The 57,671-nt window shown below is 44.6% G+C and carries 53 protein-coding genes and 1 tRNA gene (1 of these 54 running past the window's edge); 44 read left to right on the forward strand and 10 right to left on the reverse strand.

From position 1 onward, the window contains the following. The first annotated feature begins 29 nt into the window (after positions 1 to 29). Together OCT63_RS01495 and mepA are read left to right on the forward strand one after the other, a co-directional pair. A tRNA-Trp gene (locus OCT63_RS01495) sits at positions 30 to 106 on the forward strand. Positions 107 to 549: 443 nt separating this feature from the next. Continuing rightward, a complete protein-coding gene (mepA, locus tag OCT63_RS01500) occupies positions 550 to 1,386 on the forward strand; it encodes a penicillin-insensitive murein endopeptidase (protein ID WP_269983158.1) in 837 nt (278 codons plus the stop codon). Between the two features lie 272 nt (positions 1,387 to 1,658). Here the strand turns inward: mepA and OCT63_RS01505 are convergent, their stop codons facing one another. The 3 genes from OCT63_RS01505 to rdgC form a co-directional block, all read right to left on the reverse strand. Further along, complete coding sequence (locus OCT63_RS01505; protein WP_017056160.1) at positions 1,659 to 1,913, reverse strand: YfhL family 4Fe-4S dicluster ferredoxin; 255 nt, start codon at positions 1,911 to 1,913, stop codon at positions 1,659 to 1,661. Between the two features lie 20 nt (positions 1,914 to 1,933). Next, positions 1,934 to 3,352, reverse strand: a complete 1,419-nt coding sequence (gene trhP / locus OCT63_RS01510) for a prephenate-dependent tRNA uridine(34) hydroxylase TrhP (RefSeq protein ID WP_269983064.1) — start codon at positions 3,350 to 3,352, stop codon at positions 1,934 to 1,936. A gap of 206 nt (positions 3,353 to 3,558) precedes the next feature. Beyond that, positions 3,559 to 4,473 (reverse strand): recombination-associated protein RdgC, encoded by a 915-nt coding sequence (rdgC, locus tag OCT63_RS01515; protein ID WP_161687153.1) that lies wholly within the window; start codon positions 4,471 to 4,473, stop codon positions 3,559 to 3,561. 194 nt (positions 4,474 to 4,667) lie between these two features. Between rdgC and phoB the strand changes: the two genes are divergently transcribed. Genes phoB through OCT63_RS01530 form a run of 3 tightly spaced genes read left to right on the forward strand, consistent with a single transcriptional unit; the run spans position 4,668 to position 7,661 of the window. Further along, on the forward strand, positions 4,668 to 5,357 hold the full coding sequence (phoB, locus tag OCT63_RS01520) for a phosphate regulon transcriptional regulator PhoB (RefSeq protein WP_004735064.1): 690 nt from the start codon (positions 4,668 to 4,670) through the stop codon (positions 5,355 to 5,357). 31 nt (positions 5,358 to 5,388) lie between these two features. Next, on the forward strand, positions 5,389 to 6,687 hold the full coding sequence (gene phoR / locus OCT63_RS01525; RefSeq protein WP_161687155.1) for a phosphate regulon sensor histidine kinase PhoR: 1,299 nt from the start codon (positions 5,389 to 5,391) through the stop codon (positions 6,685 to 6,687). Next, positions 6,684 to 7,661, forward strand: coding sequence for a PstS family phosphate ABC transporter substrate-binding protein (locus OCT63_RS01530; RefSeq protein WP_202603172.1), 978 nt, complete (start codon positions 6,684 to 6,686; stop codon positions 7,659 to 7,661). Before phoR ends, OCT63_RS01530 begins: the two co-directional genes overlap by 4 nt. A gap of 15 nt (positions 7,662 to 7,676) precedes the next feature. Here the strand turns inward: OCT63_RS01530 and ppx are convergent, their stop codons facing one another. Both ppx and ppk1 read right to left on the reverse strand, forming a co-directional pair. Continuing rightward, positions 7,677 to 9,134 carry an exopolyphosphatase gene (gene ppx / locus OCT63_RS01535; RefSeq protein WP_237668682.1) on the reverse strand — a complete coding sequence of 486 codons (1,458 nt, stop codon included), beginning with the start codon at positions 9,132 to 9,134 and terminating at the stop codon, positions 7,677 to 7,679. Positions 9,135 to 9,249: 115 nt separating this feature from the next. Continuing rightward, positions 9,250 to 11,349 (reverse strand): polyphosphate kinase 1, encoded by a 2,100-nt coding sequence (gene ppk1 / locus OCT63_RS01540; protein WP_060468430.1) that lies wholly within the window; start codon positions 11,347 to 11,349, stop codon positions 9,250 to 9,252. Between the two features lie 202 nt (positions 11,350 to 11,551). On the opposite strand from ppk1, the gene OCT63_RS01545 reads away from it, so the two are divergent. The 4 genes from OCT63_RS01545 (at position 11,552) to phoU (ending at position 17,116) form a co-directional block, all read left to right on the forward strand. Continuing rightward, on the forward strand, positions 11,552 to 13,783 hold the full coding sequence (locus tag OCT63_RS01545; RefSeq protein WP_060468429.1) for an ABC transporter permease subunit: 2,232 nt from the start codon (positions 11,552 to 11,554) through the stop codon (positions 13,781 to 13,783). A 44-nt stretch (positions 13,784 to 13,827) separates the two neighbouring features. After that, positions 13,828 to 15,522, forward strand: a complete 1,695-nt coding sequence (gene pstA, locus OCT63_RS01550; protein WP_060468428.1) for a phosphate ABC transporter permease PstA — start codon at positions 13,828 to 13,830, stop codon at positions 15,520 to 15,522. 1 nt (position 15,523) lies between these two features. Further along, on the forward strand, positions 15,524 to 16,342 hold the full coding sequence (gene pstB / locus OCT63_RS01555; protein ID WP_017056170.1) for a phosphate ABC transporter ATP-binding protein PstB: 819 nt from the start codon (positions 15,524 to 15,526) through the stop codon (positions 16,340 to 16,342). A 75-nt stretch (positions 16,343 to 16,417) separates the two neighbouring features. Then, positions 16,418 to 17,116, forward strand: a complete 699-nt coding sequence (gene phoU / locus OCT63_RS01560; RefSeq protein ID WP_060468427.1) for a phosphate signaling complex protein PhoU — start codon at positions 16,418 to 16,420, stop codon at positions 17,114 to 17,116. A gap of 130 nt (positions 17,117 to 17,246) precedes the next feature. Here phoU and OCT63_RS01565 read toward each other — a convergent pair whose 3' ends face one another. Then, positions 17,247 to 17,996 (reverse strand): copper homeostasis protein CutC, encoded by a 750-nt coding sequence (locus tag OCT63_RS01565; RefSeq protein WP_161687301.1) that lies wholly within the window; start codon positions 17,994 to 17,996, stop codon positions 17,247 to 17,249. 315 nt (positions 17,997 to 18,311) lie between these two features. Next, positions 18,312 to 18,920 carry a peroxiredoxin C gene (locus OCT63_RS01570; protein WP_004740353.1) on the reverse strand — a complete coding sequence of 203 codons (609 nt, stop codon included), beginning with the start codon at positions 18,918 to 18,920 and terminating at the stop codon, positions 18,312 to 18,314. Positions 18,921 to 19,128: 208 nt separating this feature from the next. Between OCT63_RS01570 and OCT63_RS01575 the strand changes: the two genes are divergently transcribed. Next, the gene (locus OCT63_RS01575) at positions 19,129 to 20,034 is read left to right on the forward strand and encodes a hydrogen peroxide-inducible genes activator (RefSeq protein WP_017056173.1); all 906 of its coding nucleotides are present in this window, start codon (positions 19,129 to 19,131) and stop codon (positions 20,032 to 20,034) included. Positions 20,035 to 20,136: 102 nt separating this feature from the next. On the opposite strand, the gene OCT63_RS01580 is transcribed toward OCT63_RS01575, so the two are convergent. Beyond that, positions 20,137 to 22,077: a HAMP domain-containing methyl-accepting chemotaxis protein gene (locus tag OCT63_RS01580; protein ID WP_161687157.1), complete on the reverse strand. Its 1,941-nt coding sequence runs from the start codon at positions 22,075 to 22,077 to the stop codon at positions 20,137 to 20,139. Between the two features lie 264 nt (positions 22,078 to 22,341). Continuing rightward, positions 22,342 to 22,785, reverse strand: a complete 444-nt coding sequence (locus OCT63_RS01585; protein WP_017056175.1) for a CBS domain-containing protein — start codon at positions 22,783 to 22,785, stop codon at positions 22,342 to 22,344. Between the two features lie 335 nt (positions 22,786 to 23,120). On the opposite strand from OCT63_RS01585, the gene queA reads away from it, so the two are divergent. The 5 genes from queA (at position 23,121) to secF (ending at position 28,779) form a co-directional block, all read left to right on the forward strand. Then, entirely contained in the window at positions 23,121 to 24,173 is a 1,053-nt protein-coding gene (gene queA / locus OCT63_RS01590) for a tRNA preQ1(34) S-adenosylmethionine ribosyltransferase-isomerase QueA (RefSeq protein ID WP_077680743.1), read from the forward strand. A gap of 190 nt (positions 24,174 to 24,363) precedes the next feature. Then, on the forward strand, positions 24,364 to 25,500 hold the full coding sequence (gene tgt, locus OCT63_RS01595) for a tRNA guanosine(34) transglycosylase Tgt (RefSeq protein WP_017056177.1): 1,137 nt from the start codon (positions 24,364 to 24,366) through the stop codon (positions 25,498 to 25,500). A gap of 110 nt (positions 25,501 to 25,610) precedes the next feature. Then, positions 25,611 to 25,940 (forward strand): preprotein translocase subunit YajC, encoded by a 330-nt coding sequence (yajC, locus tag OCT63_RS01600; RefSeq protein ID WP_010440492.1) that lies wholly within the window; start codon positions 25,611 to 25,613, stop codon positions 25,938 to 25,940. Between the two features lie 20 nt (positions 25,941 to 25,960). Next, the gene (gene secD / locus OCT63_RS01605) at positions 25,961 to 27,817 is read left to right on the forward strand and encodes a protein translocase subunit SecD (RefSeq protein WP_082710345.1); all 1,857 of its coding nucleotides are present in this window, start codon (positions 25,961 to 25,963) and stop codon (positions 27,815 to 27,817) included. A 14-nt stretch (positions 27,818 to 27,831) separates the two neighbouring features. Further along, the gene (secF, locus tag OCT63_RS01610; protein WP_017056180.1) at positions 27,832 to 28,779 is read left to right on the forward strand and encodes a protein translocase subunit SecF; all 948 of its coding nucleotides are present in this window, start codon (positions 27,832 to 27,834) and stop codon (positions 28,777 to 28,779) included. A 258-nt stretch (positions 28,780 to 29,037) separates the two neighbouring features. Here the strand turns inward: secF and suhB are convergent, their stop codons facing one another. Further along, complete coding sequence (gene suhB / locus OCT63_RS01615) at positions 29,038 to 29,841, reverse strand: inositol-1-monophosphatase (RefSeq protein ID WP_017056181.1); 804 nt, start codon at positions 29,839 to 29,841, stop codon at positions 29,038 to 29,040. Positions 29,842 to 30,022: 181 nt separating this feature from the next. On the opposite strand from suhB, the gene trmJ reads away from it, so the two are divergent. The 29 genes from trmJ to ureC all read left to right on the forward strand — a co-directional run. After that, complete coding sequence (trmJ, locus tag OCT63_RS01620; RefSeq protein WP_161687159.1) at positions 30,023 to 30,751, forward strand: tRNA (cytosine(32)/uridine(32)-2'-O)-methyltransferase TrmJ; 729 nt, start codon at positions 30,023 to 30,025, stop codon at positions 30,749 to 30,751. Between the two features lie 116 nt (positions 30,752 to 30,867). Beyond that, positions 30,868 to 31,389 carry a Fe-S cluster assembly transcriptional regulator IscR gene (gene iscR / locus OCT63_RS01625; protein ID WP_029626962.1) on the forward strand — a complete coding sequence of 174 codons (522 nt, stop codon included), beginning with the start codon at positions 30,868 to 30,870 and terminating at the stop codon, positions 31,387 to 31,389. Between the two features lie 27 nt (positions 31,390 to 31,416). Beyond that, positions 31,417 to 32,631 (forward strand): IscS subfamily cysteine desulfurase, encoded by a 1,215-nt coding sequence (locus tag OCT63_RS01630; RefSeq protein WP_017056184.1) that lies wholly within the window; start codon positions 31,417 to 31,419, stop codon positions 32,629 to 32,631. Positions 32,632 to 32,664: 33 nt separating this feature from the next. Beyond that, on the forward strand, positions 32,665 to 33,042 hold the full coding sequence (gene iscU / locus OCT63_RS01635; RefSeq protein WP_161673938.1) for a Fe-S cluster assembly scaffold IscU: 378 nt from the start codon (positions 32,665 to 32,667) through the stop codon (positions 33,040 to 33,042). Positions 33,043 to 33,139: 97 nt separating this feature from the next. After that, positions 33,140 to 33,463, forward strand: a complete 324-nt coding sequence (gene iscA, locus OCT63_RS01640) for an iron-sulfur cluster assembly protein IscA (RefSeq protein WP_010440519.1) — start codon at positions 33,140 to 33,142, stop codon at positions 33,461 to 33,463. 84 nt (positions 33,464 to 33,547) lie between these two features. After that, a complete protein-coding gene (hscB, locus tag OCT63_RS01645; protein ID WP_017056186.1) occupies positions 33,548 to 34,063 on the forward strand; it encodes a co-chaperone HscB in 516 nt (171 codons plus the stop codon). A gap of 22 nt (positions 34,064 to 34,085) precedes the next feature. Further along, the gene (hscA, locus tag OCT63_RS01650) at positions 34,086 to 35,936 is read left to right on the forward strand and encodes a Fe-S protein assembly chaperone HscA (RefSeq protein ID WP_060468416.1); all 1,851 of its coding nucleotides are present in this window, start codon (positions 34,086 to 34,088) and stop codon (positions 35,934 to 35,936) included. A gap of 20 nt (positions 35,937 to 35,956) precedes the next feature. Next, complete coding sequence (gene fdx / locus OCT63_RS01655) at positions 35,957 to 36,295, forward strand: ISC system 2Fe-2S type ferredoxin (RefSeq protein ID WP_060468415.1); 339 nt, start codon at positions 35,957 to 35,959, stop codon at positions 36,293 to 36,295. A gap of 117 nt (positions 36,296 to 36,412) precedes the next feature. Then, the gene (gene iscX, locus OCT63_RS01660) at positions 36,413 to 36,613 is read left to right on the forward strand and encodes a Fe-S cluster assembly protein IscX (RefSeq protein WP_004740335.1); all 201 of its coding nucleotides are present in this window, start codon (positions 36,413 to 36,415) and stop codon (positions 36,611 to 36,613) included. Between the two features lie 203 nt (positions 36,614 to 36,816). Then, positions 36,817 to 38,112 (forward strand): aminopeptidase PepB, encoded by a 1,296-nt coding sequence (gene pepB / locus OCT63_RS01665; RefSeq protein ID WP_060468414.1) that lies wholly within the window; start codon positions 36,817 to 36,819, stop codon positions 38,110 to 38,112. A 101-nt stretch (positions 38,113 to 38,213) separates the two neighbouring features. Next, positions 38,214 to 38,648 (forward strand): nucleoside-diphosphate kinase, encoded by a 435-nt coding sequence (gene ndk, locus OCT63_RS01670; RefSeq protein ID WP_060468413.1) that lies wholly within the window; start codon positions 38,214 to 38,216, stop codon positions 38,646 to 38,648. A 268-nt stretch (positions 38,649 to 38,916) separates the two neighbouring features. Further along, on the forward strand, positions 38,917 to 40,059 hold the full coding sequence (locus OCT63_RS01675; protein WP_017056191.1) for a bifunctional tRNA (adenosine(37)-C2)-methyltransferase TrmG/ribosomal RNA large subunit methyltransferase RlmN: 1,143 nt from the start codon (positions 38,917 to 38,919) through the stop codon (positions 40,057 to 40,059). A gap of 437 nt (positions 40,060 to 40,496) precedes the next feature. Continuing rightward, positions 40,497 to 41,387 carry a RodZ domain-containing protein gene (locus OCT63_RS01680; RefSeq protein WP_269983065.1) on the forward strand — a complete coding sequence of 297 codons (891 nt, stop codon included), beginning with the start codon at positions 40,497 to 40,499 and terminating at the stop codon, positions 41,385 to 41,387. 7 nt (positions 41,388 to 41,394) lie between these two features. Next, positions 41,395 to 42,516, forward strand: coding sequence for a flavodoxin-dependent (E)-4-hydroxy-3-methylbut-2-enyl-diphosphate synthase (ispG, locus tag OCT63_RS01685; protein WP_046223650.1), 1,122 nt, complete (start codon positions 41,395 to 41,397; stop codon positions 42,514 to 42,516). A 70-nt stretch (positions 42,517 to 42,586) separates the two neighbouring features. Beyond that, positions 42,587 to 43,855, forward strand: coding sequence for a histidine--tRNA ligase (gene hisS, locus OCT63_RS01690; protein ID WP_161673930.1), 1,269 nt, complete (start codon positions 42,587 to 42,589; stop codon positions 43,853 to 43,855). 76 nt (positions 43,856 to 43,931) lie between these two features. Further along, positions 43,932 to 44,546, forward strand: a complete 615-nt coding sequence (locus OCT63_RS01695; protein WP_161673928.1) for a YfgM family protein — start codon at positions 43,932 to 43,934, stop codon at positions 44,544 to 44,546. 10 nt (positions 44,547 to 44,556) lie between these two features. Beyond that, complete coding sequence (gene bamB, locus OCT63_RS01700; protein WP_269983066.1) at positions 44,557 to 45,717, forward strand: outer membrane protein assembly factor BamB; 1,161 nt, start codon at positions 44,557 to 44,559, stop codon at positions 45,715 to 45,717. Positions 45,718 to 45,875: 158 nt separating this feature from the next. Further along, positions 45,876 to 47,357, forward strand: coding sequence for a ribosome biogenesis GTPase Der (gene der / locus OCT63_RS01705; RefSeq protein WP_161673926.1), 1,482 nt, complete (start codon positions 45,876 to 45,878; stop codon positions 47,355 to 47,357). 294 nt (positions 47,358 to 47,651) lie between these two features. Further along, the gene (locus OCT63_RS01710; RefSeq protein ID WP_269983067.1) at positions 47,652 to 48,554 is read left to right on the forward strand and encodes an alanyl-tRNA editing protein; all 903 of its coding nucleotides are present in this window, start codon (positions 47,652 to 47,654) and stop codon (positions 48,552 to 48,554) included. Positions 48,555 to 48,956: 402 nt separating this feature from the next. Further along, positions 48,957 to 49,184 (forward strand): zinc ribbon domain-containing protein, encoded by a 228-nt coding sequence (locus OCT63_RS01715; protein ID WP_269983068.1) that lies wholly within the window; start codon positions 48,957 to 48,959, stop codon positions 49,182 to 49,184. A 296-nt stretch (positions 49,185 to 49,480) separates the two neighbouring features. Further along, positions 49,481 to 50,767 (forward strand): urea ABC transporter substrate-binding protein, encoded by a 1,287-nt coding sequence (gene urtA / locus OCT63_RS01720; RefSeq protein ID WP_060468404.1) that lies wholly within the window; start codon positions 49,481 to 49,483, stop codon positions 50,765 to 50,767. Between the two features lie 160 nt (positions 50,768 to 50,927). Next, positions 50,928 to 52,556: an urea ABC transporter permease subunit UrtB gene (gene urtB / locus OCT63_RS01725; RefSeq protein ID WP_269983069.1), complete on the forward strand. Its 1,629-nt coding sequence runs from the start codon at positions 50,928 to 50,930 to the stop codon at positions 52,554 to 52,556. A gap of 10 nt (positions 52,557 to 52,566) precedes the next feature. Next, on the forward strand, positions 52,567 to 53,739 hold the full coding sequence (gene urtC / locus OCT63_RS01730; RefSeq protein WP_269983070.1) for an urea ABC transporter permease subunit UrtC: 1,173 nt from the start codon (positions 52,567 to 52,569) through the stop codon (positions 53,737 to 53,739). After that, positions 53,736 to 54,578 carry an urea ABC transporter ATP-binding protein UrtD gene (gene urtD, locus OCT63_RS01735; RefSeq protein ID WP_269983071.1) on the forward strand — a complete coding sequence of 281 codons (843 nt, stop codon included), beginning with the start codon at positions 53,736 to 53,738 and terminating at the stop codon, positions 54,576 to 54,578. Before urtC ends, urtD begins: the two co-directional genes overlap by 4 nt. Position 54,579: 1 nt before the next feature. Continuing rightward, positions 54,580 to 55,275, forward strand: a complete 696-nt coding sequence (gene urtE, locus OCT63_RS01740) for an urea ABC transporter ATP-binding subunit UrtE (RefSeq protein ID WP_017629849.1) — start codon at positions 54,580 to 54,582, stop codon at positions 55,273 to 55,275. Continuing rightward, entirely contained in the window at positions 55,272 to 56,219 is a 948-nt protein-coding gene (locus tag OCT63_RS01745) for an urease accessory protein UreD (RefSeq protein ID WP_269983072.1), read from the forward strand. The genes urtE and OCT63_RS01745 overlap by 4 nt, the downstream gene beginning before the upstream one ends. 133 nt (positions 56,220 to 56,352) lie before the next feature. Beyond that, a complete protein-coding gene (gene ureA, locus OCT63_RS01750) occupies positions 56,353 to 56,655 on the forward strand; it encodes an urease subunit gamma (protein ID WP_004735119.1) in 303 nt (100 codons plus the stop codon). Between the two features lie 11 nt (positions 56,656 to 56,666). Continuing rightward, positions 56,667 to 57,002 (forward strand): urease subunit beta, encoded by a 336-nt coding sequence (locus tag OCT63_RS01755; RefSeq protein ID WP_269983073.1) that lies wholly within the window; start codon positions 56,667 to 56,669, stop codon positions 57,000 to 57,002. Between the two features lie 40 nt (positions 57,003 to 57,042). Then, positions 57,043 to 57,671 carry the 5' end (the start) of an urease subunit alpha gene (gene ureC, locus OCT63_RS01760; RefSeq protein WP_269983074.1) on the forward strand. The gene runs 1,075 nt beyond the window's last position, so 629 of the gene's 1,704 nt are visible here — the first part of the coding sequence; its start codon is at positions 57,043 to 57,045; the stop codon falls past the right edge of the window.

Raw genomic sequence — 57,671 nt, forward strand, 5'->3', positions numbered from 1 at the left:
CAGAGTTTCAGCTCTTTAAAACTGAAAATAGGGGTGTAGCTCCAATTGGCAGAGCAGCGGATTCCAAATCCGCGTGTTGGGAGTTCGAATCTCTCCACCCCTGCCATATTTAAGGCTCTAGTCGAAAGACTGGAGCCTTTTTACTTTTTGGTGCTGAAACATGTCATTAGTAGGGCAGCGGATTCCCCCGATTTACCAAAACAGCGCGTGTTGGGAGTTCGAATCTCTCCACCCCTGCCATATTTAAGGCTCTAGTCGAAAGACTGGAGCCTTTTTACTTTTTGGTGCTGAAACATGTCATTAGCAGAGCAGCGGATTCCCCGATTTACTAAAACAGCGCGTGTTGGGAGTTCGAATCTCTCCACCCCTGCCATATCTAAGGCTCTAGCAGAAATGCTGGAGCCTTTTTCTTTCCATCGTTTCAAAACTCGTTTCCTTCCATTTTCTCATTATAAAATGCCTCTTTTTCGCCAAAAATTACATTCAATACGTATATGTTTTCTGATGACGACTAGTATGAAAAGTAGAGTTCATTCATTTGGAATAGTTATGAGGTTACTTTATACATCGGCTCTTATTTTTTATTCGCTTGCCGTATCGGCAACTCCGTGGGAAAAAGAAAAAAGCCCGACAAGAAATTCAACCTCATCAATAGGAAGTTATGCCAATGGTTGCCTCGATGGCGCACAGGCCCTGCCGATTAACGGGGAGGGTTATCAAATTATTCGCCCTCAGCGAGAGCGCTACTATGGCCATACTGAAGCCATTAAGTTTATTGAAAGGCTAGGTATAATTACAAGCGAGCAACTCAACACCAACTTGTTAGTTGGCGATATTTCACTAACTCGAGGGGGCCGCTTCTCATCTGGTCATTCAAGTCACCAGACTGGGTTGGATATTGATATATGGTTGAGGTTAACCAGTAAGAGGCTTACTAAGAATGAACTTGCTGTCCCTAAGCCTGTGAGCGTTGTGGATCTTACTAACTACAAACTGCGTAAATCTAATTGGACCGATGATCACTTTCAAGTGATTCGCTATGCAGCGAAAGATGAAAAAGTGGTGCGTATTTTTGTTCACCCTGTCATTAAACAGGCCCTTTGTGATCAAGATAGCTCTGATGTTAATGATAGATCTTGGTTAGGTAAAATAAGACCTTGGTGGGGGCATCATTCTCACTTCCATGTTCGTTTAAAGTGCCCGGAAGGCAGTTCAAACTGTATAGCTCAAGCAAGGCCTCCTAAAGGTGATGGTTGTGGGTATGAATTAGCAAGCTGGGCTCCGAAAACTGTGCCAGATCCATCCCAAAAAGTAGCGAAAAAGAAGAAAAGAAAGAAAGTTAAAGTGATGCCTAGTCAGTGTTTGGCTTTAATATCAAATCAGTAATCTGAGTTTGGTCGATTATCTAAGCGTTAATGACGCACTCGTATTTTCGTCTAAGATGTAGGGGAAATGTCACTCGATTATTTGAGTTTATAAACACAGAATGGAATTTGTTACGGATATGAGTCGAGAGTATTTTATCTGATGTCTCTATCTCAGATGAAAATTGACGAGAATAGCTTGAGTATCAGTATGAGAAAGAGGGGGCAAAGTACCTCTGCAAAGTACTGGATAAAAAAGGTTCAACTCAATGATTCAGTTGAACCTTTTATCTGTCAGGTTAAGCCTTGAATGATGACAAACTTTTCAAGTAACTCGTCATCAGTTTCAATATGATTTGGGTCAGTGATAATGCATTTGGTAATGGGGCACACTGATTGACATGTTGGCTTTTCATAGTGACCTTTACACTCAGTACATAAATCTGGATCGATCTCAAAGATTCTGTCGCCCATAGTGATTGCACCATTTGGGCATTCTGGGTCACACATATCGCAGTTGATGCACTTGTCAGTTATTAGTAGAGCCATCTATCTTTCCAAAATAAACGTTATTTATCTGATGCGTTACGCGTATCTTGGCCTTTGTTCAAGTTGCGCATTAACAAACCGTACTGTAGGTCTAAATCTGTTGGTACAGGGATAAATACAAAGTGACCGTTGCCTTTCGCATCGTCTACAGCTTCAGATTTACGATTTTCCATGACTTCTAATTTGAAGACAACGTTACCTTTCGGTGTCATCATCTCTAAGCTATCGCCTAATAGGAATTTATTCTTCACTTCTACTTCCGCTAGGTCACCACGGCGCTTACCTGTGAACTCACCTACGAATTGTTGAGTATCAGAGATAGAGTAACCGTACTCGTAGTTCTGGTATGTGTCGTGTGTATGACGGCGTAGGAAGCCCTCAGTGTAGCCACGGTGAGCTAGGCTCTCTAGCGTGCCCATTAGGCTTTCATCAAATGGTTTGCCTGCTACAGCATCGTCGATAGCTTTACGGTAAACCTGTGCTGTACGTGCACAGTAGTAGAAAGACTTAGTACGGCCTTCGATTTTAAGCGAGTGAACACCCATCTTCGTTAGTCGCTCAACGTGTTGGATTGCACGAAGGTCTTTCGAGTTCATGATGTAAGTACCATGCTCATCTTCAAACGCGGCCATTTTTTCTTCTGGCTTGTGTGACTCAGAAAGTAACACAACTTCATCCGTTGGTTTACCAAGGCCTAGTGTGTTGTCTGGACGCTCATCTTGAACTTCAATGTCTTGCGTTTCTACTTCTTGAATAGCAACACCTGTAGGATTTACTTCAACGATCTGACCGTTTTCGTCTTCTTTCGCAGCTTCTGTCTTGTATTCCCAACGACAAGCGTTCGTGCAAGTACCTTGGTTTGGGTCGCGCTTGTTCATGTAACCAGAAAGCAGGCATCTACCAGAGTACGCCATGCAAAGTGCACCGTGTACAAAAATCTCCAACTCAGTTTCTGGGCAGTGTTCGCGAATCTCTTCGATCTCTTCAAGAGATAGCTCACGAGATAGGATCACACGCTCAACGCCTTGAGTTGACCAGAACTTAACGGTTGCCCAGTTTACTGCGTTTGCTTGAACAGAAAGGTGGATTGGCATCTCAGGGAATGCTTCACGAACCATCATGATAAGGCCAGGATCCGACATAATAAGCGCATCTGGGCCCATCTCAACAATTGGCTTAAGGTCGCGAATGAACGTTTTTAATTTAGAGTTGTGAGGCTGAATGTTACATACAACATATAACTTTTTGCCTTGAGCATGAGCTTCATCGATACCGATTTGTAGGTTTTCGTGATTGAACTCGTTGTTACGAACGCGAAGGCTGTAACGTGGCTGGCCTGCGTATACAGCATCAGCGCCGTAAGCGAATGCGTAACGCATGTTTTTGAGGCTTCCTGCCGGTGATAATAGTTCCGGTACAAATGGTTTTTGTGTCGTCATTGCTTCGTTCTCTAGTCTGATCTCAAGTCAGGTTGATACCACCAAGTGATATCAAAGGGGCGCAAATTTTACGCTAAAATGAGTTGGGTTGATAGCCCTAAAGATAACAATGGTATTAAGAAGAGAGCGGAGCTGGAGGAAATGCGGCAAGGTAGCTGTGAATTAAGCTCAGGTGCTGTTGACACCTGGGCTTCAAATTTCATGAATTAAGCGTTAGGTTGAGTTAACCCGCCGAGTGACTCGAATAGATTTGGAAGGAACACGCTGAACTCGCCACACAGTAGTGAGAAGTCTGCATCAAAGCGCGCTGCTTGATCTTCGCGAGGAATGTCGTCGTTCTCATCTTTTAGTTCGTCACTGAATTTCAGGCGCTTGATGCTGCCATCTTCAGCAAGAATGAACTCAATGCGATCTTGCCAGTTGATCAGAAGCTTAGTGACCACTTTGTTGGCTTCGATGTGGTTTTTAATCTCATCAGCTTCTAGTTCTTGTTTCTTAACACGAACGATACCGCCGTCTTCTTGGATTGATTTAAGCTCTGCTTCATCGAGCATAGTGATACCTTTAGGCGTATCACCAGATTTCACCCACTCTGTCAGAGTCGTTTCAATCGCTTGCTCTGGAATAGCAGGCACTACTGGCAAGCTACCCATAGTTTTACGTAGTAATGCTAGTACGTCTTCTGCTTTTTTGTAGCTGCTCGCATCAACGACAATGAAACCCTCTTTTGGCATGATCAGCGCGTAAGTGAAATTACTGCGGCTGAATGCACGAGGAAGCAGATCAATGATGATGTCTTCTTTTAGACTGTCTTTCTCTTTCTTTTTAAGAGGTGTTCCCGATTCTGCCTCAAGCGTTTCTACTTTTGCGTTCAGTGACTCTTTGATCACAGAAGCAGGTAGCATTTTCTCTTCTTTCTTTGCACAGATTAGAATGCGGTTTTCTGAGACGTGCGTCATCATATCGCCATGTTTGCCCATTGCGTGTACCCAACCAAATTTCTGTTTGTCTTGGCTACCACAAGGAGTAAAGCGGAATTCTTCAAGTTGTTTCTCTAGCTGATCTGCATTGAAATCAATATCACGGTTGAAGCGATAGACTAGGCAATTTTTAAACCACATAAATATTTCTCATACCTTTTTAGAAGTGCCTCATGATATGAGATCTAATTCGATTTGTCCTTAGCTCTGTATCAAAACTTACAAAGTGAAATGTTTGAGACAGTTATATGAAAATTTGTTTTCAAAGGTCACAAAAGTGTCATAATTAACTCAGATAATGCAATGCGTTGATTACTTATAAAGGCTATTCAATTATGTCGAGAAGGATTCTGGTCGTTGAAGATGAAGCACCAATTCGTGAGATGTTGTGTTTCGTGCTTGAACAAAAAGGCTACCAAGCAGTAGAGGCTGAAGATTACGATACAGCGGTAAACAAGCTATGTGAACCTTTCCCAGATCTAGTGTTACTAGATTGGATGCTACCTGGTGGTAGCGGGATAAACTTTATCAAGCATATGAAGCGTGAAGAGTTAACTCGCAACATCCCTGTGGTGATGCTGACAGCTCGTGGTGAAGAAGAAGATAAAGTTCGTGGCTTAGAAGTTGGCGCTGACGATTACATTACCAAACCATTTTCACCAAAAGAGTTAGTAGCTCGCCTGAAAGCGGTTATTCGCCGTGTAACACCAACCGCACTGGAAGATGTGATTGATGTACAAGGTCTTAAACTAGACCCAGTCTCGCATCGCGTTACAGCAAGCGAAGGTCCCGTTGATATGGGACCGACAGAATTTAAAATGTTGCACTTCTTTATGACGCACCAAGAGCGTGTATACAGCCGAGAGCAGCTACTTAACAACGTTTGGGGTACGAATGTTTACGTTGAAGACCGCACCGTTGATGTGCATATTCGACGCCTACGTAAAGCGCTTGAATCGGCAGGTCACGATAAGCTAATTCAAACGGTTCGCGGCGCGGGTTACCGTTTTTCTACAAAAGCTTAATGTGGCTTCGCTGCAGTCTACGGAGTCCTGAATGGTTGAAAAGTTAACCTGGAAAAAGCTGGTTTGGGAACTGGTTTTTTTTTACGCACCATGGTTTTTAGTCGGATGGGTATTCGGTTATTTACCTTGGTTACTGCTGGCTGCTACGGTATTGCAGCTCGGCTGGCATCTACACAATCAAATGCGTTTGTCCGCATGGTTGTGGGATGAGAAGCGTCTAACACCACCTTCAGGTTCAGGAAACTGGGAATCTCTGTTTAACGGTATTTACCGTATGCAACAGAGACAGCGTCGTAAAAGAAAAGAGCTGACCAACCTGATCCGCCGTTTTCGAAACGGTGCTGAATCTTTACCCGATGCCGTTGTGGTGTTTCGCGGTGAAGGGAATATTGTTTGGTGTAACAAGCTCGCTCAATATTTGTTGGGCTTTCGTTGGCCGGACGATTCTGGGCAACCGATCTCGAATCTGATTCGTACGCCAGACTTTATTAAATATCTGAACAAGCAAGATTTCTCTGAGCCATTAGAGATGCCTTCGCCTCTGAACGTGGAGCGTATGCTTGAGTTACGTATTGTGCCTTATACCGAGGGTGAACACCTGATGGTGGTGCGTGATGTGACTCAACTAAAACAGCTAGAAGGCATGCGTCGTAACTTCTTTGCTAACGTTTCTCACGAATTGCGCACTCCAATGACCGTACTTCAAGGTTATCTTGAAATGACGGAAGATCCAGACATGATCGTCGGCCCGATGTGGACCAAGGCGCATGGTGTGATGACAGAACAATTGAATCGCATGAACAGTTTGGTGAACCAACTACTGACTCTTTCAAAAATAGAAGCGGCGCCAATGCACGAGCTAGACGAAGTAGTCAATGTACCGGCGATGCTCGAAGTTCTTGAAAAAGAAGCGGCGAGCTTAAGTGGTGACTGTGGGCACAAACTTGAGTTTGATATCGATACGAGTTTACGAGTATTAGCCGATGAAGACCAGTTGAGAAGTGCGATATCGAATCTGGTTTATAACGCGGTGAAATACACACCACCGGGCGCTACGGTTAGGGTTCGTTGGTACCAGACCAGTCAAGGCGCGTGTTTGGATGTGTCAGACACTGGAGATGGTATTGAACCTCAACACTTACATAGACTGACAGAGCGCTTTTATCGGGTCGATAAGGCGCGTTCACGTGATACCGGCGGCAGTGGTTTAGGGCTCGCTATCGTTAAGCATGCGCTAAGTCATCATGATTCCCATTTAGAAATTCAAAGTGAAGTGGGTGTTGGTAGCCGTTTCCATTTCACGTTACCAAACCGACTAACTGTATCATGATTGCTTTAGTACGCAGGGTGCGTTTCTTAGCCAGTTCGTTGTTAGCATTTGCTTTGGTTCACACTGCTTATGCGGAACAGAGCGTCAAGCCTCTTCCCGATTATTCCAAGGTTCCAGGTATTTCGGGAAGTTTGTTGTCGGTAGGTTCAGATACCTTAGCGGGCATGACAACGTTGTGGGTTGAAGAGTTCAAATCTTACTATCCGAACGTGAATGCTCAGGTCCAAGCTTCTGGCTCGGCTACGGCCCCTCCAGCTTTAACAGAAGGTACAGCTCACCTTGGACCAATGAGTCGTCCGATGCGCTTACGAGAAATTGAAGCGTTCGAAAGAGAGCATGGCTATAAGCCTACCGCGCTCAGAGTCGCTATCGATGCGATTGGCGTGTTCGTACACAAAGATAACCCGATCAAAGGGCTCAACTTCCGTCAGGTAGATGGCATTTTCTCGGAGACTTTACGCTGCGGTGGTGTTAGGAATATCGAAAATTGGCGAGAGTTAGGTATTAAACAACCTTGGGCAAAGCATCGCTTCCAACTGTTTGGGCGAAACTCGGTGTCTGGTACTTATGGTTACTTTAAGCAGAATGCTTTGTGTGGCGGTGATTTCAAGAATCGAGTCAATGAGCAGCCGGGTTCAGCTTCTGTTGTTCAATCTGTTGCTTTGTCGATCAGCGGCATTGGATACACAGGCATTGGCTATCGTGTTGCGGGTGTGAGACAGGTGCCTGTGGTTAAGACGGGTGATCAATATGTACACGCAACAAGAGAAAACATCCTAAGTGGCGCTTATCCGCTTTCGCGTTTCTTGTATGTTTACGTGAACAAACATCCAAACAAGCCGCTTTCTCCAGTCGAGCAAGAGTTCTTAACCTTTATCTTTTCTAAACAGGGTCAAGAGTTGGTGGAAAAAGACGGCTATGTTTCAATCCCTCACGAGTACGCTCAACAAGAACTCGCAAAAGTAGGGCTTTGATCTCCCGATTGGCAATTACGCTTTTTGATTATCATCGAAGCTTAGTTGCCATTCAGCATTACTCCACAGTTCCTGTTCTGCGGCTAAGTCCGCCGCTAATAACTTATTCTCATCAAGCCAAGCATCGTCTGCACCACAAACCTTCCAATGATCTTTCTCGATGACCTCAATGCGTGTTTCTAGGCGTGGAGAGTCGTTGCGTTGACCATTGAGAATGATGGATAGACGTAATATGCGAATTAAGCTGATCAAGTGCTTACTCTTAAACAAATTCAGTTCAGGCATGTCTTGAAGCTTAAGGGCTTTGCGCTGGAAGCGAGCTAATATCGACATGACCATTTGTTGCTCGCTGTTAAAGCCTGGCATATTGGTATGCTCAAGAAGATACGCAGAGTGCTTATGGAAGCCTGAGAAGCTGATACTCAGTCCGACCTCGTGTAATAGAGCACTCCATTCGAGGAGTTCAAAAAGCTGACTTTTTTTCTTAATGCACAGTTCATCGCAGAGCTGATGTAAGAACTCGCTGGCTTGCTCTTTTACGCGAGTTGCGTGATCGAAGTCAACGGAGTGCTTGGCTGCTAGGTTTTCTGTAGTTCGCATGCGAATGTCCGAACGCTGAAAGCGATCTTCCATCTCATAGAGCAAGCCTTCACGAAGCGCACCGTCTGAAAAGTGCATCTCTTTGACTGAAAGAGCCATGAATATCGCAGTGAGAATAGCTACTCCGCCAGCAAAGACGGGTTGGCGCTCTTCAGCCAATCCTTTGAGTTTTATCTCTTCAATACTGTCGTTTTCACACAACACATCAATTAAATGGCCTAATCGTTTTTCAGTGATAATGGCATCTTCATAGCCCATTCCGACTAAGGCTTCTTTGATTGCTTTGATGGTTCCTGAAGAGCCAAGAGCGGCATCCCAGCCTTTCTTTTTATATTTAGCGGCAAGAGGTTCTAGGCGTTGTTGAGCCGCAATGATGGCCTTGGAGAAGTTCTTGCGGGAGAGTTTTCCATTCGAAAAGTATCGTTGAGTGAAGCTTACGCAGCCCATCTGTTTGCTGTTGACGAGCTTCGCTTCAAACCCTTGACCGATAATCAACTCAGTACTGCCGCCGCCAATATCAATGACTAACTTGGAGTCTGACTCTGGCTGTGTGTGAGCTACGCCTAAATAGATAAGTCGCGCTTCTTCTTCCCCGGGAATTACTTCGATAGGAAAAGGAAGCACCTCACGAGCACGCTGGATAAAAATATGAGCGTTGTTTGCTTGGCGGAGTGTGTGGGTGGCAGCAATACGAACGTTTTCGACTTCAAAGCCTTGTAAGCGCTCGGCAAACATAGCGAGACACTCTAAACCACGCTCGATGGCTGCATTGCTTAGGTTTGATTGGTCATCGAGGCCAGAGCCAAGTCTGACTCTTTGCTTATGTCGGCTGACAAGTTGCAATTCTTGCCCTATGACTTTAGCCACAACCATGTGAAAGCTATTAGAGCCTAAATCGATGGCTGCAACGTGTTTGATAGGTGGTGGGGATACCGCCTCAAGTGAGCCGGTATTACTGGATTCTTCTGGCGTATTGGCCTTGGTTTTTTTAGCTTGGCTCATCGTGAGATTGTTGTTCCCTAGCTTTTCGAGTCTGTTTCTCTACCTGCTTGAGGTAATCATAGATGGCGACTTGTGAGCGGCGTTTTTTACGGTTACCACGAGGGACGTAAGCGTTGCTCATCTCTTTGTCTATCCACCTTGCTTTAACTGTATCGGTAAAATGAATATTTACAATGTCGATGATGCGTTGTTTCAAACGTTCATCACGGATCGGCGCTGCGACTTCAATACGGTGGTCGATGTTTCGTGTCATCCAATCCGCCGATGAGATGAACACCTTAGGGTCGCCATCGTTATGTGTAATCAAAACGCGTGGGTGCTCTAGGAATCGGTCGATGATACTGATGATTTCAATGTTCTCGCTGATGCCTTCTACTCCCGGAACCAGTGAGCACATACCTCGTATGATCATACGAATTTTGACTCCAGCATTGCTTGCACCATAAAGTTTGTTGATCAGCCCTTTGTCGACTAAGTTGTTCACCTTCAATGTGATTTCTGCTTTCTTGCCGGACTTGGCATTGGCAGTTTCTGTATCGATAAGACGGTAAAGTTTTTTACGTGAATTACGTGGCGACACAATTAAGTGGTCAAACTTTACAGGGCGGTAAGGGTTCTCAATATACCCAAAGACATTACGCACCTCGTTAGTTAGCTCTTGATCGGCGGTGAGCAGTGAGAAGTCTGTGTAAATTCTTGCTGTCTTTTCATGGAAGTTACCCGTACCGATATGCGCGTAATAAGTGATTTCTTCACCTTCTCGGCGGCTGATAAGAAGTAACTTAGAGTGGATCTTCAAACCTGTAGCACCAAAGATTACGTGAACGCCAGCGTCAGTTAGAATTTTTGACCATTCGATATTGGCTTCCTCATCGAATCGAGCTTGAAGTTCAACCACCACAGTTACGTTTTTGCCATTGTGAACCGCATCAATCAACGAGTTCATTAACTGAGAGTTTTTTGCTACACGATAGATGTTGATCTTGATACCGATGACTTTTGGATCAAATGAAGCCTGACGAACCAACTCAGCTATGTGATCAAAGGTATGGTATGGATAGTTTAACAAGATGTCTTGATTCTTGATGGCATCAAAACTGTTATCAAACCCATCAAAGTCGGCGCATGACATAGGTGGTAACGGCTTGTTTTCTAAGTATTCACGACCAACATTCGGGAAACCAATGAAATCTTTAAAATTATGGTAACGACCACCAGGAATCAGGTTGTCGTAGTTAGAGATCCCTAATTTTCCACACAAGAAATCCAGCATATTTTTCGGCATTGTGTGTTCGTAAACAAAACGCACAGGCATTGCACTGAGCCTTTGAGCGACACCTTCCGACATTTGCTCTAGCAAACTATGTTCGACTTCATGACTAAGATCGTATTCGGCATCACGTGTCATTTTCATCGCGTGACAGTTGAGTTGATCGTATTCAAAAAAGCCTTTAAATAGGTCATCAATGCAGTATCGGATGATATTATCAAGTAAGATGATCGTCTTGCGGCGCTTTCCTTTCTGCTCTGGAACCATGACAAAGCGCGGAAGGTGATCGGTCGGTATCTCTATGACGGCGTATTTGGATTGCTGCTCTTTTTGAAGTTCGACGGTCAGGTAGGCATATTCATCTTTTAAGAATTGAAGCACATTAATCTCGTCGGTCATCAAAAGGGGAGTAATGTGTGGAAGTACTTCTTTCTTAAAGTATTTTCTTATCCATTTCTTTTGAGGGTCATTCAGTTGCGTCTCGTTGACCAAGAAAATTCGTCGCCTTGCCATCTCTAGAATAAGCTCATTGTAGAGTTCATCAAAACGCTGGTTTAGCTTAAACGCTTTGGTTTGCATCTTGGTAAGCAAATGCTTTGAGTTATCGTGGATCCCACGTTCTTGGTTGATCAAAATACGACGTTTAACGTCAGAGAATCGAACTTTGTAAAACTCGTCTAGGTTATTAGAAAAGATCCCAAGAAATCGCACTCTTTCGATAAGAGGCACCGTTTTGTCCGCTGATTCTTGTAAAACTCTCTCGTTAAAGGAGAGCCAACTGAGTTCTTTTTCTATATAGAGTTTTTCAGCGTTCATAATCCATCCTAGACATCTTAAAGAGTGTGAGATTACTCAAATTGTAAAAATGAGCAGAGTATGCTGTTTTTGTTACGGTATTATTTCACTCTACAGTTTCAACAAAACTTACTATTCTTTTCAGTTGTTTAATGTGAGTTGTAATATAATTGTCATGTAAACGAAATATTATGATATTAGCTCAAAAAAGGTAGATAGACAGATGACCGCAGCCGAAATTTCATTGAAAAAACGAGATAAAAAAAGATGGTTGAAAGACCGTCTTATGCGTTTTGCAGTGACGTTAGGTGGTGTTAGCGTATTGGCGGCACTGGTTCTTATCTTTATTTACCTAGCGATGGTTATTCTTCCTATCTTTGCTGACTCAAGTTTAGAGACAGATCAAAAAGTCCAACCTGTGATAGTGCAAGATCCAATTACAATGACGATCGATGAATATGGTCAACATGCTTTAGTGATCGATCGCGATGGTTCGGTAGATTATTGGACTCTTGATAATACTCAATCGACTCCATACTTCTCAGCGTCAATTATTGAAGACTCGGTTGCGTTTGCTCGAAGCGCGCCCTCAGACAATTGGTTCGCCTTTGCTAATCGCCAAGGCCAAGTGCAGTTGTTTCAGCCGAAGTTCTTAAAGCCTCTTGCCGTAAGAAAAGGTCAAGCTGATAGCCCTCGCATCAACTACCTTCAACTCAACGGTAAACCGTTTGAATTTTTAGATGACATCGCTTTGAGTAGTGGCTTGAGCGTTGAAAAGCTAACATTTGCGACCGACAATAGTCTTCTGACGCTGGTGGCTCAGCTGTCCAATAACCGCATTCTAATAAAATGGTACCAAGCGTCATTGACTGGTGAGTATTCAGAGGTCAACTCACAATGGTTATCTAAAGAGTTTGGACTGCAAGACCAGCTTTTAATGACGCCTAACGGGCACACTCTATACCTTCGAAACGCCTCTGATCTTACGATTTTAACCACGGGAGCGAACGAGTTCTCGGTTAGGGAAGTGATCGACTTAAGTTTAGGTGATGAGCTGCATTCCGTTAAGAGTATTGACTTGTTGTCCGGTGCTTATTCTCTGCTCGTGAGTCATTTTGATGGGCGAGTCTCTCAATGGTTTGATGTATTGAGCAATGAGCAGCGTAACTTGACTCACATTCGAGACTTTAAGCTGCCTTCAGAGGTTCAATTCTTACTGCCTGATACGTATCGCAAAGGCTTTTACAGTTTCTATCAGAATGGCACGATTCAAAGCCACTATACGACCAGTGAAAAGTTATCTCTGTTTGAGAAAGCTTATAAGAAGTCGCCACAACTCGCGGCCATGTCTGCGAATGAACTTCACCTCGCGACACTGAGTGATGGCGTTATTAGTCTTGCTTTAGTCGATAATCCATACCCAGAGATATCTTTTTCATCGTTATGGCAAAAGGTTTGGTACGAGAGCTACCCAGAGCCTCAATATGTGTGGCAGTCCACTTCGGCAAATGATGATTTTGAAGGGAAATTCAGCTTAGTTCCTCTGACTTTTGGCACACTTAAGGCCGCACTGTTTGCGATGATGTTCGCGGTGCCTATTGCGGTACTTGGCGCTATTTACACCGCTTACTTTATGACTCCAAAGATGCGTCGAGTGGTAAAACCTTCGATTGAATTAATGGAAGCATTGCCGACAGTTATCATCGGGTTTGTAGCGGGTTTGTGGTTTGCTCCTATCGTGGAAACGCATTTAACTGCTATTGTCTCACTGTTATTGGTGCTACCTCTTAGCACGTTGGTTGTTGGTTTAATTTGGTACTGCTTACCACACGATTGGGTGAGCCGTTTTCCTAATGGTTGGCATGCACTGATTCTGGTTCCTGTTTTGATTGTGACCACTGTGATCGTGCTTAACTTGGGTGGGAAAATTGAATCGTTGTTGTTTGCTGGTGATATCAAGCTCTTTTTAAACCACCATGGGATCGATTTTGACCAACGTAACGCTCTTGTGATTGGGTTCGCGATGGGCTTCGCTGTTATCCCAACCATTTTCACTATCGCAGAAGACGCTATTTTCTCGGTGCCTAAGCACTTGTCGGATGGTTCTTTGGCGCTAGGCGCCACACCTTGGCAAACCCTTATTTATGTTGTGCTGCTTACTGCAAGTCCCGGAATTTTCTCTGCAATCATGATGGGGTTGGGTAGAGCGGTTGGTGAGACCATGATCGTGCTGATGGCGACCGGTAATACGCCTATCATGGATTGGAATATTCTTGAGGGGATGCGAACGCTATCTGCGACGATTGCTGTTGAGCTTCCTGAATCAGAGGTTGGCAGCCCTCACTTTAGATTGTTGTTCCTAGCTGCGTTACTTCTATTCGTCTTTACCTTCGCCGTGAACTCGATTGCGGAATGGGTAAGACAAAGGCTGCGAGATAAATACCGTGCTTTATAATTTTTATCAGAATCGTCAATCGCAACCAGTAAGAGAGCTTCTTCATGTTTAAGTGGATTAAATCGGGATCTCCTTGGATATGGTTAACTGGTGGTGCCGTTAGTATTAGTATGCTGTCGGTACTTGGCCTGATCTTATTTATTGGCTGGAAAGGGTTAACCTATTTCTGGCCTGCGCCCCTGTACCAATGGCAAGTGAATGAAACAGAAAGTCTTGCAAATGTGCCATTTCAGCATCAAGAGATGGCAAAGAACCGTTTAATCGGTCAACTCTATGATCGTAAATACATTCCGGTTGAACAACTGTCGAATGTGCAAGATAAGAAGTTGCCGCAAGAGATTATTGATAAAGGGGCAGTTCGACGTCTTAGTATCAAAATTGCTAACCGCGAACTGTACCCTGCGGATTTCGTATCTATTCTTGAGGTGAACCTTAAAGAACCAACCACACCAGAAGAGTGGGCTGTGATCGAGCGTAGCCGCGGTGGGTACTTCTTCGGAAAGCCGGTTGGCTTTAGGAGTGCTGACGGTGTTCTAACCGATGATATCGAGAAAGAACTGGTTGAAGGCTTAACTCACGCCGACACGCTGCGTGATGAAATTAAAAAGATCGTTAACCAAACAGTCCGCACAACAAGTTGGGCGTTAGAGCAATTACGTTTAGAAAAGCGTAAAAAAGAGCTCAATGACAACCTGTCAGATACAGAGCGACAAGAGCTCGAGTCTAAACGTTTGGCTTTAAGAAGTGAACTCGCCTCGGGAGAATATCAACTCGATTCTTTAAGACAACAGCTCAACCTCGATACTCTGATGGTTGAAGATATGACGGGCAAAGTTGTTGAGATTCCGCTGAGTGAGATCTTAGACTTTTGGTTCCCAAATCAGATGACCTACCCAGAGAAAGTGCTGCATTGGTGTGAGCAGGTCTGGAAGTTCTTATCTGAAAAACCTAGGGAGTCCAATTCTGAAGGGGGGGTGTTCCCTGCGATTTTCGGTACGGTACTTTTAGTGCTGATCATGTCGATTGTCGTTATGCCACTTGGTGTCATTGCCGCGATTTATCTAAATGAATACGCAAAAAACAATGCGCTAACTCGCTTGATTCGCATTGCGGTTATTAACTTAGCGGGTGTGCCATCCATCGTTTATGGTGTATTTGGTTTAGGCTTTTTTGTTTACACCATTGGTGGTTCTATAGATTCGTTGTTCTACGCGGAGCGTTTACCAGCGCCGACATTTGGTACACCAGGCTTGTTGTGGTCAGCATTGACTCTGGCTGTGTTAACATTACCTGTAGTGATTGTGACCGCGGAGGAAGGGTTAACGCGAATCCCGAGTTCTGTGAGGCATGGTTCTCTCGCTTTGGGGGCAACCCCGTCTGAAACCTTGTGGCGTATCGTTTTACCGATGGCGAGCCCTGCGATTATTACCGGGCTTATTCTGGCTGTAGCACGTGCTGCGGGAGAAGTGGCGCCATTAATGCTAGTGGGTGTGGTGAAATTAGCGTCGAGCTTACCGGTCGATGCTCAGTTCCCATATGTGCATCTCGACAGAAAATTTATGCATTTGGGCTTTCACATTTATGATGTGGGTTTTCAAACCTCAAACATAGAAGCGGCAAGACCCCTAGTTTATGCGACATCATTTTTGTTGGTTACTGTGATTGTTGGGTTGAACCTGACCGCGATTAATATTCGAAATAACTTGCGTGAAAAGTACCGAACCTTAGGACAAGATTAAGATGTTCTCAATTAATGAAACCTTGGGTTATCAAGCACCTTTAGATGTGCACAACCTAACTGAAGAGCAAACAGCCATCTCGATTGAAGGGCTGAACCTATACTACAAAGAAGCGCAGGCACTTGATGATATCTCGATGACAATACCTAAAGGGCAGGTGACGGCTTTTATCGGTCCTTCGGGTTGTGGAAAGTCGACACTGCTTCGCTGTATTAACCGTATGAACGATCTTGTTGAAGGCTGCAAAGTCTCCGGCAAAGTGAAGTTGTACGGAAACAATGTTTATCATCCTAAGGTTGATGTAGCGACCTTAAGACGTCGTGTTGGTATGGTATTTCAACGCCCGAATCCTTTCCCTAAATCCATCTATGAGAATGTGGTTTATGGGTTGAGGCTGCAAGGTCTGAGTAATAGTCGTGATCTTGATGATGCGGTTGAGCGTTCATTACGCGCAGCGGCGTTATGGGATGAAGTAAAAGATCGTTTGCATGAGAATGCCTTTGGTTTATCTGGCGGCCAACAGCAACGATTAGTTATTGCTCGAGCGGTTGCGATTGAACCGGAAGTACTTTTGCTAGATGAGCCAACATCGGCCTTGGATCCAATTTCTACTTTGACTATTGAAGAGTTAATCAACGAGCTAAAAACACAATATACCGTGGTCATCGTGACTCATAACATGCAACAGGCTGCTCGTGTTAGTGACCATACTGCTTTCATTCATATGGGGAAATTGATCGAGTACTCAGATACGGACTCAATATTTACGTCGCCATTGAAAAATCAAACAGAAGACTACATTACAGGTAGGTACGGTTAACTTTTGAGTTGGTGCCACCTAGAGTTAAACCACTCTATATAAACGGTTTGATTTATTTCTTTGCAAGGAGCTGATATGCATTTCGGTCGCCACATTTCAGGGCAATTTAACGTCGAATTAGAGTCGATCCGTACTCACGTACTCACCATGGGTGGGCTCGTGGAACAGCAACTTTCATTTGCAATGCAAGCGCTTCACAGAGATGACGTTGAACTGGCTAAGAAAGTGATTCGTGACGATCATAAAGTGAATGCGATGGAAGTGTCTATCGATGAGGCATGCACCCGTATTATTGCTAAGCGTCAGCCCACCGCAAAAGACCTTCGTTTGATTATGGCGATCATCAAAACGATTACTGATTTGGAAAGAATTGGTGATGTCGCTTCTAAAATAGCGCAAGGCGCGATAGAGGCCCCCTCAGCCAAAGACCAGAAGTTTCATGTTTCTTTAGAGCCTCTTTGTCGTCAAGCGATAACTATGCTCCATCAGGTATTGGATGCATTTGCACGTATGGATGTTGATGCCGCGGCTGAAGTACATAAGCTTGATGATAAGCTAGACGCTGAATACGAAGCTGTAATTCGTCAGCTAATGACTTACATGATGGAAGAGCCGAAGAATATACCTATTATCTTACAGGTTATGTGGTCAGCTCGTGCTATTGAACGAGTGGGCGACCGTTGCCAAAATATTTGCGAATATATTATCTATTTTGTTAAGGGAAAAGATGTTCGACATCTAGGTGAACAAAGCCTAGATGACGCACTAAAATAGATTGAACTCGTCTCTTCGAAAAGTGCTTCCCATACGACTTAAACCGACAGTTGGCAGTGACCGTACTGAACTTAATATGGCATGAGTGAGATTCGGCAATTTGGTACTCTTCGACTTATGTTAGTGGTTATTACTCTTTAATCGTTAAAGCGACCCTCACATCAAATACCTTGTTGGCGTCAGTGACAGGAATCTGGTAATCATCAATATCATCACTCCCCATTTGAGCGGACGAGCCGTTTTCCATTCGGCTAGCTCTTGTGGATTTCCCTGAAAGGTGAAGTGCGGGTACTTGGGTGGTGCTTTGAATCACTTTAGCGTTAGTCGCGTTTACGCCAGCGCCTGCCATGATATCGATTCTACCATTCGCTTGTGTGACCATGTCTGCCAATACATTGACTCCCTGCTCGGCATTAACAGCAAGCCCGGATGTTAGGACTCTTTCACATCCAAGTGAAATAATTTGTTCTAACGCCGTTTGGTAATCAGAGCTATTATCAATGGCTCTGTGGAAAGTGATTCCTAGTTCTAAGGAGTGTGCTTTGTCTGCCAGTTGCTGCATTTTCGGCATATCAATACTTCCGTTAGGCATTAATACTCCTAGCACCACTCCATTCAATCCTGCTTTAGAGCTCGCTTCAATGTCTTCCAACATGCAGAGCATATCGTCGTCATCGAAAATGAAGTCGCCCTGTCGTGGGCGTATCATAGCGTATACCGGAACCGATGAAATCTGAGCGGCTTGCTTCATCATTCCAAAGCTCGGCGTTAGTCCACCTAAAGCGAGTGAGGAGCAAAGCTCAATTCGATTTGCTCCGCCAGACAAGGCATTGTGTAAGGATTCTAAGTTATCAATACACACTTCAATTTCAGTGTTCATCATATTTATCCGTTCAAAAAGATATTGATCAAATAATAGCAATCTAGATGCGATTTTGAATAGATGGTAACAGAGGAAAATAGGGGTAAAGTTTGGTCTTGCGGTTACCTCAATTCATGGCTAGGTAAATGGCGTGGGATCATTGATGTTGGATAGAGGAAAACAAAAAGCCCGAAGCGTTAACTTCGGGCTTTGAATAAGACTTTACTTCTTAACTGATTGGCGGTGCGCTTTGCGCTATTAGCTTATGCTTATTTCTCTTTAAAGAGATTCATCCAACCATTAACCCGTGTTGAGTTCGGGCTTAAGAGGTAATTACTTGCTTAGGTCGTCAGCGTGCTCAGATAGGAATGCTGCAACACCTTTTGGAGATGCGTCCATACCTGATTTACCTTCTTCCCATTGTGCAGGACAAACTTCACCGTTCTTCTCGTGGAAGTTTAGTGCGTCTACCATGCGTAGCATTTCGTCGATGTTACGACCTAGCGGAAGATCGTTAACTACTTGGTGACGTACAAGACCGTCAGCATCGATTAGGAAAGAACCACGGAAAGCAACACCTGCTTCTGGGTGCTCAACATCGTATGCTTTGCAGATTTCGTGCTTAACGTCAGCAACTAGAGGGTATTTAACTTGACCGATACCGCCGTCAGCGATAGCGGTGTTACGCCATGCGTTGTGAGAGAATTGTGAATCGATAGAAACACCGATTACTTCAACGCCTTTAGCTTGGAAATCTTCTAGACGGTTGTCGAAAGCGATTAGCTCTGAAGGACAAACGAAAGTGAAGTCTAGTGGGTAGAAGAAAACTACCGCTTTCTTACCTTTAGTGAATTCTGCGAAGTTGAAGTTATCAACGATCTCACCGTTACCTAGAACAGCTGCTGCAGTAAAGTCAGGGGCTTGACGACCTACTAGTACCATTTGGAATCTCCTAAAAATTAGTTGGCCCAACACATCTTTGTTTGGGCTCCGTTTCTACGGGACAAACTATAGTACAATATGTACTATAGAAAAAAGCGAATTAAATAGATTAAGTTAATCGAAAAAAACGATGAGCTTATTCTTTGCCCAGTCCTTAGGTCTGATGACCTTTACCTAATTTATCCTACTCATATTACAAAGTAATTTCATGAATAAATGGCCAAGTCTTAAGCAACTTCACTATCTTGTTACGCTTCACGAAACTCGTCACTTTAGTGATGCAGCTGATCGCTGTTTCGTCAGTCAATCTACATTAAGTAAAGGTATTCAAAATTTAGAGGAGCTGATTGGTTGCCCTCTTTATGAGAAGAAAGATAAAAAGAGCCCATTAGTTTTTACTCAAGCGGGTGAGCTGGTGGTGAAGCATGGTCGAGAGCTATTGGCGAAAGGGCAAGACTTAGTCGAGCTTGGTAGTTTGTGTAATGGCGATACGATGCAAGGTCAGCTGCGGCTGGGATGTATCCCTACTATTGCCCCGTTCCTATTATGCGATTTGGTACAAGAAGCGAATCAACGCTTCCCACAGTTGAACTTGCTGTTACGTGAAGACACGACAACTAACCTATTAGCTGCGCTGCGCCATGGCGAGCTGGATGTATTAATTCTGGCCCTGCCTGTTGATATCGACAACATGGAGAGTAAAGTTGTTGGGCAAGATCCTTTTAGAATGGTGATCAGTCGTAATCAAGCTGATGGGATTCGTGTTCCTATAAAATATGATGATCTGCCAGACGAATCTGTTTTCTTGTTAGAGAATGAACACTGTTTAACAGAGCATGCAGTGTCAGCCTGTAAGTTAACCGATAAAGAGAAGATCAACCCGTTCACTGCAACAAGCTTACACACACTAGTGCAAATGGTGGCAAATGGCTTAGGAACCACCTTTATTCCTCAGATGGCTATCGATCACGGTTTGCTTGAGAATCAGAATCTCGTGGTTATCGATCCGCCAGGTCAAAAGGCCTACCGCGATATTGGCCTTGTATGGCGCCCAAGCTCTTCGCGTCGTGAAACATTTCACCAATTAGCCGATGTGGTTTCTGAATTGTTGTAGACAATATTGAAGCATCAAACCTAATTTTGAGCGGTGAGTTAAGTCGATCTTTTTGTAACGTCATTCGATAAGAAAAACGCCACAATAGTGGCGTTTATAACGTTATATTTTGAAAAAGCTCAGTAAGTCTTTTTGTTTCACAGCTAATGAAGACAGCTCTTCACTTGCTTGTTTGCTTTGCTCGATTCCAGAGACATTTTGGTGGACAATATCAAAGGTTAAAGAAACATTTTGTGAAATGTCCTGTGTGACCCCAGACTGCTCTTCAGATGCTGTCGCGACTTGTGTATTCATATCTGAAATCAGGCCAACGGATTCAGTGATTGATGCAAATGCAGTTCTAAGCTGTTCGCTGTAATGACGAGACTCCACGGCTAGCGACAGGTTAGATTGCATGAATTGATTAGCATCTTTCGCTTGTGCTTGAAGTCGAGATATTATTTCTTGAATGTCGATAGTTGACTGTTGTGTTTTAGCGGCCAGAGAACGAACCTCATCAGCAACCACTGCAAAACCTCTTCCTTGCTCGCCAGCTCGAGCCGCTTCAATGGCTGCGTTTAGCGCTAGCAAGTTAGTTTGATCCGATATGGCGTTGATCACTTCAATAACAGTGCCGATCTCCACTGAGTACTCTTGCAGTTGATTGACAATGTTTGATGTCTCTTCGATCGAGTCTTCAACCTTGCGAGAAATATCATCGGATCTATCGAGTGAAACGCCCCCCTCTTTTACATTGGAAGTTGCGCCGGTTGCTGCATTCTCAGCGCTAGCCGCATTTTGACTAACCTCATTTGCAGTACTGGAGAGCTCATTGATAGCGGTTGCTATTTGTTCCATTTGACTCAGTTCTTGTTTGGCATTTCCTTCGGTCTGACTCATCACTGCGGCTAGCTCAACTGAGGCTGCTGAAACGTTGTCTGAAATTTGGTGGAAACCATCAATGATTCGGCGCAGTTCCTGGCGCATCGCTAAAGTGTTAGCGTATATACCGGTTTCTTTACCTGTAATTGGGATCTGCTTAGAAAGATCACCAGAAGCAACCTCAGCAACAATTGATTGGATATCACTCGGCTCTCCTCCTACTACCTTCCAAACACTGCGGTAAATTGAGATGGCAATACTCAGGGAAGCCGCTACAACAATAATAGAAAGAACGCCGAGAACCCACTGAGCACTAGAAAATCGCTCGACCATACTAGGCCCGACAGAATCTTGTTTTGCTTGTGTCGATAGTTTGATTTCTTCAATGGTTTTAGCCGCATTGATACCAGCAAGATCAAGTGTCTCTGTAATGATGCTGTTGCGCTCGTTTATTGTGTTAGCGACCTTCGAAAATGTGGAGCGATAAATTTTGGAAGCATTAGTAAAGTCGTTTAGGTGGCCGATTTGCTCCATCGACATTAACTGCGATTCGATAGCTTTTGCTATTAATGCTGCAGAGGACAGCTCTTTTTCAGCACGCTGAGCATCTTCTGTTTTATTGCTGGCCAAAAACTTAGAGGCGTACAATCTTGATAGTAAGACATGCTGTTGAAGTTCCCCTGAACTTGCGGCAACCTCTAAATCCTCTTCGACTGAAGCTTGGAGCATCAAGTTCGTTACTGCTTTTCGCATATCGATACCTGATGGGTCTAAAGTTTCTTGAACTAGATTATTTTCCGTATTGACCAATTGAACAACTTTGCTAAAGCCATGGCTGTATTGCTCAAGCTGCTTCTTTATCATTAGAAATTCACTTTTGTTCAGGTTGTCAAAGCGAGAGTTTAGTAGGTCATCGATCAATTGATTTGATGCTGTGATACGTCTACTCAATTCAGATATATGTGAAGGAATCGGGTTCTTAATATATTTAAGTGCAGACAAACGAGCTTCCAGTATGTTGGCTTGGATTCGCCCTGTCGAGACACTGGTCAATGCAAGGGAACGGTAGCTATTAAACCCATCACTCGATTGATAAAAGCGTAATGAAGCAACGATTGAAATAACCAAAATTAGCGTGAGAATCACACCAAAACCCAAGGACAGCAATTTCTTTAAACTCATAAATATATTTCCTAGTGAAGCCGCTTTTTTATTCTTAATAATTCGTTATCATTTTAATGATAAATATATTAATAAATAGTGCTGTTTCACTATATTTTTACATCTAAGAATGATGTGTAAAGTAGGTTGTTGATATTCTTGTTTTTTAGTAGCTAGTTTCTAGTTTTTTAAAAAAGAGGGGAGGTTTAGAGGCGTTTCAGTTTAGATATGTGAAGAGCCTTAGATAAAAAGGCTCCAGAGGTTATTGCGAGTAAAATAAGTGGATTAATTTTCGACTTCTTCTGGCTCCGCATCTTCTTGTAGTTCTAGTAGGTTGATCGCTATCGTGACGAAGTCACTGTCTGTAATAATACCCACTAATTCATAATTTTCTACGACAGGCAAGCAGCCCACTTTGTGTTTCTGCATATAGATAGCTGACTCTTTTAATCCTGCACGCGGTTCTACCGACATAACGCTTTTGTGCATAATGTCATTGAGGGGAGTGGCAAGAGTAAAAGATTGAGCTTGTGGGATATTTTGTAGGCTGGATTCTTGAGCGGCGAGAACGTCTCGTTGGGTAACAACACCAAGTAGCTTTCTGTCAGCATCAACGACTGGGATATGGCGGATATCAAGCGCTTCCATCATGTGTTTAGCATCGGCCAGTGAGTGTGAGCGCAATAGAGTATGAGGGTTGCGAGTCATCATATCTTCAACCTTGATCATACGAACCTCCTTATTTTTTTATTTGTTGTTATCACTATAGTTTTTTATCTAAAAAATAACTGAGAGCTGGCGCATTTTTGAAACAGTTTTATGCAACTAATTATCTAACTTGAAGCGATGAGTGGGTAGCATTATTTTACGCCTCTTTACAATAATCACTTGCCGTAAACCTTGCTATTGCGGCTCGTGTGCCTATACTAGCCCACTGCGAAATTTTTAGTCGTGTTTGTGATGTGTTTCTGGTAACGATTGACTTACCGTAACGATTGATCTGCAACCATGATTTATTATTCGTCAACAGCACAAATCTCATCAACTAAGACAAGACTACAAACATGCAAGTTTCAGATTTTCACTTTGACCTACCAGATGAACTTATTGCTCGCTACCCTCAAGAAGAGCGTACAGCAAGCCGCCTGCTTAAATTAGACGGCAATAATGGCAACCTGACAGATGGTTCGTTTAAAGACGTTTTAGACTTGGTTGAACCAGGCGATCTTGTTGTTTTTAATAACACTCGTGTTATTCCTGCTCGTGTATTCGGTCGCAAGGCATCAGGCGGTAAGCTTGAAGTGCTGGTTGAGCGTATGCTCGATGAGAAAAGCATTCTTGCGCATGTTCGTTGTTCTAAATCACCGAAGCCGGGCACTAAGTTGTTCCTTGGTGAGAATGATGAGTATGAAGCTGAAATGGTGGCGCGTCATGATGCGTTATTTGAAATCCATTTCACCTCTGATCAAAGCGTATTAGAGATTCTTAACAGTGTTGGTCATATGCCACTGCCTCCTTATATCGATCGCCCTGATGAAGATGCAGATAAAGAGCGCTACCAGACTGTCTATAACGAAAAGCCGGGTGCGGTTGCAGCGCCAACAGCAGGTCTTCACTTTGATGACAAGCTCATGGCTGGCATGAAAGAGAAAGGTGTTGAGTTTGCTTACGTGACGCTTCACGTTGGCGCTGGCACATTCCAGCCCGTAAAAGTGGACAACATCAATGATCACCACATGCATGCTGAGTACGTTGAAGTACCGCAAGAAGTGGTGGATGCCGTAGCGGCTGCAAAAGCGCGTGGCGGGCGTATTATTGCGGTTGGCACAACATCGGTTCGTTCACTGGAAAGTGCAGCGCAAGATGCACGTAATAAAGGCACAGAGTTAGTTCCTTTCTTTGGTGACACAGAAATCTTTATCTTCCCAGGTTACGAATACCAGTTGGTGGATTGCTTGATTACCAATTTCCACTTGCCAGAATCAACACTGATTATGTTGGTGAGTGCATTTGCTGGCTACGACAATGTGATGGGCGCATACGATCACGCCGTGAAGAGCGAATATCGTTTCTTCAGCTACGGCGATGCGATGTTCATCAATAAGAAAACGAGCTAATTTAAGCTGGTTTAAGCGATACAAAAATTTACGGGTGCTAGCAGTAAGCTAGGAGTCGGGCAGGGTGTCTGTCTAATCTCTCGCAAGGAATACGCGACCGCTCCTCATAGAACCCACTAGACTGAACTTTTGTTTGGCCTAAGGTTCTGAATTAACAGTCAGATTGTTTCTCTGGCATATTGGAGGCTTCGTGAAATTAAAATACGAACTTAAAAAAACTAATAGCGGCGCACGTCGTGGTCAACTTCAGTTTGAACGCGGTACCGTTGAAACCCCAGCATTCATGCCCGTAGGTACTTACGGTACTGTAAAAGGTATGACACCTGAAGAAGTAAAAGACACAGGTGCTGAAATCCTATTAGGTAACACATTCCACCTATGGTTACGTCCTGGTCAAGAAATCATGAAAATGCACGGTGACCTGCACGATTTCATGAACTGGCACGGTCCTATCCTGACAGATTCAGGTGGCTTCCAAGTATTCAGCCTAGGTGCAATGCGTAAAATCACTGAAGAGGGTGTTCATTTCCGTAACCCTGTCAACGGTGACAAGATCTTCATGGACGCTGAGAAGTCGATGGAAATCCAAAAAGATTTAGGTTCAGATATCGTCATGATCTTTGACGAGTGTACGCCTTACCCAGCGACACACAAAGAAGCAAAAGACTCAATGGAGATGTCTCTTCGTTGGGCTGAGCGTTCACGCAACCACTTCGACAAGCTTGAAAACCCGAACTCACTATTCGGCATCGTTCAAGGTGGTGTGTACGAAGACCTTCGTGATGTATCTGTTAAAGGCCTAACTGAAATTGGTTTTGATGGTTACGCAGTTGGTGGCCTAGCAGTAGGCGAACCAAAAGAAGATATGCACCGCATTCTTGAGCACACATGTCCTCAACTGCCGGAAGATAAGCCACGTTACCTAATGGGCGTAGGCAAACCTGAAGACTTGGTTGAAGGTGTTCGTCGTGGTATCGACATGTTTGACTGCGTAATGCCAACGCGAAATGCACGTAACGGCCACCTATTTGTGACTGAAGGTGTGATCAAGATCCGTAATGCGAAGCATAAAACCGATACAACACCACTAGATTCAGAGTGTGACTGTTACACTTGTAAGAACTACAGCAAGTCGTACTTACACCATTTGGATCGTTGTAACGAAATCCTAGGTGCTAGACTGAACACGATTCATAACCTGCGTTTCTACCAACGAGTAATGTCAGACATTCGTCAGTCTATCGATGAAGACCGCTTTGAAGAGTTCGTTGCAGAGTTCTACGCAAGAATGGGGCGTGAAGTGCCACCACTAGGCAAAGAATCTTAGTATTTCTTTTTTGCGAGTCCTATCTCTCTTCCAAGAGGTGGGGCTTGAAAATAAAGGGATATAACCCAATTAGACAAACAATTACCAAAATATAATAGAGGATGTTTTTAATGTTTATTTCTCAAGCTCACGCAGCAGCAGAAGGTGCACCAGCAGGCGGCGGTTTCGAAATGCTTATCATGCTAGGTATGTTCGCTGTGATCTTCTACTTCATGATCTACCGTCCACAAGCGAAGCGTGTTAAAGAGCACAAGAACCTTATGTCTTCTATGGGCAAAGGCGACGAAGTTCTTACAAGCGGCGGCCTAATTGGCAAGATCACTAAGATTGCTGAAGACAGCGACTACGTTGCTATCGAACTGAATGCAAACAACGAAGTCGTTATCAAAAAAGACTTCGTTACAGCAGTGCTACCAAAAGGTACTCTGAAATCTCTATAAACAGCTAGAGGATCCTCGCTGTGCTAAACCGTTATCCGTTATGGAAGTATTTGATGGTGGTGTTTGCCATTGCTATCACTGCGCTATACGCACTTCCAAATATATACGGTGAAGATCCGGCAGTTCAAGTTACAGGGGCGCGTGGCGCCTCTGTAGATCTGTCTACGCTGGATGTTGTCACCAATGCTCTTGAAGCAGAGAGCCTTTCTACTAAATCCGTTGCTTTAGAAAACGGTTCCATTCTTGTTCGCTTTAATGATACAGATACGCAAATTAGCGCCCGTGATATCATCACAGAGGCACTAGGCGATGACGTTATCGTTGCTTTAAACTTAGCAGCTTCAACTCCTGATTGGCTTGAATCTATTGGTGCTGCACCAATGAAACTGGGTCTTGACCTACGTGGTGGTGTTCACTTCTTAATGGAAGTGGATATGGACGCTGCAATGGAAAAGCTCGTTGGCCAACAAGAAGAAGCGTTCCGCAGCGAACTTCGTGAAGAAAAGATTCGTTACCGTGCAATTCGCCCATCGGGTAAAGATGCCGTTGAAGTGCTTCTGCGTAACGAAGAGCAGCTTGCTGAAGCGAAATCGTTACTGCAATCTCAACACCAAGATATGACGTTCGTAGATTCTGCATCTAACGGTCGTTTCTCTTTGGTGGCTAACTTCACTGAAACTCGCCTTCAAGAAATCCGCAACTACGCGGTAGAGCAAAACATTACTATTCTACGTAACCGTGTTAACGAACTTGGTGTAGCTGAGCCTTTGGTTCAACGTCAAGGTGCTAGCCGTATCGTAGTGGAATTGCCAGGTGTTCAAGACACGGCTCGCGCTAAAGAAATTTTAGGCGCAACCGCGACTCTTGAATTCCGTGAAGTCGATAGCAGTGCAGATTTAGCTGCAGCTGCTTCTGGTCGTGCTCCTGCGGGGAGTGAGATCAAGCAAGATCGTGATGGTCGTCCTGTGGTACTTGAGAAGCGCGTTATCTTAGGCGGTTCAAGTATTACTGATGCAAGCTCTAGTGTTGATGAGTATGGTCGTCCACAAGTTAACATCTCGTTAGACAGCGAAGGTGGTAGCAAGATGTCGGCTTTCTCTAAAAAGAACATCGGTAAGCTAATGGCAACCGTATTTGCAGAGTACAAAGACAGTGGTCGTAAAACACCTGAAGGCCGAGTGATCCTAAGTAAGCACGAAGAAGTCATTAACCAAGCGACAATTCAATCAGCGCTTGGTCGTAACTTCCGTATTACTGGTATCGACTCAACGGCTGAAGCTCATAACTTGGCACTTCTACTGCGTGCGGGTGCTTTGATTGCGCCTATCTCGATTGTAGAAGAACGTACGATTGGTCCATCTATGGGTCAACAAAACATCGATATGGGTATCATGGCGATGGTTTGGGGTATGGCTGCAGTTATGCTATTCACGCTGCTTTACTACCGTAGCTTTGGTCTTATTGCGAACATTGCGCTAATGGCTAACTTGGTGTTGATTATCGGTGTAATGTCGATGATTCCGGGGGCGACTATGACCCTGCCAGGTATTGCTGGTATCGTATTGACGGTCGGTATGGCGGTTGATGCCAACGTTCTGATCTTTGAGCGTATACGTGAAGAGCTTCGAGATGGACGTAGTCCGCAGCAAGCCATTCACCAAGGTTACGCGAACGCATTCAGCACTATCGCCGATGCCAATATCACCACACTACTAACAGCAATCATTCTATTTGCTGTCGGTACCGGTGCGATTAAAGGTTTCGCGGTAACGTTATCAATTGGTATCTTGACTTCAATGTTTACAGCTATTATCGGAACACGTTGCATCGTGAACCTGATGTATGGTGGTAAACGCGTTAAGAAACTGTCGATCTAAGGCTAGGAATTAATATGTTTCAGATTCTAAAAGCAGAAAAAATGATCGACTTTATGCGTTGGTCAAAATTTGCCTTTGTGTTTTCTATCTTGATGATTGGTACTGCCATCTTTACCTTAACAACGAAATCGTTGAACTGGGGGTTAGATTTTACTGGCGGTACTCTGATTGAAGTCGGTTTTGAGCAACCTGCAAACCTACCCGATATCCGTAGCTCACTAGAGGCTGAAGGCTTTGGAGATGCAACGGTACAGAACTTTGGGTCGGCACGTGAGGTTATGGTTCGTTTACGCCCGCGTGACGGTGTTGCAGGCGAAACGCTTGGTAACCAGATTCTGGCTGCTATTAAAGACGGTACTGGTGAGCAAGTTGAAATGCGCCGTATCGAGTTCGTAGGCCCTAACGTGGGTGATGAACTAACAGAAGCTGGTGGCCTTGCTATCATCGTTTCTCTTATCTGTATATTGATCTACGTATCAGTGCGATTTGAATGGCGTTTGGCTGCGGGTGCGGTATTAGCACTTGCGCACGATGTTATCATCACACTTGGTGTGTTCTCTCTAATGCAAATTGAGGTGGATCTAACCATCGTAGCAGCCTTGCTAACGGTAGTCGGTTACTCCCTCAACGATACCATCGTTGTATTCGACCGTATTCGTGAGAACTTCCGTAAGATGCGTAAAGGTGAAGCGCCTGAAGTACTGAACAACTCAATCACACAAACATTGAGCCGTACATTGATCACTTCTGGTACAACGCTATTCGTAGTTATCGCACTGTTTGTACAGGGCGGTGCTATGATTCACGGCTTCGCAACCGCACTTCTGTTAGGTATTACGGTTGGTACTTACTCTTCTATCTACGTTGCATCAGCACTGGCTATGAAGTTGGGTATTACACGTGAGCACCTAATGCCACCACAAGTGGAAAAAGAAGGTGAAGAGTTTGAAGAAATGCCTTAGGCCTTGGCTTAACAAGTTTCGGTAAACCAAAAAACCGCTAGGCAACTAGCGGTTTTTTTACGTCTGCATTTGTGGGGAAGCTCAATGCAATTTATCGGCGAAGTGAGTTGTACTTAATGTAACTAAGAAACATCCTGCTCGTAGCTCGTAGCTCGTAGCTCGTATCTTTGAATCGCAGGTACAAAAAAGCCTCGCAGTAGCGAGGCTTTGGAATTTCTATGCGCCCTTGAAACAGGGAGCGTTAATGTAAGGCCTGAATTACTTCAGCATACCTTCGTTAGCGTTCTCACGAACGTGCTTAAGAATAGACTTAACACCACGTGCGCTTGAAGCAACAACGTTACCAGAAGTCATGTAATCAGTACCGCCAGCAAAGTCAGTCATGATAGCACCAGCTTCACGAGCGATTAGATCGCCAGCAGCTAGATCCCATGGCTTAAGGCCTAGTTCTAGGTAACCATCAACACGGCCTGCTGCTAGGTAACATAGGTCAAGAGCAGGAGAGCCTGTACGACGGAAATCAGCACAGTCGATGAATAGACCAGAGATGATCTTCATGAAAGATTCAGAGTGTTGTTTTTGCTTGAATGGGAAACCAGTCGCTAGAACAGTACCTTGAAGGTCTTTTAGTTGAGTAACACGCATACGAGCGTTGTTAAGCTGTGCGCCAGCGCCACGTTGAGCGGTGAATAGCTCGTTTAGCATTGGGTCATAAACACAAGCTACTTCTGTACGGCCGTTCATGCGAACTGCGATAGATACAGAGAAGTGAGGGAAACCTTTTACAAAGTTGTTGGTGCCATCGAGTGGGTCAACGATCCATTGTACGTCAGAGTCTTTACCTTCAGTTAGGCCTTTCTCTTCAGAAATAATGCTGTGCTCTGGGTAAGATGCTTTGATTGTCTCAATGATCATGTACTCAGCTTCTTCAGCAATGTTAGTAACGTAATCGTTGTTACCTTTCAAAGACGTTTCGATCTTATCTGTTGTTTCTAGAGATTTTGCAATATGGTTGCCAGCTTTACGCGCAGCGCGTATCGCAATGTTTAGCATTGGATGCATATGGTTTTTCCCACAAGATGTTAAAGAACAATTTAAAGCGGCGGCGAGTATACCAAAGTTTCCGTAAAAAGGAAGTGGTTGTTTTTTGAACTCTTGAATTCACATTCCGCGAAGGGTCTGACCATTTTACTTTGCTATGTGTTAATATCTCGCGATTAATTTTAAAGTGGTGTCATATAGCATGTTAGACAATGTAAAAGTCGTTCTGGTCGGTACGTCTCATTCGGGAAATATCGGCTCAGCAGCTCGCGCAATGAAAGTGATGGGTTTGAGTCAATTAGTTCTTGTAGACCCTCAATGTGAAGTTGACGAGCAGACCTTAGCACTGGCTGCTGGAGCAGGTGACATCGCAGAAAATGCGGCCATTGTTTCTACGCTTGATGAAGCTGTAAAAGACTGTGGCTTGGTGGTCGGTTCAAGTGCGCGTTCACGTACACTTGAGTGGCCTATGCTTGAACCTCGTGAGTGTGGACAAAAATTTGCTGTTGAAGGTCAAGAGTACCCAGTCGCATTGGTGTTCGGTCGTGAACGTACTGGCTTAACGAATGATGAACTGCAGAAATGTCACTATCACGTATGTATCCCTGCTAACCCAGAGTACAGCTCATTAAATCTAGCGATGGCGGTACAGACTCTGAGCTACGAGGTTCGTGTTGCACACCTTGATATGGTGGCTAGCCAATATCAGCCACAACAACAAGATGAATACCCTCGTCACGAAGAGCTAGAAATGTTCTATGAGCACCTTGAAAAAGTGATCATTGAGACCCAATTTATCTCTAAGGATAAGCCTGGTCAGGTGATGAATAAGCTACGTCGTATGTTCAGCCGAGCACGACCAGAGTTGCAAGAAATCAACACTCTACGTGGTATTTTGACTTCAATAGAGAAGAGCAAAAGCGACAAATAAATCCCACATAATATTCAAGGATGAATACTTGACTAATTTAGTCAGTTAAATACTTGACCAATTTAGTCAAGTATGGGAAAATTCCAACCACATAAACAATGTGGATACGGTGTGATATGAAACTTACATCTAAAGGAAGATATGCGGTAACAGCTATGCTAGATGTAGCACTGCATTCGCAAAAAAGCCCGGTTCCTCTGGCTGATATTTCAGAGCGACAAGGCATATCGTTATCTTACTTAGAACAACTGTTTTCTAAGTTACGTAAAGCTGGTTTAGTTGCTAGTGTTCGTGGTCCTGGCGGCGGTTACCGTTTAGGTGCTGAAGCAAGCGACATCGCTGTCGGAACTGTGATTGCCGCAGTGGACGAATCCGTTGATGCAACTAAATGTCACGGTCGAGCAGATTGCCAAGGTGGTAGTCGTTGTTTAACTCATACCCTATGGCGTGATTTAAGCTCCCGAATCAGTAGCTTCTTAAATGACATTACGCTCGGTGAGCTAATGAAAGATAACGAAGTTTTAGAAACTTCTGACCGTCAAGATATCGATCTTGCGGTTAATAATGGTTTTGCACATAAGAATACGAGCACTACAACGATTAGTGCAGCACCTCACGGTGTCAATGCCCGCTCTTAGCGGTCAGTTTTTACATTGGAGTAGAAAATGAAACTGCCTATTTATTTTGACTATTCAGCTACATGCCCAGTCGATCCACGTGTTGCTGAAAAAATGGTTCAGTGTATGACGATTGACGGTAACTTCGGTAACCCTGCATCTCGTTCACACCGTTACGGCTGGCAGGCAGAAGAATCAGTAGATAATGCTCGTGAGCAAATTGCCGATTTACTGAATGCAGATCCACGTGAAATTGTTTTCACATCGGGTGCTACAGAGTCAGATAACCTTGCTATCAAAGGTGCTGCGCACTTTTACGAGAAGAAAGGTAAGCACGTAATCACGTGCAAAACAGAACACAAAGCGGTTCTTGATCCATGTCGCCAACTAGAACGTGAAGGTTTTGAGGTAACTTACCTTGAACCTGAAGCAAACGGCATCATCGATCTAGACAAGCTACAAGCTGCAATGCGCGAAGATACTGTTTTAGTTTCTATCATGCATGTAAATAACGAGATTGGTGTCATCCAAGATATCTCTGCAATCGGTGAACTATGTCGCTCACGTAAGATCGTCTTCCACGTTGATGCGGCTCAGTCTGCGGGTAAAATTCCACTAGACGTACAAGAGATGAAAGTTGACTTAATCTCACTTTCAGCTCACAAAATGTATGGCCCTAAAGGTATCGGTGCACTTTACGTTCGTCGTAAGCCACGTATTCGTCTTGAAGCGCAAATGCACGGCGGCGGTCATGAGCGTGGTTTCCGTTCAGGTACGCTTGCTACTCACCAAATCGTGGGTATGGGCGAAGCTTGTGCTGTTGCTAAGCAAGACATGCAGAAAGATTACGATCACGCATTAGTACTTCGTGAGCGCCTATTGAAAGGGGTTCAAGATCTAGAAGCGGTAACGGTAAACGGTGACCTAGACCAACGTGTACCACACAACCTAAACGTGAGCTTTGCTTTCGTTGAAGGTGAGTCTCTGCTGATGTCTCTAAAAGACCTAGCGGTATCATCAGGTTCAGCGTGTACATCAGCAAGCTTAGAACCTTCATACGTTCTACGTGCTCTTGGTCTAAATGACGAACTCGCACACAGTTCTGTACGTTTCTCATTCGGCCGTTTTACTACGGAAGAAGAAATCGACTACGCGATTGCACAAATTCGTGTAGCGGTAAACAAATTACGCGACATGTCTCCTCTATGGGATATGTATAAAGAAGGGATTGATTTGAACACTGTTGAGTGGGCTCATCACTAATCTCACGGAACTAGAGGATTCGAGGTAACTATCATGGCATATAGCGAAAAAGTAATTGATCACTACGAAAACCCACGTAACGTAGGTTCGTTTGATAAAGAAGACCCAAGTATTGGTAGCGGTATGGTTGGCGCACCAGCTTGTGGTGACGTAATGAAACTGCAAATCAAAGTATCTGCAGAAGGTATTATTGAAGACGCAAAATTCAAAACTTATGGTTGCGGTAGCGCAATCGCTTCTAGCTCACTAGTCACTGAGTGGGTTAAAGGTAAAAGCATTGATGAAGCGGCGGCTATCAAAAACTCTGAAATTGCCGAAGAGCTAGAGTTGCCACCAGTGAAAGTTCACTGTTCAATTCTTGCTGAAGACGCAATCAAAGCAGCCGTTGCGGATTACAAAAAGAAACGTTAATCGTTTCATTAAGTAATTACGTAAAATAAGCAATATTTGGGAGCATCCTTTGTGCTCCCCCTGAGTTCTCAATTTATATAAAACACAAGGTTGTAGTATGGCCATCACCATGACAGATACGGCAGCAAGCCGAGTTCAAGCTTTCCTAGATAACCGAGGTAAAGGTATCGGGTTACGCTTAGCGGTAAAAACGACTGGCTGTTCGGGTATGGCGTATGTACTAGAATTCGTTGACGAGCTTAACGAAGAAGACGAAGTGTTCGAGCATTCAGGTGTGAAGGTTATCATTGATCCAAAGAGCCTAGTCTACCTAGACGGTACTGAGCTTGATTATGTCAAAGAAGGCCTAAACGAAGGTTTTGAATTCAACAACCCTAATGCCAAAGGCGAATGTGGTTGTGGTGAGAGCTTCAACGTATAAACACTTCAATCGTTAAGCGTTTATTGTGAGCGAAGAATAAAATTAGGCTTTGTTTAAAAAGCCTAAACTTAGGACCACCGTTAAATGAATCATTTCGAATTATTTGGGCTACCACTTCAGTTTCAACTGGATGGTAGCCTTCTTTCTTCTCAGTTTAGAGATCTACAACGCCAATTCCACCCTGATAAATTTGCTACAGCTTCTGAGCGTGATCGCTTATTGGCCGTGCAAAAAGCGGCACAAATCAATGATGCGTATCAGGTGTTGAAGAATCCAATCAGCCGTGCTGAATACCTGTTGATTCAACACGGTGAGGATATTCGCGGCGAGCAGCAAACCATGCAAGATCCAATGTTTCTGATGGAGCAGATGGAGTTGCGTGAAGAGCTTGAAGATATTGCCGACAGTTCTAACCCTGAAGATGCATTACTTGCATTTGAAGGAAAGGTTAGCAAAATGTATAAACAACAATTAAGTGCTATCCAACAAGAACTCGACAGCGAAGCTTGGCTAGAGGCAGCAGACCGAGTAAGAAAGCTTAAGTTTATTGCAAAATTAAAGAATGAAATTGAGCTAGTTGAAGATCGTCTGATCGGCTAGTTTGTATAACAAGGACACATCCATGGCACTACTTCAGATAGCAGAACCAGGGCAAAGCGCCGCTCCTCACCAGCACAAGCTTGCTGTGGGTATTGATTTAGGTACAACAAACTCATTGGTTGCGGCAGTGCGCAGTGGTGAGGCGAGCACTCTCGTGGACCAACAAGGCCGCAGTATTTTGCCTTCCGTTGTTCACTATCAGTCAGAGTCATACACAACGGGTGATGAAGCGCGTGCAAGTGCACAGACTGATCCTAAAAATACCATTATCTCAGTAAAGCGATTAATCGGTCGTTCACTGTCAGATATTCAACAGCGATACCCATCTCTGCCATATCAGTTTGAAGAAAGTGATAATGGTCTACCTGTGATTCGCACTGAGCAAGGCAACAAGAACCCAATCCAAGTATCAGCAGATATTCTGCGAGCGCTAGGTCAACGTGCTGAGTCCACGTTGGGTGGGGAGCTCTCTGGTGCTGTGATTACCGTTCCTGCGTATTTTGATGATGCACAACGTGCAGGTACTAAAGACGCAGCACAGCTTGCCGGTCTCCATGTTTTACGTCTTTTGAATGAACCAACGGCAGCAGCCATTGCATACGGATTAGATTCAGGTAGGGAAGGGATCATTGCCGTTTATGACTTAGGTGGTGGTACGTTTGATATCTCTATCTTACGCCTATCTAAAGGCGTTTTTGAAGTACTTGCAACGGGTGGCGACTCTGCATTAGGTGGTGATGATTTTGACCATTTAGTCGCGGAGCACTTTCAAGAGAAAATGGGCTTATCAGTACTAACAGCAGAACAGAATCGTATTCTGCTAGATGCAGCAACAGAAGCGAAGATTGGCTTATCTGAAGCTGAAAGTGTTGATGTTGAAGTGCTTGGTTGGTCTGGTTCATTAACTCGTGAAGAGTTTGAAGAGATCATCAAGCCGCTGGTTAAGAAAACATTGCTTTCGTGCCGCCGTGCACTGAAAGATGCAGACGTTGATGCGGACGAAGTTCTCGAAGTGGTCATGGTGGGTGGTTCAACTCGCACATTGCTTGTACGTGAAATGGTCGGTGACTTCTTTGGTCGTACACCACTAACCAGCATTAACCCTGATGAAGTGGTTGCGATTGGCGCATCGATTCAAGCGGATATCTTAGTCGGCAATAAGCCAGATTCTGAAATGTTACTACTGGATGTTATCCCGCTTTCCTTAGGTATTGAAACCATGGGCGGTTTGGTCGAAAAGATCATCCCTCGTAATACCACGATCCCTGTGGCTCGCGCACAAGAGTTTACCACGTTCAAAGACGGTCAAACTGCAATGACAGTGCATACCGTGCAAGGCGAACGTGAAATGGTTGACGACTGTCGTTCACTGGCTCGTTTTGCTCTAAAAGGCATTCCCCCAATGACAGCGGGAGCGGCGCATATTCGTGTGACTTACCAAGTGGATGCTGATGGTCTATTATCGGTTACCGCTATGGAGAAGAGCACTGGCGTTCAAGCAGAAATCCAGGTTAAACCTTCTTACGGCCTAAGCGACGACGAAGTGTCTAACATGCTGAAAGACTCGATGACGTTTGCCAAAGAAGACATGCAAGCACGTGCTCTTGCGGAACAACGCGTAGAAGCTGATCGTGTTATCGAAGGCTTGATTGCTGCAATGCAAGCTGATGGTGACGAGCTTCTAGATGAACAAGGGAAACAGCAACTTGTTCAAGCGATTGAAGTGTTGATTGAAGTGCGTAATGGCGACAATGCTGATGCCATTGAACTAGAAATTAAGAATATCGACAAAGCGAGCCAAGACTTTGCTTCTCGTCGTATGGATAAATCAATTCGTGCTGCACTGTCAGGTCAGTCAGTCGATAATATTTAATAGTTAGAGAATAGATAAGCATGCCAAAGATTATTGTTTTACCTCACGAAGATCTATGTCCAGAGGGCGCTGTTTTAGAAGCAAAAACTGGCGAAACGGTTCTTGATGTTGCATTGAAGGCCGGTATTGGTATTGAACACGCGTGTGAAAAGTCATGCGCCTGCACTACATGTCATGTTGTGATTCGCGAAGGCTTCGATTCTTTAGAAGAGAGTGATGACCTAGAAGACGACATGCTGGATAAAGCATGGGGCTTAGAAATGGAATCTCGCCTTGGTTGCCAAGCTAAAATGGCTGATACAGACCTAGTTGTTGAGATTCCAAAGTACACATTGAACCTAGCGTCTGAAGATCACTAAGAACTTCTCTACAGTTATGGTGGTTTCGCCATGACTGAGATAACGGTTTAACAAAACTGACCTAAAGTATAGATCATAAAGGTGACAGAGCGTCGCTGATAAATATAAGGAAGTGTTATGAGCTTGAAGTGGATTGATTCGCGAGATATCGCAATTGAACTATGTGATTTGTACCCAGATACTGATCCTAAAACGGTACGTTTTACCGATTTGCATCAGTGGGTGCTAGACCTTGAAGAGTTTGATGACGAGCCTAATCACTCGAATGAGAAAATCTTAGAGGCGATTATTTTGTGCTGGATGGATGAGATGGACTAAGCCTCTTGTCTAATGATTTGGTCGTGGGTTGGGATCTGTCCAATATAAAACGCAGCCAAGTTAACAATTCTTACTAAAAAAGCGGACCTTATGGTCCGTTTTTTATCAAAATGACATTTTACTTCTACATAATGCTAACATCAGTGCGCTAATAAAAAATAACCGAGCCACTCAAGCAAGGTGGTTCATGACAAGGAGAAATCATGTCTACACAGATGTCTGTATTTTTAAGTCAAGAAGCTGCCCAGCCTCAGTGGGGAGAAAGAGCTATTTTATCGTTCTCTGAAGCGGGATCGACAATTCATATTGGCGAAGGCCACGATTTAGGCGCGGTTCAACGTGCTGGTCGTACACTTGATGGACAAGGTATTGCATTCGTATCACTTCGTGGTGAAGGTTGGGATCTCGAAAGTGTTTGGGCTTTTTATCAAGGCTACCGTGGACCAAAGAAAAAGAATGCATTGGAGTGGGATGCACTTTCAGAAGCCGACCAAGCTGAACTAGAGGCTCGCATTCGTTCTACTGATTGGACTCGTGACATTATCAATAAAACCGCTGAAGAAGTGGCGCCTCGTCAATTAGCGACGATGGCAGCCGAATACATCAAATCAGTGGCTCCTGCGGGCACAGTTAAAGCGAAAATCGTTAAAGACAAAGACCTACTTACCGAAGGTTGGGAAGGCATCTATGCGGTAGGCCGCGGCTCTGAACGCACATCTGCGATGCTTCAACTGGACTTCAACCCAACCGGCGATGAAAACGCACCGGTATTTGCTTGCCTAGTCGGTAAAGGCATCACTTTCGATTCAGGCGGCTATAGCATTAAGCCAGGTCAATTCATGACAGCGATGAAGGCTGACATGGGCGGTGCGGCAACCATTACGGGTGGCTTAGGCCTTGCGATTGAGCGTGGCTTAAACAAGCGCATTAAACTTATCTTATGCTGTGCAGAGAACATGATCTCTGGCCGTGCGTTGAAGCTTGGTGACATCATTACTTACAAAAATGGTAAGACGGTTGAGATCATGAATACCGATGCGGAAGGTCGCTTGGTTCTTGCTGATGGTTTGATGTACGCCAGTGCACAAAACCCAGATCTGATCATCGACTGCGCAACGTTAACCGGTGCGGCTAAAAATGCACTAGGTAACGACTACCACGCATTATTAAGCTTCGACGATGAGCTGTCTCACCAAGCATTAACGGCGGCAAATCAAGAAAAAGAGGGTCTTTGGCCACTGCCTCTTGCTGACTTCCACCGTGGTATGCTGCCTTCTAACTTTGCTGATCTCTCAAACATAAGCTCTGGGGATTACTCTCCGGGTGCAAGTACAGCGGCTGCGTTCCTTTCTTACTTTGTTGATGATTACAAAAAAGGTTGGATTCATATGGACTGCGCGGGTACTTACCGTAAGTCAGCAAGTGATAAATGGTCGGCAGGTGCGACTGGTATGGGTGTCCGTACTCTGGCTCGCCTTCTTATCGACCAAGCAAAATAATAAAAGTGCGCGGTATTTAATGCCGCTTATTCATAACACTAAGATCGAATGATCTCAGTACTTTCAGTATTTAATAACAAAAATGAAGTGAAGGAATCCCTATGGCTCTAGAAAGAACGTTCTCAATTGTTAAGCCGGATGCAGTTAAGCGTAACCTTGTTGGTGAAATCTACCACCGTATCGAGAAAGCAGGTCTAGAAATTATTGCTGCTAAAATGGTTCGTCTAACTGAAGAGCAAGCGAGTGGCTTCTACGCAGAACATGAAGGTAAAGAGTTCTTTGGACCACTTAAAGAGTTCATGACTTCTGGTCCTATCATGGTTCAAGTGCTTGAAGGCGAAAACGCGATCGCTCGTTACCGTGAACTTATGGGCAAAACTAACCCAGAACAAGCGGCTTGCGGTACTATTCGTGCTGACTACGCAATCAGCATGCGTTACAACTCAGTACATGGCAGCGACAGCCCCGAGTCTGCAGCTCGCGAAATCGAATTCTTCTTCCCAGAATCTGAAATTTGCCCACGCCCAGCTCAATAATCGGCACTGCGAATAAGTTTTAAAGGCTTCACTTCGGTGAGGCTTTTTTTGTAAGTGGGTTTACGTTATTCCCGAAACAACGAAGGAGTGCTGTCGGGAATATTTTGTTTAAATTAGGTAATCTCAGGCCAATAAACAAAATTGTTCAAGTTTTAATCGTTTAAGTTTGAATGTCTTAATAAACACAGGGTTTTACAATGCTTGTTGAAGTTGCGTAAAGCCTGTACAATTCGCGCCCTTAATTATTGTTCCGTCATTGAGAGGCATCATGACCACAGCTAAAGTCAATCTACTCGATTTTGATCGTAAAGGTCTTCGTCAATTTTTCGCAGAAGAACTGAATGAGAAAGCGTTTCGAGCAGAGCAGGTGATGAAGTGGATTTATCATTTCGGTGTTGATGACTTCGAAAAAATGAACAACATCAACAAAAAGTTACGTGAAAAACTTGAGCGTCGTTGTGAGATTGTTGCACCAGTTGTTTCAGAAGCTCAACACTCTTCAGACGGCACAATTAAATGGGCAATGAGCGTTGGCGATCAAGATGTTGAAACCGTATACATCCCAGATGGTGACCGTGCGACGTTATGTGTATCGTCTCAAGTTGGTTGTGCACTCGAATGTAAATTCTGCTCTACTGCTCAACAAGGTTTTAACCGTAACTTAAAAGTTTCAGAGATCGTTGGCCAAATCTGGCGTGCATCTCGTGAAATAGGCCTAGAGAAAGAAACGGGTCGTCGCCCAATTACTAACGTCGTAATGATGGGGATGGGTGAGCCGCTGCTAAACATGAAGAACCTAATGCCGTCATTAGAAATCATGCTTGATGACCTAGGTTTCGCACTGTCTAAGCGTCGTGTTACGGTATCAACTTCTGGTGTTGTTTCTGGCCTTGACCAAATGACAGACAACATTGATGTTGCGTTGGCTATCTCTCTACACGCGCCAAACGATGCACTACGTAGCCAGATCATGCCGATTAATGATCGTTGGGATATTCAAGATTTCCTAGCGTCTGTTCGTCGTTACATTGCTTCTTCAAATGCTAACCGCGGTAAAGTAACGGTTGAGTACGTTCTATTGGATCATGTGAATGATGATATGGACCACGCTCGTGAGCTTGCAGAGTTAATGAAAGACACGCCGTGTAAGGTTAACTTAATTCCATTTAATCCTTACCCGGGATCGCCTTATAAGAAGCCAAGCAACTCGCGTATTGACCGCTTCCAAAAAACGTTAATGGAATACAATTATACCGTAACCGTTCGTAAAACTCGTGGTGATGACATTGATGCCGCATGTGGGCAGTTAGTGGGTGATGTGATTGATAGAACCAAGCGCACTAAAATGATCAAAGCCGCATCAGAAGCGAATTTGATTGCAGGCGGTGTGATTGAAGTAAAAGCGGTATAAAAGATAGTTTGAACCTAAACAAGCCAGAAGCATTACTTCTGGCTTGTTGCTTTTCAGGGAAGAAGTTTTGTCATTTTGAGCTTCTTCTCCGTGCTTTCTTACATTTTTCGTCAAATTTTGTACAAAAGCATGAGCTGACGGTAAATTTTGTTTAAAGTGTTTTTGCCTTGCAATGGCATTAGCTTATGATTAAATAACCTTAAATTAATTTAAGTGCTCGCTTGCTACTAATCATCAATATGTCTATTTAGGTTGGCTACTTGATAAACTAGCTTCCTGAGAGGATCATTCATAACAATATGAGTGATGTTCGCTTTTAAGGGTTGATGATTTAGGTAACAGGAAAAATTTCACATAAAGTGGGTTGCTAGATTGAGCTTAAACGATAATAAAAATGCTCTCATCAACCTGCGATAATCTTTAGAAGTTCACTTTTTATGAACACAGAACACGATACAAAAACACAAGAAACCGTTGCTCCAGCTTTGGAGGCGGGAACGCTTCTCAAAAATAAACGCGAGTCTCTTGGTCTTACACAAAAACAGATCTCTGATCGCTTAAAGCTTCGCGTTACTTTGATACAACAAATCGAAGAAAACCAATTTGAGTCAGATCAAGTGGCGACTTTCATGCGTGGTTACATTCGCTCATACGCGAAATACGTCAACCTTGATGAAAAAGTGGTACTGAGCGCACTTCACCATGCAGGTGATGCTCAACATCAAGAACAAGAAATGTTGAGCTTTTCTCGTAAAACAAAAACCGAGAAGCACAACAGTCGCATTATGTTGCTGACTTGGAGTATCTTCGCTGTTATTGCTGGTATCTCTTCATTGTGGTGGTGGCAGAATCAACAACAAGACACTTTATCTCAATCTCTGGTCAATGCTGAGAGCCCAGAAGAGTTGGTGGTTGAAGAACCGCTTACTCCTGAGTTAGATTCATTAGCCGTTATCGAAAGTGTTGATGCTCTTACCGTGGTTAGTGCTGCTGAATCTTCAGATACACTCACGCAAGTTGAAGAAACCCAAGCAGCCGCAGAGGTTGACTCTGCTGTTGCTGAACCAGACGTTGTAACTCCTGAATCTGTAGCTGATCAGCTCGTTATGCAATTTTCTGCTGATTGTTGGATTCAAGTAAAAGATGCGGCAGGCAAGACTTTGTCTACCGGTATCAAAAAAGCAGGTCAGACACTCAATCTTTCAGGAACGGCGCCATACAAAGTGATTCTAGGTGCACCTGAGGGCGTATCGATGACATTTGCAAGTGAACCTGTCGACCTTTCTGGGTATACTTCAGGCAAAGTCGCTAGAATAACCTTACCTTAGAGTTAATATGCAACACGAATCTCCTATTATTCGTCGCAAATCAACCCGTATTTATGTGGGTGATGTGCCGATCGGTGATGGTGCGCCAATTGCTGTGCAATCCATGACCAACACAAGAACAACCGATGTAGCCGCGACCGTTGCTCAAATTCGAGCTTTGGAAAAAGTGGGTGCTGATATCGTTCGCGTATCTGTACCAACTATGGATGCCGCTGAAGCGTTTAAGCTAATCAAGCAGCAAGTTTCTATTCCTTTGGTTGCTGATATCCATTTTGATTATCGTATTGCCCTTAAAGTGGCAGAATATGGCGTAGACTGTCTGCGTATCAACCCTGGTAATATCGGTAACGAAAGCCGTATCCGCTCTGTTGTGGATTGCGCTCGCGATATGAATATTCCGATTCGTATTGGTGTTAACGGCGGCTCTCTTGAAAAAGAGATCCAAGAGAAATACACAGAGCCTACAGCAGAAGCGCTTGTTGAATCCGCGATGCGTCATGTAGATATCCTAGACCGTCTGAACTTTGATCAGTTTAAAGTCAGCGTTAAGGCCTCGGATGTATTCTTAGCCGTCGGTTCTTATCGTTTGCTTGCCAAGCAGATTGACCAACCACTTCATCTTGGTATTACCGAAGCGGGCGGTGCTCGTGCTGGTTCTGTGAAGTCAGCGGTCGGTTTAGGTATGTTATTGTCTGAAGGTATCGGCGATACGCTGCGTATCTCACTCGCGGCGGATCCTGTTGAAGAGATCAAAGTCGGCTTTGATATTCTTAAATCTTTGCGCATTCGTTCGCGTGGCATCAACTTCATTGCGTGTCCGAGCTGTTCTCGTCAAGAGTTCGATGTTATTAACACCGTTAACGCTCTTGAAGAGCGCTTAGAAGACGTTATTACCCCAATGGATGTATCAATCATCGGTTGTGTGGTTAACGGCCCTGGTGAAGCTGAAGTGTCTCACTTAGGTCTAGCGGGTAGTGCACGTAAGAGTGCCTTCTATGAAGACGGTAAGCGTCAGAAAGAGCGTTTTGACAACGATGACCTTGTCGACAAGCTTGAAGCGAAGATCCGCGCAAAAGCATCGGTGCTTGATAAAGCAAATCGCATTGATGTAGAAAATTTAGAAGATTAATACAACACGATGGGGTGTGATTGTCTATTCGCACTAACATCTGGTCGTGAGAAATTACGGAATAAATACTGTGGCTAAAAATATTCAAGCAATTCGAGGCATGAACGACTGCCTTCCAACTCAATCACCACTGTGGCAGAAAGTAGAAAACGCAGTTAAAAACGTGGTGAGCGCATACGGTTACAACGAAGTACGTATGCCTATCGTGGAAGAAACGACCCTATTTAGCCGTGCGGTTGGTGAAGAAACTGATGTTGTTTCTAAAGAAATGTACACCTTTGATGACCGTAATGGCGATAGCCTAACGCTGCGTCCAGAAGGCACTGCTGGTTGTGTACGTTCATGTATTCAAAACAGCCTTATCAATCGTGATGAACAGCGCCTATGGTACATGGGGCCTATGTTTCGTCACGAGCGCCCTCAAAAAGGCCGTTACCGTCAATTCCACCAATGTGGTGTTGAGGTGTTTGGGCTAGACGGTCCAGATGTAGACGCAGAACTGATTATGATGACAGCGCGTCTATGGCGTGAACTAGGCATCGATAAGCATGTTCGACTAGAGCTGAACTCAATTGGTTCTCAAGAAGATCGTGTAAGCTACCGCACTGCGTTAGTGGCCTTCCTAGAGCAACACATTGATGTGCTAGATGAAGACTGTAAACGTCGTATGCACACCAACCCTTTACGTGTACTTGATACTAAAAACCCTGATGTTCAAGCTATCTTAGGTGACGCACCTCGACTATCTGAATATTTAGGTGAAGAATCGAAGCAACATTTTGCTGGTTTGTGTGAACTTCTTGACGCTGTTGGTATCGAATACCAAGTTAATGAACGTCTAGTACGTGGTTTAGATTACTACAACCGTACCGTATTTGAGTGGATCACCGACAGCCTTGGTGCACAAGGTACAGTGTGTGGCGGTGGCCGTTACGATGGTCTTGTTGAGCAACTAGGCGGCAAAGCAACTAATGCGGTTGGTTTTGCAATGGGTCTAGAGCGTCTGGTTCTGATGATGGAAACGCTAGAACTAACAGAAGTTCGCCGTAGCGTTGACGTATATATGGTTGCTGCTGGTGAAGGTACAATGATCGCGGGCATGAAGTTAGCGAATCAATTACGCGACAACCTAGAAGGTGTACGAGTGATGAACCACTTCGGTGGCGGTAACTTCAAGAAGCAATTCAAGCGTGCTGATAAAGTAGGTGCTGTTGTGGCACTCGTGCTTGGTGAGAACGAAGTTGCTGACAATACTGTCGTGCTAAAAGATTTGGTTGGCGGCGTGCAAGAAACCGTGTCTCAAACGGAAGTTGCAGAGAAAGTGGCTGCGCTAATCTAAACCATTGAGCAAACGCTCATAATGAATACTAACGTCAGCACTATGCTGGCGTTTAAAGAATTAAAGAGGACAGGAAGTGGAACTTTACGATAGCGAAGAGCAACAAGTTGAAGCCATTAAAGATTGGTGGAAAGAGAACGGTAAAGCCGTAATCTTTGGTGCAGTTATTGGTTTAGGTGGTCTATTTGGTTGGCGCTATTATCAAGATTCAGTCGTCGAAGCGCGTGAAGCTGCTTCGGAAAGCTACACTTCTGTAATTTCAGCGCTTGATGCTAAAGGCGTTGCGGCTCAATCTGATATTCAAGCTTTCATCGATGCAAACAAAGACGCTGAGTACTCAGTACTTGCTGCAATGCAACTTGCAAAAGCACAAGTACAAGCGGGTGAGCTAACGGCGGCACTTGAACAACTTGAATGGGCAAAATCGGCAACGAAAGATGCGGCACTTGAGCCTCTGCTTACTTACCGTGTTGCACGTATTAAAGCTGAGCAAGGTGAATTTGACGCAGCATTGACTGACCTTGCTGCAATGACTGATGAATCTTGGAAAGGCCGTGTTGCGGAACTGCGTGGTGATATCTCACTTCGTAAAGGCGACACTGACGCAGCATACAGTGCCTATACAGAAGCACAGCAAGCTGTTGATGCGAGCCAAACGCTTCAAATCAAACTTGACGACCTAGCTAAATAAGGCGCTTTGAATGAAGAAGATGTTTCCAAAAGCGGCGTTATGTGCGATTGCTCTTGGCCTAATAGCTGGCTGTGCAGGTGAAGAAGACACCGTAATCATGGCGCCAGTACCAACAGTAAACAGTGAGTTCACTCCCAAACAGGAGTGGTCTACGTCGGTTGGTGATGGTGTTGGTCACTACTTTTCCAAATTAACGCCAGAGCTTGCTTACGACAAAGTGTTTGTCGCGAGCCGTGACGGTATTGTTAAAGCGCTAGACCCTGAAACGGGTAAAAAGTTGTGGGAAAACGATCTTGAAAAAGAAGTGATCGCACGCTTATCTGGTGGCCTAACAGCAGCTTACGGCAAAGTGTTCTTAGGCTCTGAAAATGGCGAAGTGATCGCACTGGAAGAATCAACTGGTGAACAGCTGTGGCGTGTATCAGTGAATGGTGAGGTGCTTGCATCCCCAGTAACTGATAGCAACATGGTTATTGTTCATACCAGCCGTGGCATGTTGATCGCGTTAGATCAAGACAACGGTGAGCAAAAGTGGGCCATCAGTACTGAAGTACCAAGCCTAACACTACGTGGTGATAGTACACCAGTTGCGGTTTCTGGTGGTGTATTCTGGGGTACAGCAAATGGTCGTCTAGCAGCTGCTATCGTGGACCGTGGCCAGCTTATTTGGCAACAGCCAGTCGGCACGCCAAAAGGCGCAACGGAAATCGATCGCTTAGTCGATGTTGATGCATCTCCGGTTGTTCTTGGTGGCACCCTGTATACTGTGGGTATCAATGGTCAGTTAATCGCTATCGATCTTCGCTCTGGCAAGCCAGTTTGGAAGCGTAACTACTCGTCAGCGATAGATTTAGCGAGTGATGGCAGTCGTTTGTTTGTGGTCACAGACAAAGATCATGTGGTTGCGGTTGATGCTCGTAGTGGTACTGAACTTTGGAGCACTCCATTGTTAGAAAACCGTCTACTAACGGCCCCTGCTATTATTAACGGTTATGTAGTTGTCGGTGATACGGAAGGTTATCTACACTGGTTAGATCGTTCATCTGGTGAGTTTGTTGCTCAACAGCTAGTCGATGATAGCGGCTTTGCGGTTGCACCCATTGAAATGCCTGAAGGCTACTTAGTGACGACTCGCAATGGCGATGTAAAGAAACTAACGATTAGCAAATAAAAGCGTGATATAATTCACAATCGGCTCCTGGTTGGTAACAGCTAGGAGCCGTTTTGTTGTTATAAATTAATAAACCATGTGGTTATAGGTAAGAGTTTAAACTTGCGAACAAGAGTTTACCTATAACTACATTTAGAGAAGAAATTGTAGAGGTTGTTATGGTACCTGTTGTTGCTCTAGTAGGGCGTCCGAACGTAGGTAAATCTACGTTATTTAACCGATTGACTCGAACTCGTGATGCATTGGTTGCGGATTTTCCTGGCTTAACGCGTGACCGTAAATATGGCCATGCTCATTTTAGTGAGCATGAGTTTATTGTTATCGACACTGGTGGTATCGATGGTACTGAAGATGGTGTTGAAACTAAAATGGCTGAACAGTCGCTAGCAGCGATTGACGAGGCTGATGTTGTCCTATTTATGGTAGATGGCCGTGCGGGCCTAACACCTTCAGATGTGGCAATTGCTAAGCACCTTCGTCAGCTAGAGAAGCCTTCAATGCTAGTAGTTAACAAGGTTGATGGTATTGACCCTGATGCTGCAAGTGCTGACTTCTGGCAGCTAGGTGTAGAAGACATGTATCAAATCGCCGCGGCACACGGTCGTGGTGTAACAGCGCTGATTGATCTGGCTCTTAATCCGTTCGCCGAAGCTTTAAAAGCTGAGAATGGCGAAGTTAGCGATTTAACTGAGTTTGAAGACGAAGAAGAAGAGCAAGTTGATTTCACTGAAGAAGAGGCTGAAGAAGAATTCCAGCGTCTTCAAGATCAACCGATTAAGTTAGCGATCATTGGTCGTCCTAACGTAGGCAAATCAACACTCACTAACCGTATTCTTGGTGAAGAGCGTGTGGTTGTTTACGATATGCCAGGTACAACTCGCGATTCTATTTATATCCCAATGCAGCGTGATGAGCGTGAATACGTTCTAATTGATACTGCGGGTGTTCGTCGTCGTAAAAACATCAATGAAACCGTAGAAAAGTTCTCTGTAGTAAAAACATTGAAAGCGATTGAAGATGCTAACGTTGTATTGCTGCTTATTGATGCCCGTGAAAACATCTCTGATCAAGATCTAAGCTTGTTAGGCTTTGCGTTGAACGCGGGTCGTTCAATCGTGATTGCAGTAAACAAATGGGATGGCCTAGATAGCGACGTTAAAGATCGCGTTAAGAAAGAGCTAGACCGTCGTTTAGGTTTCGTCGATTTTGCACGTATTCACTTTATCTCTGCACTTCACGGTACAGGTGTGGGTCACTTGTTTGAGTCTGTTCAAGAAGCTTACAAGTCAGCGACGACTCGTGTTGGTACTTCTGTTCTAACTCGTATCATGAAGATGGCAACTGATGATCACCAACCGCCTATGGTTCGTGGCCGTCGTGTTAAACTAAAATACGCGCACGCTGGTGGCTATAACCCACCGATTATCGTTATCCACGGTAACCAAGTACGTAACTTGCCAGATTCATACAAGCGATTCCTGATGAACTACTACCGTCGTTCACTAGAGATTATGGGTACACCAATTCGCATTCAATTCCAGAACAGCGAGAACCCATTTGAAGCTAAGACTAACAAGCTAACAATCTCTCAAGAACGTAAACGTAAGCGTATGATGAGCATGATGAAAGGCCGTAAGTAGCTCTTTCCAATAGATTTGATACCCGAGCCTGTCTCGGGTATTTTTTTAAGCAAAATTTACGTTAATCCATAATAATACCAATCGTAGTAAATAACTGTTCACCCTAGCTTGTTAAAAATCTCGATAACGTCGTTAGATTTTTTGATTGTAGAATAACTACTTATCGAAAAATCCGCCTTGTTCTCAAGGTTTTTTCCTGCGCTATTTTTGATCACTTACTTACTGTGATTGGTATAAGTACCTCTTTATCGCTATGGATTAACGAACCAGACTAGATTCCAGAAGAAGAACGATATGACCACTAGCAACTTGATCACACAAGCTGAAGTAATCACACCAACCATCACTCAATTTTGCCACCAGATTTGGCAACTCAACGCTAAGGTGTTGCATATTGAAAGTGATGAGAATAAAACTTATCTGATCACTGATGTGACTCCTTTTCACCCTGTGAGTCATATTTGGCCCGATCACCCGGCAGACCAAGGCTTTGTCACTGTTGGCGACGTGCAATATCCAGTTGAAGATTGCCTTGTGGGAGCAATAGAACAATCTACTGGAAAACTTTTTATCGCAGCAGATATTCCTGTTAAGCGTGATACGGAAGGCTGGGCATTTGTGGTTGTTCATCAGTTATCGGCATCAGCTTCTATGATTAATATTCACGACGAAATCGTGTTGTCGGTTGATAAAGAGTACCAAGCCAGCCTTAGCCGAGGTCACAGCGCCGGTCACATTGCTTCCTTAGCGTTGAATAAAGTATTAGCAGAGAGTTACTGGCGCAAAGATGCCGACAGAAAAGATCCGCTCGGCAGCTATGACTTTAATAGTTACGCGCAAGTGACGAGCTTTGTGACTCAAGAGTTGTGTACCGACAAGTATCGCTTGGGTAAAACTCTGAAGAAACGCGGCTTGAACGTTGCAGACATGCTAGCAAACCTTGAGAGTATTGAAGCTGATATCAATCAGATGATTTCTGGCTGGCTTGCTGAGTCAACTCCAGTAGCAATGAGATTGGAAGGCGAGGCATTAACAGATTCTCGTTACTGGGAATGGCAACTTGATGCAGAGACACTTGTCTCTATTCCGTGTGGCGGAACTCATATTGAGAGCACGTCAGAACTCAAGAGGTTATCCGTTAAGTTAACGCAACTGGATGAACAGCACATTGAAATGCTGACGCATGTAATTCGATGATTCAGATTACAGATCGAAATCACTTATGCTGTTTGTTTTGTTTTATTGTGTTTGTTTTAATATAAATGACTATATAAAATTGAAATGCAGCACATGTAACTTATGCTTTCGGTGTGTGGTGATATAAATATTCTTTTTAGGGTAGATCGCTGATCAAAACAGATAAAGCAAAAGATCAACCTATGATCTTCGGTTTTGTGTCGTACTCATTTAGTCTGCTGATAGCAACTAATACGATCTTGCACAACAACGATCTGCGCCAAAATATATAATTGAAAGCACTAACGAATGACGCAACAATCTGTCTTAGAAGCTTATCGAGAGTTAAAGAGCTTGTTTCGAAAGCTACATAAGTTTCATCGGTAGTAGATTATAAAAATAGTAGTGAATTAGGAAATGCTAATGAGTGAAAATATCTGCCCTAAATGCCAGTCAGAGCTAGCTTGGGATGGCAAGTACCACTGTGAAAGTTGTCAGGCTCACTTTACTAAAGTGGGGCTTTGCCCAGAGTGCAGCAGCCAACTTGAGAAGCTTCAAGCTTGTGGGGCTGCGAGCTATTTCTGTAATGGCGATTGCAACGAGCTTAAATCGAAGTCGAGAGTAAAGTTCGAGTTTCAAGCTGCGGATTAGCTTGAAAGCGAGAAGGTTAAGTATCGTAATCCATAATATTTAATTGAGGCCTAATACTTATGTATTTGGCCTTTTTTGTATCCATTGTACGGTTATGTTTCATCTTGGTTCATTCTTATCGTCGCTGCACCAGTATGAAACATAGTTACATGATTGCTATGCACGCTATTGGTGTGAATGGATTTTTAGTTCCATTAATACAATGACTTATAAATTTGATGGTTAATTTTTAAGTTTGGCACTCTTCTTGTAACTCTGTAATTGAATAACAAAAATACAATTATGGAGTAACAATCATGAACAAGGTGTTCAATTTATCGCTAGCTGCACTGTGTACAACACTTTCATTTTCTTCTGCATCAGTACTTGCGGCTGACGAGACCATCAAGGTCGGTGTTCTACACTCACTCTCTGGCACTATGGCGATCAGTGAGACCACGCTAAAAGATACCGTGCTAATGCTTATTGAAGAGCAGAATAAAAAGGGCGGTTTACTTGGCAAGAAGCTAGAGCCTGTAGTCGTTGACCCCGCGTCAAACTGGCCGCTATTTGCTGAAAAAGCGCGTGAGCTGATCGAAAAAGAGAAGGTCGATGTGGTTTTCGGTGGTTGGACATCGGTATCGCGTAAATCGATGCTGCCGGTATTTGAAGAACTCAACAGCATCCTCTTCTACCCAGTTCAATATGAAGGCGAAGAGTCTTCGAAAAATGTTTTTTACACTGGCGCTGCGCCAAACCAACAGGCGATTCCTGCCGTGGATTACTTGATGGAAGAGCTTGAAGTTGAACGTTGGGTACTAGCAGGCACCGATTACGTTTACCCACGTACCACCAACAAGATCCTTGAGGCTTACCTAAAAGATAAAGGTGTCGCCGAAGAAGACATTATGATCAACTACACGCCATTTGGTCACTCTGATTGGCAATCTATTGTTTCAGACATCAAAAAATTCGGTGAAGCGGGCAAGAAAACCGCGGTGGTTTCTACTGTGAATGGCGATGCGAACGTCCCTTTCTATAAAGAGCTTGGCGCTCAAGGCATTTCATCTGAAGACATCCCTGTGATTGCATTCTCTGTTGGTGAAGAAGAACTGTCAGGTATGGACACTGAACCACTGGTTGGTCACCTAGCGGCGTGGAACTACTTCATGAGTGTTGATACCGAAGCCAATGAAGAGTTCGTTGAAACGTGGCAGTCATTCATCAAGAGTGAAAAGCGTGTCACCAACGATCCAATGGAAGCGCACTATGTTGGCTTCAACATGTGGACGCAAGCGGTAACCAACGCGGGCACAACCGATCCTGAATCTGTACAAGATGCCTTAATTGGTGTGTCTGTTCCTAACCTTTCTGGCGGCTACTCAACCATGCTGCCAAACCACCACATCACTAAACCTGTCCTGATCGGTGAAATCCAAGATGATGGTCAGTTCGATATCGTTTGGGAAACCACAGGCCTAGTGGCGGGTGATGCTTGGTCGAGCTACTTACCTGAATCAGCGAAGCTGTTCTCTAGTTGGTCTAAGCCATTCTCATGTGGTGCGTTTAACGTCGAAACCAAGAAGTGTTCTGGCGGTAACTAGAGCGTTGATTTAGGAATATTGAGCCTTCTTGTTTGGGAAGAGCGCCTCTGTTTAAGAGGTGAAGCAAACGGAAGGCTCATCGTTTCAAGTAACAATAATTATCCACATGTCCATTGAGCAAAAATAACAATATCGAGCCAGATGGATTAAGGAATCAGGGATGAAAAACGTATTGAACGTATTTAAAGCACTGTTGCTCATGGCAGTCAGTGCTCAGTTGGCTTTTGCTGGAATAACGGATGAAGCTAGCTTTACCAAGTCGCTAATTGGTAAGAAAACATCGGATAAAGAATTGGCTATCGATTGGGTCATTGAGGCACAAACGGAAGATATATCGAAGCCTATTTTGGATGGCTGGTTAAACGGTAATCTTTATTATTTTAATGATAAACAGAACGAACAGTACAAACAGCTCTACCTGATTCAGAGCATCAAAACAGCGACGGTAGCTCAGTCGGCATGGGATGATTCAAGCCTCAATATCGAGAATGCGAGACAGTTCAAAAAAGTTCGCGTGAACAACAAGCTTCGCGGGATCTTGCGTGGGGAGATCGCCTCGATTGGACTGAATAGCAGTAAATCAGACGTGCGTTATAAAGCGGTTTTGGATCTGCTCGGTACCAAAGATTCTGACATTATCGATCGTTTAGCTGTACTCAGAACCAGTGAATCAGAGGGGAAAGTCGCTGAGTTAATGGATTTGTCGTTAGCCATATTTACCTCTCTTGATAAGAGTGCCACGGTTGACGATCGTATGGCTTCGATTGACCGAGTTGGCGACTTCAAACATTCAGTGGTACTCAAAACCTTGAATCAACTGCTCAACAGCGAACAAGATCCAAAGGTCTTGGCTGCAGCTGAGCGTGCAATGGACGATTATCAACAGAGCCAAGCGCTGTATTCTGGTGTCGAAACCGTATTCTTCGGTTTGAGCTTAGGTTCAGTCTTGGTGCTGGCGGGTATAGGTTTAGCGATCACCTTTGGTGTGATGGGCGTGATTAACATGGCCCATGGTGAACTGATCATGATTGGTGCTTACACCACCTATGTATTGCAACTGCTAATGCCGAATCACATCGGTTTAGCGCTCATTCTCTCTATTCCTGCAGCGTTTATTGTTTCTGGCTTAGTGGGTATTGTGATTGAGCGGAGTGTGATTCGTCATCTTTACGGACGCCCATTAGAAACCTTACTTGCGACCTTCGGTATCAGCTTGATCTTACAGCAAGCCGTTCGCTCTATTTTCTCTCCACTTAACCGCTCAGTGAGCACGCCTGAATGGATGTCTGGCGCACTTCAATTGAACCCAATGTTGTCTCTGACCTACAACCGCTTATATATCATCCTTTTCTGTGGCTTGGTGTTTATGGGCTTGTTGATGGTTCTGAAAAAGACACCGTTAGGTTTACAGGTTCGTGCCGTTTCTCAAAACCGTGGCATGGCGCGTGCGATGGGGATTCGTTCTGAGCGAGTTGATGCGATGACCTTTGGTTTAGGCTCAGGTGTAGCGGGTGTCGCGGGTGTGGCATTGTCTCAATTGACTAACGTTGGCCCGAATATGGGGCAAGCGTACATCATTGATTCTTTCATGGTGGTGGTGTTCGGCGGAGTTGGCAACTTGTGGGGAACATTAGTCGCAGGTCTGAGCCTTGGTTTGTTCAATAAGATCTTAGAGCCTTGGGCTGGCGCAGTACTTGCCAAGATTCTAGTACTGGTTTTCATCATTCTATTTATTCAAAAACGCCCACGCGGATTGTTCCCGCAACGTGGCCGTGCGGCTGAAGGTTAAGGACAACATCATGCAGTCAAAATCATTTGTACTTTCGGCAATGCGTGGTGACAAAGGTGGCCAACTGACCATCCTTGCCATTCTTGCGGCCGTGATTCTTATCCCACTGGCTAACACCATGTTACCAAGTGGGCACCCACTTCATGTTGAGACTTTCACTGTCTCACTGATGGGCAAATACCTGAGCTACGCAATGTTGGCGCTGGCGCTCGATCTTGTATGGGGCTATCTCGGCATATTGAGCCTAGGCCACGGCGCTTTCTTTGCGCTTGGCGGTTATGCGATGGGCATGTACTTAATGCGTCAGATTGGTGACCGTGGGGTTTATGGTGATCCAATCTTGCCTGACTTCATGGTATTTCTTGATTGGTCTGTGTTGCCATGGTTTTGGCAGGGCTTCGATCAGTTTTGGTTCGCCTGTTTAATGGTCGTGTTAGTGCCGGGTGCGTTGGCTTACCTGTTTGGTCATCTTGCTTTCCGTTCCCGAGTGTCTGGAGTTTATCTTTCTATCATGACTCAAGCGTTAACTTACGCATTGATGTTGGCGTTCTTCCGAAACGAGATGGGCTTTGGTGGCAACAACGGACTGACGGATTTCAAAGACATCATCGGCCTGAGCTTGCAGAGTGATGCCGTTAAGATTGGCCTGTTTGTCGCGACGGGCATCTCGCTCATCCTAAGCTACATAGCATGTCGCATGGTAGTGACCAGTCGATTAGGACGAGTGGCATTAGCGATTCGTGATACCGAGTCTCGAACTCGCTTTATGGGTTACGACGTTGATGGCATCAAGTTGTGGGTCTTCGTTTTGTCTGCGGTTATCGCGGGTATTGCTGGTGCGTTATATGTGCCTCAAGTCGGCATCATCAACCCTGGAGAGTTTGCGCCGCTTAACTCGATTGAGATTGTGGTTTGGGTTGCCTTGGGCGGTCGTGCCACTCTTTTTGGTGCCATCGTTGGGGCGCTGATCATCAACTACGCCAAGAGCTGGTTTACCGTTGAATTTCCAGAAGTGTGGTTATTCGCTCTCGGTGGTCTATTCGTACTCTCAACCATGTACTTCCCACAAGGTGTGATTGGCTTTGTCAGTGAAAAATGGCAGCAGCTGCGCAAAGTATCAAATGGGAAAAACCAAGATAAAGATAAGGATGATCAGCACAAGGCCAAGGAGGTAATCGCATGACCACATTTAATAGCGTAAAGGAATCGGTTCAGGCGTTCACTCGTCGAGACGAAGTGTTTGATTACCTCAAACCCGATATTCATCCTGCCATTGATACTCGCCATAACGTGCTGTTGTATGTCGAAGGCGTCAACAAAAGCTTCGATGGTTTCCAAGCGATAAACGACCTCAACCTTTACATCAAAGAGGGCGAACTGCGCTGCATCATCGGTCCGAATGGCGCTGGTAAAACCACGATGATGGACATCATCACCGGGAAAACTAAGCCAGATACTGGTGAAGTGTGGCTAGGTTCGAACATCAATCTACGCAAGATGAACGAAGCTGAAATTGCTAATGCAGGTGTTGGGCGTAAATTCCAAAAACCGACCGTGATTGAGTGTTTAACCGTGTGGCAGAACCTTGAGTTGGCGATGGCCGGTGACCGTTCAGTGTGGGCGACTTTCACTGCGGTGATGTCTGGCGAGCAGAAAGACAAACTCACTTCAGTGCTTGAGCTGATTCACCTCAAAGACGAAGCCGCGAATTTGTCGGGCAACCTGTCACATGGGCAAAAGCAGTGGTTAGAGATCGGTATGTTGCTGATGCAAAACCCTAAGCTGTTGCTGGTGGATGAACCTGTTGCTGGTATGACTCACCAAGAGATGGATCGCACCTCTGAACTGCTCAACTCACTGGCAGGTAAACACTCGGTGGTCGTGGTTGAACACGATATGGATTTCGTTCGTTCGATTGCCAGCCATGTCACTGTGCTTCATCAAGGTCATGTGTTGGCAGAAGGCACCATGGACCAAGTGCAGGTTCACCCTGAAGTTAAACAAGTTTATCTCGGAGAATAGGATGCTAGAGGTTAAATCAGTTAATCAATATTACGGTGAGAGCCACACCTTATGGGATTTGGATATGCAGATCCCAGAGGGTAAATGTACGGTGTTAATGGGGCGCAATGGCGTCGGAAAAACCACCTTGCTTCAATGCATCATGGGGTTGGTGAAGGTTGAAAGCGGTGACATCTCCTTATCGGGCGAGTCACTACTGAAAACCGATGCCGAAGATCGTTCTCGCCAAGGAATCGGTTATGTACCGCAAGGTCGTCAGATATTCCCGATGCTCACCGTTCAAGAAAACCTAGAGGTTGGCCTACCGATTCGTGAGAAGGGCGATCGTAAGATCCCCGAATTCATCTTCGATATCTTCCCTGTCTTGAAAGAGATGCTGCATCGCCGTGGTGGTGACTTATCGGGTGGCCAACAACAACAATTGGCGATTGGGCGTGCGCTGGTGGTTAATCCCAAGCTATTGATCTTGGATGAACCGACAGAAGGTATTCAGCCTAATATTGTGCAAGAAATTGGTGACATTATTCGCATGCTCAACGAGAAGATGGGACTGACGGTGCTGCTTGTGGAACAGAAGTTGCCATTTGCGAGAAAGGTCGGTGACCGTTTTTGTATTCTCGACCGTGGCCGTCAAGTGGCTGAAGGTGAAATGACAGGGCTCGATGAGTCCTTGATTAAGGAGTACCTAACCGTATGAATTCTCTCTTTTCTCCGAATGAAGTCAGCAATGCTTCTTTAGTCGAAGCTTTGTCTCTGAATGAGACCATCGAGCAAGATATCCGAGACGGTTGGCAGGCGAGCCTAAACCTCACCTTTGTCGACCGTGGTGATAAAACCGTATTAAAGAATCGTCAGCAGTCTGGTCCGCTTGCGGTGCAACGCCCCCTGTATCCTGATGGGGAAACGTGTCACACCTACTTACTTCATCCCCCCGGTGGAGTAGTAGGTGGTGACACTCTCAATATTGAAGCGACCATCGAAAGCGGTGCTCATACGTTGATCACCACACCCGGTGCGACCAAGTTTTACCGCTCAAACAACAAGTACGCCAAGCAGAAGCAAACCCTTCGAGTGAAGAAAGGCGCACGTTTAGAGTGGATGCCACAAGAGAATATCTTTTTTCCTAATGCACACGTTCGCCTAGACACTGAAATTCGCCTAGAAAAGGGTGCACAGTTTTGGGGTTGGGAGATGCACTGTTTTGGACGACCTGCACAGAATGAGGGATTTGAGCGTGGTCACCTTGTAGGGAAAACGGAAATCTATCTTGATAATCAAAGGCTTCTTACGGAAGGTTTTAATTTTCATGGCGGTGATAAGTTGATGATAAATATGGGGTTACTTGATTATTCAATGATGGGAACTTTTTATATCACTTCAAATGAGAAGCAAGATTTAGAGTTGGTACAGAGTTTGCTCTTATCTATTACACAGCAAGCTTCACAGCAATCAGTTACATCAAAAACATCGAGCGAACCCACATTAATAATGGGAGCGACTCAGATAGAAGGATTGATTGTGGTGCGAGCCTTGGGTTATTGGAGTGAAGACATCCTCCAAGCCTTTGGTCAGATATGGCAAGCAACTCGCTCTCATTTATGTGGTACGACTCTTGACTTACCAAGGATTTGGGCAACTTAGCGATTAGCCCTTTTTGTACCTAGGGTGACTTCCGGCTCTAGGTACATTTTTTCAAGCTTGCTGTGTTTGAATCCCACTTACTGCTCATACGTTTTTGAGCACTAAGAAAACAACACTAACAGCGGGCAGCTAAATGGAATTAACACCAAGAGAAAAAGATAAGCTACTTATCTTCTGCGCAGGAATGCTGGCACAGCAGCGTAAACAAAAAGGCTTAAAACTCAACTATCCAGAATCTATTGCGCTGATCAGCAGTGCGATTCTTGAAGGTGCCCGCGAGGGTAAAACCGTTTCGGAATTGATGGATTTTGGGCGCACACTGCTTACTGTCGATGACGTTATGGAGGGGATCCCTTCGATGATCCCTGATGTACAAGTCGAAGCGACTTTTCCTGATGGCACCAAGTTGGTGACCGTTCATGAACCTATCGTGTAGGGAGAAGAAATATGGCTGGTTCCACCAAACAATATTCAGGCTTCGTTCCCGGAAAAGTAGAAACGGCTCCTGGTGACATCACCTTAAATGAAGGCCGAGACACGACGTCCATTAAGGTGCAAAACATTGGCGATCGTCCTGTTCAAATTGGCTCTCATTACCACTTCTATGAAGCAAACCCTTCGCTGATCTTTGACCGAGAAGCCACTAAAGGTTTTCGACTCAATATCCCCGCAGGCACTGCTACCCGTTTTGAACCGGGTCAGTCGCGCAGTGTCGAGTTAGTACGTTACGCCGGTAAGTTAGAGATCTACGGCTTCCAAGGGAAACTGATGGGTAAGCTCTAAGCGCTCTCACGGAAATAATGAAAACAACAAAGGATTGATCATGGCGAAGATATCCAAACAGGCTTACGCCGAAATGTTTGGGCCAACAATCGGAGACCGAGTGCGTCTTGCTGACACCGATTTATGGCTAGAAGTTGAAAAGGATTACACCGTATACGGCGACGAAGTGAAGTTCGGCGGCGGTAAAGTGATTCGCGATGGGCAAGGGCAAAGTCAACGTCCAAGTGCTGAGACACCGGATTTGGTGATCACCAATGCGATTGTGTTGGACTACTGGGGCATTGTAAAAGCCGATATCGCAATCAAAGATGGCCGAGTTCAAGCTTTAGGCAAAGCGGGCAACCCAGACGTTCAACCGGGTGTCGATATTGTGATTGGCCCGGGCACGGAAATTTTAGCGGGTGAAGGTTCAATTCTGACTGCTGGTGGCATTGATTCACACATCCACTTTATTTGTCCGCAACAAATTGAAGAAGCGCTAGCTTCAGGTGTAACAACCATGATAGGCGGTGGCACGGGGCCAAACACCGGTACTAACGCAACCACATGTACACCGGGTCCGTGGAACATGCACCGTATGTTGGAATCGCTCGATCAGTTCCCAATGAACTTTGGTTTACTCGGGAAAGGCAATGCTAGCCAACCGGAAGCATTGCGTGAGCAAGTGGC

Origin of the sequence: Vibrio sp. RW, assembly GCF_027587105.1 — a bacterium.
In the GTDB taxonomy this organism is placed as follows: domain Bacteria; phylum Pseudomonadota; class Gammaproteobacteria; order Enterobacterales; family Vibrionaceae; genus Vibrio; species Vibrio toranzoniae.

Excerpts from the sequence above, each read along its gene's own strand:
- mepA (WP_269983158.1), top strand. The coding sequence starts at position 550 with ATGAGGTTACTTTATACATCGGCTCTTATTTTTTATTCGCTTGCCGTA.
- OCT63_RS01505 (WP_017056160.1), bottom strand. The coding sequence starts at position 1,913 with ATGGCTCTACTAATAACTGACAAGTGCATCAACTGCGATATGTGTGAC.
- trhP (WP_269983064.1), bottom strand. The coding sequence starts at position 3,352 with ATGACGACACAAAAACCATTTGTACCGGAACTATTATCACCGGCAGGA.
- rdgC (WP_161687153.1), bottom strand. The coding sequence starts at position 4,473 with ATGTGGTTTAAAAATTGCCTAGTCTATCGCTTCAACCGTGATATTGAT.
- phoB (WP_004735064.1), top strand. The coding sequence starts at position 4,668 with ATGTCGAGAAGGATTCTGGTCGTTGAAGATGAAGCACCAATTCGTGAG.
- phoR (WP_161687155.1), top strand. The coding sequence starts at position 5,389 with ATGGTTGAAAAGTTAACCTGGAAAAAGCTGGTTTGGGAACTGGTTTTT.
- OCT63_RS01530 (WP_202603172.1), top strand. The coding sequence starts at position 6,684 with ATGATTGCTTTAGTACGCAGGGTGCGTTTCTTAGCCAGTTCGTTGTTA.
- ppx (WP_237668682.1), bottom strand. The coding sequence starts at position 9,134 with ATGGTTGTGGCTAAAGTCATAGGGCAAGAATTGCAACTTGTCAGCCGA.
- ppk1 (WP_060468430.1), bottom strand. The coding sequence starts at position 11,349 with ATGAACGCTGAAAAACTCTATATAGAAAAAGAACTCAGTTGGCTCTCC.
- OCT63_RS01545 (WP_060468429.1), top strand. The coding sequence starts at position 11,552 with ATGACCGCAGCCGAAATTTCATTGAAAAAACGAGATAAAAAAAGATGG.
- pstA (WP_060468428.1), top strand. The coding sequence starts at position 13,828 with ATGTTTAAGTGGATTAAATCGGGATCTCCTTGGATATGGTTAACTGGT.
- pstB (WP_017056170.1), top strand. The coding sequence starts at position 15,524 with ATGTTCTCAATTAATGAAACCTTGGGTTATCAAGCACCTTTAGATGTG.
- phoU (WP_060468427.1), top strand. The coding sequence starts at position 16,418 with ATGCATTTCGGTCGCCACATTTCAGGGCAATTTAACGTCGAATTAGAG.
- OCT63_RS01565 (WP_161687301.1), bottom strand. The coding sequence starts at position 17,996 with ATGAACACTGAAATTGAAGTGTGTATTGATAACTTAGAATCCTTACAC.
- OCT63_RS01570 (WP_004740353.1), bottom strand. The coding sequence starts at position 18,920 with ATGGTACTAGTAGGTCGTCAAGCCCCTGACTTTACTGCAGCAGCTGTT.
- OCT63_RS01575 (WP_017056173.1), top strand. The coding sequence starts at position 19,129 with ATGAATAAATGGCCAAGTCTTAAGCAACTTCACTATCTTGTTACGCTT.
- OCT63_RS01580 (WP_161687157.1), bottom strand. The coding sequence starts at position 22,077 with ATGAGTTTAAAGAAATTGCTGTCCTTGGGTTTTGGTGTGATTCTCACG.
- OCT63_RS01585 (WP_017056175.1), bottom strand. The coding sequence starts at position 22,785 with ATGATCAAGGTTGAAGATATGATGACTCGCAACCCTCATACTCTATTG.
- queA (WP_077680743.1), top strand. The coding sequence starts at position 23,121 with ATGCAAGTTTCAGATTTTCACTTTGACCTACCAGATGAACTTATTGCT.
- yajC (WP_010440492.1), top strand. The coding sequence starts at position 25,611 with ATGTTTATTTCTCAAGCTCACGCAGCAGCAGAAGGTGCACCAGCAGGC.
- secF (WP_017056180.1), top strand. The coding sequence starts at position 27,832 with ATGTTTCAGATTCTAAAAGCAGAAAAAATGATCGACTTTATGCGTTGG.
- suhB (WP_017056181.1), bottom strand. The coding sequence starts at position 29,841 with ATGCATCCAATGCTAAACATTGCGATACGCGCTGCGCGTAAAGCTGGC.
- trmJ (WP_161687159.1), top strand. The coding sequence starts at position 30,023 with ATGTTAGACAATGTAAAAGTCGTTCTGGTCGGTACGTCTCATTCGGGA.
- iscR (WP_029626962.1), top strand. The coding sequence starts at position 30,868 with ATGAAACTTACATCTAAAGGAAGATATGCGGTAACAGCTATGCTAGAT.
- OCT63_RS01630 (WP_017056184.1), top strand. The coding sequence starts at position 31,417 with ATGAAACTGCCTATTTATTTTGACTATTCAGCTACATGCCCAGTCGAT.
- iscU (WP_161673938.1), top strand. The coding sequence starts at position 32,665 with ATGGCATATAGCGAAAAAGTAATTGATCACTACGAAAACCCACGTAAC.
- iscA (WP_010440519.1), top strand. The coding sequence starts at position 33,140 with ATGGCCATCACCATGACAGATACGGCAGCAAGCCGAGTTCAAGCTTTC.
- hscB (WP_017056186.1), top strand. The coding sequence starts at position 33,548 with ATGAATCATTTCGAATTATTTGGGCTACCACTTCAGTTTCAACTGGAT.
- hscA (WP_060468416.1), top strand. The coding sequence starts at position 34,086 with ATGGCACTACTTCAGATAGCAGAACCAGGGCAAAGCGCCGCTCCTCAC.
- fdx (WP_060468415.1), top strand. The coding sequence starts at position 35,957 with ATGCCAAAGATTATTGTTTTACCTCACGAAGATCTATGTCCAGAGGGC.
- iscX (WP_004740335.1), top strand. The coding sequence starts at position 36,413 with ATGAGCTTGAAGTGGATTGATTCGCGAGATATCGCAATTGAACTATGT.
- pepB (WP_060468414.1), top strand. The coding sequence starts at position 36,817 with ATGTCTACACAGATGTCTGTATTTTTAAGTCAAGAAGCTGCCCAGCCT.
- ndk (WP_060468413.1), top strand. The coding sequence starts at position 38,214 with ATGGCTCTAGAAAGAACGTTCTCAATTGTTAAGCCGGATGCAGTTAAG.
- OCT63_RS01675 (WP_017056191.1), top strand. The coding sequence starts at position 38,917 with ATGACCACAGCTAAAGTCAATCTACTCGATTTTGATCGTAAAGGTCTT.
- OCT63_RS01680 (WP_269983065.1), top strand. The coding sequence starts at position 40,497 with ATGAACACAGAACACGATACAAAAACACAAGAAACCGTTGCTCCAGCT.
- ispG (WP_046223650.1), top strand. The coding sequence starts at position 41,395 with ATGCAACACGAATCTCCTATTATTCGTCGCAAATCAACCCGTATTTAT.
- bamB (WP_269983066.1), top strand. The coding sequence starts at position 44,557 with ATGAAGAAGATGTTTCCAAAAGCGGCGTTATGTGCGATTGCTCTTGGC.
- der (WP_161673926.1), top strand. The coding sequence starts at position 45,876 with ATGGTACCTGTTGTTGCTCTAGTAGGGCGTCCGAACGTAGGTAAATCT.
- OCT63_RS01710 (WP_269983067.1), top strand. The coding sequence starts at position 47,652 with ATGACCACTAGCAACTTGATCACACAAGCTGAAGTAATCACACCAACC.
- OCT63_RS01715 (WP_269983068.1), top strand. The coding sequence starts at position 48,957 with ATGAGTGAAAATATCTGCCCTAAATGCCAGTCAGAGCTAGCTTGGGAT.
- urtA (WP_060468404.1), top strand. The coding sequence starts at position 49,481 with ATGAACAAGGTGTTCAATTTATCGCTAGCTGCACTGTGTACAACACTT.
- urtB (WP_269983069.1), top strand. The coding sequence starts at position 50,928 with ATGAAAAACGTATTGAACGTATTTAAAGCACTGTTGCTCATGGCAGTC.
- urtC (WP_269983070.1), top strand. The coding sequence starts at position 52,567 with ATGCAGTCAAAATCATTTGTACTTTCGGCAATGCGTGGTGACAAAGGT.
- urtD (WP_269983071.1), top strand. The coding sequence starts at position 53,736 with ATGACCACATTTAATAGCGTAAAGGAATCGGTTCAGGCGTTCACTCGT.
- urtE (WP_017629849.1), top strand. The coding sequence starts at position 54,580 with ATGCTAGAGGTTAAATCAGTTAATCAATATTACGGTGAGAGCCACACC.
- OCT63_RS01745 (WP_269983072.1), top strand. The coding sequence starts at position 55,272 with ATGAATTCTCTCTTTTCTCCGAATGAAGTCAGCAATGCTTCTTTAGTC.
- ureA (WP_004735119.1), top strand. The coding sequence starts at position 56,353 with ATGGAATTAACACCAAGAGAAAAAGATAAGCTACTTATCTTCTGCGCA.
- OCT63_RS01755 (WP_269983073.1), top strand. The coding sequence starts at position 56,667 with ATGGCTGGTTCCACCAAACAATATTCAGGCTTCGTTCCCGGAAAAGTA.